48 protein-coding genes, 2 tRNA genes and 1 pseudogene (1 of these 51 running past the window's edge) are annotated in these 57,368 nt (G+C 60.5%); 24 read left to right on the top strand and 27 right to left on the bottom strand.

Translation table 11 applies throughout. The features are described 5' to 3' along the window. Window positions 1-607, bottom strand: the 5' portion of a protein-coding gene (locus tag G5253_RS07445; RefSeq protein WP_216953136.1) for a substrate-binding periplasmic protein. Its footprint begins 125 nt before the window's first position; only the first 607 of its 732 coding nucleotides appear in the window; the start codon lies at window positions 605-607; its stop codon lies off the left edge, out of view. A gap of 549 nt (window positions 608-1,156) precedes the next feature. Continuing rightward, window positions 1,157-2,395, bottom strand: coding sequence for a uracil-xanthine permease family protein (locus G5253_RS07440; protein ID WP_005347636.1), 1,239 nt, complete (start codon window positions 2,393-2,395; stop codon window positions 1,157-1,159). A 305-nt stretch (window positions 2,396-2,700) separates the two neighbouring features. On the opposite strand from G5253_RS07440, the gene G5253_RS07435 reads away from it, so the two are divergent. Beyond that, on the top strand, window positions 2,701-3,867 hold the full coding sequence (locus tag G5253_RS07435; protein WP_421203053.1) for a hypothetical protein: 1,167 nt from the start codon (window positions 2,701-2,703) through the stop codon (window positions 3,865-3,867). Then, window positions 3,864-4,205 carry an RT0821/Lpp0805 family surface protein gene (locus G5253_RS07430; protein ID WP_421203051.1) on the top strand — a complete coding sequence of 114 codons (342 nt, stop codon included), beginning with the start codon at window positions 3,864-3,866 and terminating at the stop codon, window positions 4,203-4,205. The genes G5253_RS07435 and G5253_RS07430 overlap by 4 nt, the downstream gene beginning before the upstream one ends. 87 nt (window positions 4,206-4,292) lie before the next feature. Here the strand turns inward: G5253_RS07430 and G5253_RS07425 are convergent, their stop codons facing one another. Next, complete coding sequence (locus G5253_RS07425) at window positions 4,293-6,008, bottom strand: NAD-dependent malic enzyme (RefSeq protein ID WP_199415397.1); 1,716 nt, start codon at window positions 6,006-6,008, stop codon at window positions 4,293-4,295. A gap of 275 nt (window positions 6,009-6,283) precedes the next feature. Between G5253_RS07425 and G5253_RS07420 the strand changes: the two genes are divergently transcribed. After that, complete coding sequence (locus G5253_RS07420; RefSeq protein ID WP_199415398.1) at window positions 6,284-7,048, top strand: substrate-binding periplasmic protein; 765 nt, start codon at window positions 6,284-6,286, stop codon at window positions 7,046-7,048. Window positions 7,049-7,135: 87 nt separating this feature from the next. Here the strand turns inward: G5253_RS07420 and G5253_RS07415 are convergent, their stop codons facing one another. From G5253_RS07415 to G5253_RS07370, 10 genes are all read right to left on the bottom strand, one after another. Then, the gene (locus tag G5253_RS07415; protein WP_013723543.1) at window positions 7,136-7,546 is read right to left on the bottom strand and encodes a hypothetical protein; all 411 of its coding nucleotides are present in this window, start codon (window positions 7,544-7,546) and stop codon (window positions 7,136-7,138) included. A gap of 159 nt (window positions 7,547-7,705) precedes the next feature. After that, a complete protein-coding gene (locus G5253_RS07410; protein ID WP_005334792.1) occupies window positions 7,706-8,677 on the bottom strand; it encodes a formate dehydrogenase subunit gamma in 972 nt (323 codons plus the stop codon). Beyond that, window positions 8,674-9,300 carry a formate dehydrogenase FDH3 subunit beta gene (gene fdh3B / locus G5253_RS07405; RefSeq protein ID WP_270905927.1) on the bottom strand — a complete coding sequence of 209 codons (627 nt, stop codon included), beginning with the start codon at window positions 9,298-9,300 and terminating at the stop codon, window positions 8,674-8,676. Before fdh3B ends, G5253_RS07410 begins: the two co-directional genes overlap by 4 nt. 4 nt (window positions 9,301-9,304) lie before the next feature. Beyond that, complete coding sequence (locus tag G5253_RS07400) at window positions 9,305-12,181, bottom strand: formate dehydrogenase subunit alpha (protein ID WP_421203048.1); 2,877 nt, start codon at window positions 12,179-12,181, stop codon at window positions 9,305-9,307. A gap of 23 nt (window positions 12,182-12,204) precedes the next feature. Continuing rightward, window positions 12,205-12,408 carry a transcriptional initiation protein Tat gene (locus G5253_RS07395; RefSeq protein ID WP_005303194.1) on the bottom strand — a complete coding sequence of 68 codons (204 nt, stop codon included), beginning with the start codon at window positions 12,406-12,408 and terminating at the stop codon, window positions 12,205-12,207. Between the two features lie 101 nt (window positions 12,409-12,509). Continuing rightward, window positions 12,510-13,127, bottom strand: coding sequence for a TorD/DmsD family molecular chaperone (locus G5253_RS07390; protein ID WP_421203045.1), 618 nt, complete (start codon window positions 13,125-13,127; stop codon window positions 12,510-12,512). A 10-nt stretch (window positions 13,128-13,137) separates the two neighbouring features. After that, window positions 13,138-14,883, bottom strand: a complete 1,746-nt coding sequence (locus G5253_RS07385; RefSeq protein ID WP_421203044.1) for a 4Fe-4S dicluster domain-containing protein — start codon at window positions 14,881-14,883, stop codon at window positions 13,138-13,140. Window positions 14,884-14,986: 103 nt separating this feature from the next. Continuing rightward, entirely contained in the window at window positions 14,987-15,586 is a 600-nt protein-coding gene (locus G5253_RS07380; RefSeq protein WP_421203042.1) for a DUF3306 domain-containing protein, read from the bottom strand. Further along, window positions 15,579-16,157 carry a DUF3305 domain-containing protein gene (locus G5253_RS07375; protein ID WP_421203040.1) on the bottom strand — a complete coding sequence of 193 codons (579 nt, stop codon included), beginning with the start codon at window positions 16,155-16,157 and terminating at the stop codon, window positions 15,579-15,581. The genes G5253_RS07380 and G5253_RS07375 overlap by 8 nt, the downstream gene beginning before the upstream one ends. Before the next feature lie 978 nt (window positions 16,158-17,135). Next, window positions 17,136-17,309, bottom strand: a complete 174-nt coding sequence (locus G5253_RS07370; RefSeq protein WP_181294890.1) for a hypothetical protein — start codon at window positions 17,307-17,309, stop codon at window positions 17,136-17,138. Between the two features lie 577 nt (window positions 17,310-17,886). Here G5253_RS07370 and G5253_RS07365 point away from each other — a divergent pair. Continuing rightward, a complete protein-coding gene (locus G5253_RS07365) occupies window positions 17,887-18,744 on the top strand; it encodes a formate dehydrogenase accessory sulfurtransferase FdhD (RefSeq protein WP_323968682.1) in 858 nt (285 codons plus the stop codon). A 15-nt stretch (window positions 18,745-18,759) separates the two neighbouring features. Continuing rightward, window positions 18,760-19,626 carry a substrate-binding domain-containing protein gene (locus tag G5253_RS07360; protein ID WP_421203115.1) on the top strand — a complete coding sequence of 289 codons (867 nt, stop codon included), beginning with the start codon at window positions 18,760-18,762 and terminating at the stop codon, window positions 19,624-19,626. Window positions 19,627-19,706: 80 nt separating this feature from the next. On the opposite strand, the gene G5253_RS07355 is transcribed toward G5253_RS07360, so the two are convergent. After that, the gene (locus G5253_RS07355) at window positions 19,707-21,785 is read right to left on the bottom strand and encodes a sensor histidine kinase (RefSeq protein ID WP_421203038.1); all 2,079 of its coding nucleotides are present in this window, start codon (window positions 21,783-21,785) and stop codon (window positions 19,707-19,709) included. A gap of 25 nt (window positions 21,786-21,810) precedes the next feature. Next, window positions 21,811-23,166: a sigma-54-dependent transcriptional regulator gene (locus tag G5253_RS07350; protein ID WP_421203037.1), complete on the bottom strand. Its 1,356-nt coding sequence runs from the start codon at window positions 23,164-23,166 to the stop codon at window positions 21,811-21,813. A 251-nt stretch (window positions 23,167-23,417) separates the two neighbouring features. On the opposite strand from G5253_RS07350, the gene G5253_RS07345 reads away from it, so the two are divergent. The 6 genes from G5253_RS07345 to G5253_RS07320 all read left to right on the top strand — a co-directional run bounded on the left by G5253_RS07345 (window position 23,418) and on the right by G5253_RS07320 (window position 29,300). After that, the gene (locus G5253_RS07345; RefSeq protein WP_167566292.1) at window positions 23,418-24,260 is read left to right on the top strand and encodes a substrate-binding domain-containing protein; all 843 of its coding nucleotides are present in this window, start codon (window positions 23,418-23,420) and stop codon (window positions 24,258-24,260) included. Window positions 24,261-24,389: 129 nt separating this feature from the next. Then, entirely contained in the window at window positions 24,390-25,091 is a 702-nt protein-coding gene (locus G5253_RS07340) for an ABC transporter permease (RefSeq protein ID WP_421203035.1), read from the top strand. 34 nt (window positions 25,092-25,125) lie between these two features. After that, window positions 25,126-25,821, top strand: a complete 696-nt coding sequence (locus tag G5253_RS07335) for an energy-coupling factor ABC transporter ATP-binding protein (protein ID WP_019446237.1) — start codon at window positions 25,126-25,128, stop codon at window positions 25,819-25,821. After that, window positions 25,793-26,437: a molybdenum cofactor guanylyltransferase MobA gene (gene mobA / locus G5253_RS07330; protein ID WP_111900511.1), complete on the top strand. Its 645-nt coding sequence runs from the start codon at window positions 25,793-25,795 to the stop codon at window positions 26,435-26,437. The genes G5253_RS07335 and mobA overlap by 29 nt, the downstream gene beginning before the upstream one ends. Then, window positions 26,434-28,179, top strand: coding sequence for a bifunctional molybdopterin-guanine dinucleotide biosynthesis adaptor protein MobB/molybdopterin molybdotransferase MoeA (locus tag G5253_RS07325; RefSeq protein ID WP_421203032.1), 1,746 nt, complete (start codon window positions 26,434-26,436; stop codon window positions 28,177-28,179). Before mobA ends, G5253_RS07325 begins: the two co-directional genes overlap by 4 nt. A gap of 62 nt (window positions 28,180-28,241) precedes the next feature. Then, a complete protein-coding gene (locus tag G5253_RS07320; RefSeq protein ID WP_421203030.1) occupies window positions 28,242-29,300 on the top strand; it encodes an FUSC family protein in 1,059 nt (352 codons plus the stop codon). A gap of 58 nt (window positions 29,301-29,358) precedes the next feature. Here G5253_RS07320 and G5253_RS07315 read toward each other — a convergent pair whose 3' ends face one another. From G5253_RS07315 to G5253_RS07280, 8 genes and pseudogenes are all read right to left on the bottom strand, one after another. Continuing rightward, window positions 29,359-29,913 carry a DUF3332 domain-containing protein gene (locus tag G5253_RS07315; protein WP_216953117.1) on the bottom strand — a complete coding sequence of 185 codons (555 nt, stop codon included), beginning with the start codon at window positions 29,911-29,913 and terminating at the stop codon, window positions 29,359-29,361. Window positions 29,914-30,093: 180 nt separating this feature from the next. Continuing rightward, entirely contained in the window at window positions 30,094-31,395 is a 1,302-nt protein-coding gene (locus G5253_RS07310; RefSeq protein ID WP_421203028.1) for a methyl-accepting chemotaxis protein, read from the bottom strand. Between the two features lie 106 nt (window positions 31,396-31,501). Then, window positions 31,502-31,966, bottom strand: a pseudogene (locus G5253_RS07305) (GNAT family N-acetyltransferase); the annotation flags it as partial. Window positions 31,967-32,063: 97 nt separating this feature from the next. After that, window positions 32,064-32,507, bottom strand: coding sequence for a DoxX family protein (locus G5253_RS07300; RefSeq protein ID WP_421203026.1), 444 nt, complete (start codon window positions 32,505-32,507; stop codon window positions 32,064-32,066). Then, entirely contained in the window at window positions 32,504-33,256 is a 753-nt protein-coding gene (locus G5253_RS07295; RefSeq protein WP_421203025.1) for a putative DNA-binding domain-containing protein, read from the bottom strand. Before G5253_RS07295 ends, G5253_RS07300 begins: the two co-directional genes overlap by 4 nt. Continuing rightward, window positions 33,249-34,097 (bottom strand): DUF692 domain-containing protein, encoded by an 849-nt coding sequence (locus G5253_RS07290; protein WP_421203023.1) that lies wholly within the window; start codon window positions 34,095-34,097, stop codon window positions 33,249-33,251. The genes G5253_RS07295 and G5253_RS07290 overlap by 8 nt, the downstream gene beginning before the upstream one ends. A gap of 72 nt (window positions 34,098-34,169) precedes the next feature. Further along, on the bottom strand, window positions 34,170-34,433 hold the full coding sequence (locus tag G5253_RS07285; protein ID WP_005334862.1) for a DUF2282 domain-containing protein: 264 nt from the start codon (window positions 34,431-34,433) through the stop codon (window positions 34,170-34,172). A gap of 434 nt (window positions 34,434-34,867) precedes the next feature. After that, complete coding sequence (locus tag G5253_RS07280; RefSeq protein WP_005334863.1) at window positions 34,868-35,068, bottom strand: YbfA family protein; 201 nt, start codon at window positions 35,066-35,068, stop codon at window positions 34,868-34,870. A 212-nt stretch (window positions 35,069-35,280) separates the two neighbouring features. Here G5253_RS07280 and G5253_RS07275 point away from each other — a divergent pair, with 212 nt between their 5' ends. Continuing rightward, entirely contained in the window at window positions 35,281-35,574 is a 294-nt protein-coding gene (locus G5253_RS07275; RefSeq protein WP_005347702.1) for a hypothetical protein, read from the top strand. 48 nt (window positions 35,575-35,622) lie between these two features. Here the strand turns inward: G5253_RS07275 and G5253_RS07270 are convergent. Both G5253_RS07270 and G5253_RS07265 read right to left on the bottom strand, forming a co-directional pair. After that, window positions 35,623-35,696 (bottom strand) — tRNA-Cys (locus tag G5253_RS07270). A gap of 57 nt (window positions 35,697-35,753) precedes the next feature. After that, window positions 35,754-35,829, bottom strand: a tRNA-Gly gene (locus G5253_RS07265). A gap of 249 nt (window positions 35,830-36,078) precedes the next feature. Here G5253_RS07265 and G5253_RS07260 point away from each other — a divergent pair. From G5253_RS07260 to G5253_RS07210, 11 genes are all read left to right on the top strand, one after another. After that, window positions 36,079-39,516, top strand: a complete 3,438-nt coding sequence (locus tag G5253_RS07260; RefSeq protein WP_421203021.1) for an ATP-binding protein — start codon at window positions 36,079-36,081, stop codon at window positions 39,514-39,516. Between the two features lie 415 nt (window positions 39,517-39,931). After that, a complete protein-coding gene (locus tag G5253_RS07255) occupies window positions 39,932-41,617 on the top strand; it encodes an ABC transporter substrate-binding protein (protein WP_005353816.1) in 1,686 nt (561 codons plus the stop codon). A gap of 118 nt (window positions 41,618-41,735) precedes the next feature. Further along, entirely contained in the window at window positions 41,736-42,719 is a 984-nt protein-coding gene (locus tag G5253_RS07250) for an ABC transporter permease (protein WP_005334871.1), read from the top strand. Window positions 42,720-42,765: 46 nt separating this feature from the next. Next, entirely contained in the window at window positions 42,766-43,686 is a 921-nt protein-coding gene (locus tag G5253_RS07245; RefSeq protein WP_118853482.1) for an ABC transporter permease, read from the top strand. Beyond that, complete coding sequence (locus G5253_RS07240) at window positions 43,683-44,702, top strand: ABC transporter ATP-binding protein (protein ID WP_005334876.1); 1,020 nt, start codon at window positions 43,683-43,685, stop codon at window positions 44,700-44,702. The genes G5253_RS07245 and G5253_RS07240 overlap by 4 nt, the downstream gene beginning before the upstream one ends. 11 nt (window positions 44,703-44,713) lie before the next feature. After that, window positions 44,714-45,706, top strand: a complete 993-nt coding sequence (locus tag G5253_RS07235; RefSeq protein ID WP_005353824.1) for an ABC transporter ATP-binding protein — start codon at window positions 44,714-44,716, stop codon at window positions 45,704-45,706. A 114-nt stretch (window positions 45,707-45,820) separates the two neighbouring features. Further along, window positions 45,821-47,542: a glycoside hydrolase family 9 protein gene (locus G5253_RS07230; RefSeq protein ID WP_421203019.1), complete on the top strand. Its 1,722-nt coding sequence runs from the start codon at window positions 45,821-45,823 to the stop codon at window positions 47,540-47,542. Continuing rightward, window positions 47,535-48,407 (top strand): BadF/BadG/BcrA/BcrD ATPase family protein, encoded by an 873-nt coding sequence (locus G5253_RS07225; protein ID WP_005347722.1) that lies wholly within the window; start codon window positions 47,535-47,537, stop codon window positions 48,405-48,407. Before G5253_RS07230 ends, G5253_RS07225 begins: the two co-directional genes overlap by 8 nt. After that, the gene (locus G5253_RS07220; RefSeq protein WP_421203017.1) at window positions 48,392-50,257 is read left to right on the top strand and encodes a beta-N-acetylhexosaminidase; all 1,866 of its coding nucleotides are present in this window, start codon (window positions 48,392-48,394) and stop codon (window positions 50,255-50,257) included. The genes G5253_RS07225 and G5253_RS07220 overlap by 16 nt, the downstream gene beginning before the upstream one ends. A 212-nt stretch (window positions 50,258-50,469) precedes the next feature. Then, the gene (locus tag G5253_RS07215) at window positions 50,470-52,023 is read left to right on the top strand and encodes a methyl-accepting chemotaxis protein (protein ID WP_421203016.1); all 1,554 of its coding nucleotides are present in this window, start codon (window positions 50,470-50,472) and stop codon (window positions 52,021-52,023) included. Between the two features lie 66 nt (window positions 52,024-52,089). Beyond that, on the top strand, window positions 52,090-52,446 hold the full coding sequence (locus tag G5253_RS07210) for an MGMT family protein (protein ID WP_139437555.1): 357 nt from the start codon (window positions 52,090-52,092) through the stop codon (window positions 52,444-52,446). 16 nt (window positions 52,447-52,462) lie between these two features. Here the strand turns inward: G5253_RS07210 and G5253_RS07205 are convergent, their stop codons facing one another. After that, window positions 52,463-52,627, bottom strand: a complete 165-nt coding sequence (locus G5253_RS07205; protein WP_005334891.1) for a hypothetical protein — start codon at window positions 52,625-52,627, stop codon at window positions 52,463-52,465. 108 nt (window positions 52,628-52,735) lie between these two features. After that, complete coding sequence (gene topA / locus G5253_RS07200) at window positions 52,736-55,357, bottom strand: type I DNA topoisomerase (protein ID WP_411240002.1); 2,622 nt, start codon at window positions 55,355-55,357, stop codon at window positions 52,736-52,738. 355 nt (window positions 55,358-55,712) lie between these two features. On the opposite strand from topA, the gene astB reads away from it, so the two are divergent. Beyond that, entirely contained in the window at window positions 55,713-57,050 is a 1,338-nt protein-coding gene (gene astB, locus G5253_RS07195) for an N-succinylarginine dihydrolase (RefSeq protein WP_255912154.1), read from the top strand. Window positions 57,051-57,368 lie beyond the last annotated feature (318 nt).

Genomic DNA, 57,368 nt, shown 5'->3' with positions numbered 1-57,368 from the left:
CCTTGAACACGAAGACCGGCTTGGGCGAAGCCACTTTCTCCTTGTTGGCCAAATAGGGGGCCAGATATTGGCCGGTTGCCCAGAGATCGATACGACCGGCCTCCAGTTTTTTCACGTTGGCGGTGTCATTGGCTGCCAGCTGCAACTTGGCAAATCCCTGTGCCTTGAGATACTCGGCTGCCGCATCACCGTTGTAGCCCCCCACCGAATACTGCTTGGCCTCTTCCAGTGAAGAGACTGTGATATTGGCCGTCGAGCTGGAGAAGAACACCCAGTTGTTATTGACCAGCGGCCCCACCCATTTGAACAGCGCCTCACGCTCCGGGGTACGAGTCGTGGAGTAGAGTGCGGTGTTGGGAGTGCTGAGGGTATCTTCATACGCCCGCTTCCAGGGCATCAGGGTCAGCTTGTATTCGACGCCGGCACGCTTGAGCAGCTCTTCGACCACCTCGGTCGATAGCCCGACAATCTTGCCCCCCTCCCCCTGCATGTTGAACGGAGGGTAATCCTCGGTCATCACGTTCAGTGGCGCAGCCTGAACTGCGCTTATCGCCATCATGGAAGAGACTGAAAAAATTGCACTTTTCCACAGCAGTTGATAGTTCATTGCAACCTCGCTTTGCTTGCCATTCATCCCTGAACATCCGCCGTTACCGATGGCGGTGCACATCTGACCCGCTGGGGTCATGCCGGCTTTCACGGCTCGCCGCCCACCCATGTGCAGCAGCAAACAGATCCGGATTTTGCCAGTGCGCAACGAAACACAACCGGCGGGGGAGGCTCACGACAAATCGAGGTGGAAACATGCCAGGGCAGCATGAGGGGAGTGTGGAGGGGGCGGATAAACCTCTGCCATACAACAGCGCTGTGGCGAAGCAGAAGCGCATCGTTTAATGACCAGGGTCTGGGAGAGAAATGATAGAAAACGCCAACATCCATTTTCCCATACTGCTCGAGGAGACCTCAGAGCCAAACCTGTCCTTTAGCTAAGGTCACGAAAAGAGATACGTCAAATGAGAGTGCTAACCCCCTCATCTGGTTCCAAATTAGATTCCAGATGAGCTCCGCCGAGCCGAAAAGTGGCGCTAGATAACCGAAACAGAGAAGGCCACCGCGAGGTGGCCTTCTACAAGTCAACGTGAACGTCTGGTGAAACTCAATCCTTGGCCGCGTCCATCACACCCTCTTCGGAGTGCGCAGGCAGGATCAGGTTGAGCAGGATGGCGGCAACGGAGGCCAGGCCAACACCGGCCAGCGCGAAGTCGCCAATCTTCATCTCCAGCGCACCGACACCGACAGTAAGAGTCACGGCGACGATGGCGATATTGCGTGACAGCCCCAGATCCACCTTGGATTCCACCAGCGTCTTGAGACCGATGGCAGCGATGGATCCGAACAGCAGCAGCATGATACCGCCCATCACCGGCATCGGGATGGAGGTGAGCAGCGCATTGAACTTGCCGAAGAAGGCCAGAATGATGGCAAACACCGCAGCCCAGGTCATGGTGACCGGATTGAAGTTACGAGTGATCATCACGGCACCGGTCACTTCGGCGTAGGTGGTCACGGGTGGGCCACCGATGAAACCGGCGAAGCAGACGCCGATGCCATCACCGGCCAGCGTACGGTGCAAACCCGGATCCTTGGTGTAATCCTTGCCAGTCACGCCACCAATCGCCAACACGCCACCGATATGCTCGATACAGGGGGCGATGGCTACCGGCAACATGAACAACGCAGCAGCCCAGTTGATCTCCGGGGTTTCGAAGTGGGGCAGCGCCAGCCAGGGGGCGTTCACCATGCCATCGAAACTCACCTGGCCCATAAACACCGCCGAGACATAACCGGCAATCACACCGCACAGGATGGGGATCAGCTTGATCCACCCCTTGCAGAACACAGCGGCAATCAGGGTGACCGCCAGCGAGATACCGGCCAGCGTCAGCGCAGTCCCCGCAGGAACCACCTGCTCACCACCGGCGCGGCCCATCGCCATGTTGCAGGCAACCTGCGCCACAGAAAGACCGATCACCATGATCACCGGGCCAATCACCACCGGGGGCAGCAATTTGTGCACAAAACCCATCCCTTTTGCCCGGATCAGCGCAGCCAGAATGAAATACATGAAACCGGCGGCAAACAGGCCAAACATGGTGGATGGCAATCCCCAAGTCTGGGTGGCGTAGATGATGGGAGCGATGAAGGCAAAGCTGGAACCGAGGAAAATCGGGACCTGGCGGCGGGTGCAGAGCTGGAACAACAGGGTGCCCACACCGGCGCCAAGCAGGGCCATGGAGGGGTTCAGTCCGGTGAGCAGGGGCACCAGAACCATGGCACCGAAGGCGACAAACAGGATTTGCAGCCCGGCGACACTTTGCTTGACTAAGGAAAACATGGATGTCCTTAATTTTTTGATAACTGATGGGGATATTTATCACTTTTCAGTCATCACAAGACTTTTTCAAGGCACAAAATGAACACAAATGCGTCACCTGTTACCTTTTACTGCTTGGGAAGGGCATGAAACTGGCTTTTTAGGCGGGATTCGTTGCTACAAGCATCGAGTATGCGATTTTACGCATTATTGTGACGAACGCCAATCGTTTTTCCATCATGTTTATTGTGTTCATGGTCAAAGATGCCACCGCCAGGGGGCGCTCTATAATGGATCCTGTGAATCAAGATGGACAAGGAGTCCCCATGTCACAGCCCCCATTCAAGGCCAGCCAGCGCAGATTGCTTATTGGCTCGGCCATCGCACTCGCCCTGTTTGCAAACCCGTTCAGTTATGATTTCGCCCACAATAAGTGGCAAATGAATCAGGCCTATGCCAAGTCCTGCTTTATCGCCGGCACTCGCATCACGATGGCCGATGGCTCCACCCGCCCCATAGAGACGCTCCGGGTCGGTGAACGAGTGCTGGATCAACACGGCGGCAGTAACCGGATCCTGGCGGTCGAACGGGTCATACTGGGCAAACGCAGACTCTACGGGATCAATGATCTGCCCCCGTTCTTTACCGCAGAACACCCTCTGCTGACCACGCGGGGCTGGGCAGCCATCTCACCGGCCATGACACGAACCGAAAACCCGCAACTGGCAGTGCTGCCGCTATTTACCGGCATGCAGATAATGTGTCGCCCGGCACCTGTCATGGTGACGGGCAATCTGGCCCTGCAATCCCAGCCGGAATTACTGCTGGTTGAGTCACTCTGCTGGATCGAGGCGCCTCCCACTACCGCACTCTTCAATCTGCTGCTCGATGGCAGCCACAGCTACATCGCCAATGAGCTGATCGTTCACAACAAAGATGGCGATGGTGGCAGTGGGGGCAGCAGTGGTGGGGGCAGCAGCAGTGGTGGTGGCAACAGCGGCGGTGGCAGCAACAGCGGCGGAGGCAGCAACAGCGGCGGAGGCAGCAACAACGGCGGAGGCAGCGACAGCGGCGGTGGCAGCGATGGGGGCAGCGATGACAGTGGCGGCCAAGGCGAGCATGCCGGCGGAGAGCAGCATGGTGGAGGTGAACGGCATGCTGGTGGAGAAAAACATGCAGGGGGAGAACGCCATGGGGGTGGCCGCGGATTTGGCAATGGCGTTGATGACAACGGTGTGGATGCCGTCGATGCCAACGGGAACAAGCTCAGGGGTGATGGAACCATCGATGACAACGGCGTAGATGCTGTCGATGCCAACGGCAACAAACTCAGGGGCGATGGCACGGTCGATGACAACGGTGTGGATGCTGTCGATGCCAACGGCAACAAACTAAGAGGTGATGGCACGGTCGATGATCGCCAGCAAGTGCTTACCGATGAGCAGGAGCGGGTGCTGCTCAACAACGGTTTTCGCCAACAGGGGCAACCATGATGCGATATCTGTTACCACTCCTCCTGCTCGGCCTCACTGGCTGCGCCACGGTCGACACCCCGCCGCTTTACCATCAGATGGATAAGGCCGATGTTCAACTGGCCAATCAGGCACTCGCCAAGGCGCTGGAAACCCGCACCAAAGGGCAGAGCCTCACCTGGTTCAATCCGGCTAACCGTCACTCGGGTAGCGTCACCCCGCTACGCACCTTCCGCCATCCCAGTGGGGAGTGGTGCCGCGACTATCGCGAGCAACTCTATATCGGCACGGCGAGCCAGCAGTGGCAGGATACCGCCTGTCGCAATCAGCAAGGGCGCTGGCGGCCATTGCGAACTTAGTGAATGCCACGGGGTAAACGAAAGGGGGTAGCAGCGCTACCCCCTTGTCATCTTTACCGCTCCGCTATCCGGGCGGTGAATACGCGGTTATACCCGACGATAGGGCAGGTAAACCGGCTCCCACATGTGGTTGAGGATATGCTGCTGCAGATCCTGACCGATTAGCGGGTGGGAGGGATCCCGGCGCACGATATCCTTGAGCACGGCGGTCGCTACATGCACCGAGATGCTGCGCAGCTCGCGAATGCGGGGATAAACGGCCCCTTTCGCCAAATCCACCTCACTCACGCACTCGGCCAGCGCAAAGGCGGCGGTCGTGAAGACATCGGGCGTAATCTCGCGGAGCTGGCTGACGATGGCCGCCAGACCTACACCAGGGAAGATAAAGACGTTATTGCCCTGCCCGACCCGAAAATCCTGCCCTTCGTAGCTCACATCCTTGAACGGACTACCGGTTGCAACGATGGCTTTGCCCTTGCTCCAGCGGTAGATATCTTCCGGCAGCGCTTCACAGTTGGCGGTGGGGTTGGAGAGCGGGAATACCATGGGGCGCTCGCAATGTTTCAGCATCAGCTGGATGTGCTCTTCCTGGAAGGCACCGCCCGAGCCGCTGGTACCCAGCAACACCGTAATGGGCACATGACGCAGCACATCGGCCAGATTGGCCTTGCCGGGCACCTCGGTATCCCAGCCCGCCAGCAGCAGCCCCGGCTTGGCGTAGCGACGCTTGTACTCGTCGAGCCCGTCCCGGTTGTCGCACACCAGCCCCTGGGTATCCAGAATGTAGATGCGATCGCGGGCCGCCTGCGGATCCATCCCCTCGCGGATCATTCCCGCGCAGATCTGATCCGCGACGCCAACCCCACCGGCGCCAGCGCCGTAGACCAGATAGTTCTGCTGGCCCAGGGTCTCCCCCTTGACCTTGACAGCGCCGATGATACCGGCCAGCACCACGGCACCGGTGCCCTGAATATCATCGTTGAATGACGGCAGTGACTGCTGGTAGCGGGCCAGATTGTTGAAAGCATTGGATTTGCTGAAGTCTTCCCACTGCAGCACGGCGTTGGGGAAGTGGCGCTTGACCCCCTGTACGAACTTGTCGATGAACTCTTCATACTCCTTGCCGCGAATGCGCTTGTGCGGGCGCCCCAGATACATGGGATCATCGAGCAGTTTCTGGTTGTCGGTGCCCACATCCAGCGCGATGGGCATGCAGCAGGCGGGGTGAATACCGGCCCCCAGGGTATAGAGCGCCAGCTTGCCGATGGGGATCCCCATGCCGCCAACACCCTGGTCGCCGATCCCCAGAATGCCCTGGCTGTCGGTGACAACTATGATGCGGATCGATTTGGCATCGAAGTGGCGGGCCTGACTGCCCATGTCATCCACGTTGTCCGGGGTAATGTAGAGGCCGCGCGGCTTCTGGAAGCGGTGGCTGAACTCCTGGCACGCCTTGCCCACGGTCGGGGTATAGATATAGGGAGTCATCTCCTCCACATGGCGTGACAACAGGGCATAGAAGAGAGTCTCGTTGCGATCCTGCAGGGCACGCAGGTTCTGGTACTTCTCGATATCGCTGCAAGCGCTCTTGAACCCCTCATACACTCGCTCGAGCTGGGCTTCAAAAGTTTGTACCTGAGGCGGCAGCAAACCATCGAGATCAAAATCGGCCCGCTCCTGTTCGGTGAAGGCCGTGCCCTTGTTGAGGTATCGATTGTTAAGCAGATCAGTGCCGGTCAGCGCAACGGGGCGAAAATCCTGTCCCTGTGCATCTTTCCACAGCAGATATTGTCCGGTAGCCATAGTCATTCTCTTTGATTTACGTGAAATTGCCGTTCGGCAGGAGAGCAAGACTCATAATGAAATCAATCATATGACGTTTACTCGATCGGTTTTGTGAGCTTGGGCATACCCTGTGGCCAAAATCCGCTCATCTCGCTCCCCGAGTGATAAATATCCACGGAGAGGAATGAGACTCATGCTAGCATTGCGATCAATTCCGCAACGTTTCACCATGCCGCAGCCGGGAGTGACCTGATGCCCTCGACTTTTTCAGCCAGCTTTTGCCTCCTCTCGCCATGCGTCTGATACTGCTCCTTGCCCTGTCACAACTGCTTGCCTGCCAGTCAGCTCTCGCCGCACAAGGGAGAGAACTGAACATCATCGTGGGTGAATGGCCCCCTTTCGTCTCCGAGCAATCAAAACAGCACGGTCCCGTGGCCCACCTTATCAGCGATCTGTTCAAGGAGGCGGGCTATGAGGTGAAGTTCCACTTCGCCCCCTGGGGCCGGGTCTATTCGCTGGCGGCCAACAGCCAGCTCTACGATGCCACCGCCGTCTGGATGCATAAACCTGAGCGGGAGCAGGATTTTCTGTTCAGCGAAGCGGTGCTGCAGGAGCAGTTTGTCTTCTTCTCCCTCAAATCACGGCAGCTGCAGGCCGAGCGCCTTGAGCAGATCATCGGCATGCGGTTGGGGGGCGATATCGCCTACAGCTACGGGCCCGAGCTGGACAAGATGGTGGCCGATGGCAAGGTAACCCAACAGAAAGTCACCGACGTGAAGCAGAATTTCGGCAAGCTGCTGCGCGGTCGGATCGACCTCTATCCGCAAGAGCTGCGAGTCGGTCTGGCCGAGTTGCAGAGCCAGCTCGACCCCGCCAGCGCGGCACTCATCACCCACAGTCAGACCCCTTTTCTGCGCAACGACAGCTTCGTGATGTTCCCGCGCAAGATGCCGGATTCAGCCAAACTGCGGGATCAGTTCAATCAGCAGTTGCAGCAGGCCATTGCCAGCGGACGTTATCAGCGCTACTTCGAGCGGCTGGCCCGGGGGGAATATTGACCTTGGCGAGGCAAAAACAGAGGGGATAAAACAACGGTGGCGGCCCTTTGTGGCCACCACCTCTGTGATGCTTGTCAGCGGCCGGCATTAGCCGCTGATGCCCACCTCCAGCTTGAACGGCGTCTTGGCCTTGCTGCTCTCGGCCGCCCCCATCTGGTAGACCCGAATGGTATAAGTGCCCTTGGCGGGCAGGGTTGCCTCAAAGTTGTTCCCTTCCGTAGAGCCGATAAACATCGCCTCCCCCTTGCTGCCCGGCGGCAGAATATTGAAGTAGGGCTTGCCGGTCAGGATCACCACCATGCTCTGGCCCTTGTTGGCCGTCAGCTTGTAATCGAGGGTCTGGCTACCCTGAATGGTGCCGTTGATGGTTGCCCCTGACTCCCCCTTCTTGAACTGCACCTGCTGGGTCTTGATCCCGTCAGCCGCCTGCGCCACGCCCGCAATACCACCGAATAGCGCAGATGCACATACCGCTGCCAGCCATGCTTTTCTCATCATTTGTCATCCCTTGTGTGAATGGAACCCCTGTTACTGTTGCTCAAGGTGGCCCAAATAACCATCGCCGTTTGCGGCATCGCTCAATCAATTTGCCATCACGATCGACCCGCCATCAAAAGGGGCGCCGCAGCGCCCCTTCTCTTTACTCTTTGTCGACCATCAGCTTGATTTGCCCGCCTTGGGCTCATCGAGAGTGTGTTTCACCTCTTCATACCAGAGGTCGTGGTGCTCCTTGGCCCAGGTCTCGTCCACCTCGCCGGTCACCATCCCCTCCAGCGCCCCTTCCAGCTGGAACAGACCCATGTAGATATGGAAGATAAAGCCGCAGATAAGGATCAAGGCGCCTACGATATGGATAAAGCTGGCCCACTCCATCTGACGGCGCAGCTGGCCGAAGATGGGGAAGTCGAGGAACAGCCCGGTCGCCACGACGATGCCGCCAAACCAGATCAGTAGCCAGAAGATCGCCTTCTCGCCGCCGTTGGAGAAGCCCGCCGAGGGGTGACTTCCCTTGTGCTTACCGAGCATGCCGCCAAACTTCATGAACCACTGCACATCCACCATATTGACGATGTTGTGGCGGAACCACTTGATGAGCACCCCCATCAGGCAGAGGAAGAAGAGCGGCCCCACATAGTTGTGGAACACCTTGGCAAACCAGATCCAGTTCTCCCACACCCCGAGGCTCACCACCGGCTTGATGAAGTACTTGCCGTAGATGATGGCCAGCCCCGACCCGGAGAGGGTCAGGAACATGGCTGCCGTGGTCCAGTGCAGCGCCCGATCCAGCCTGCTCCAGCGCTTGAGCTTGCGCCCGGTGCGCGGCTTGGAGAGCTTGGTCTGCCCCACCACCAGATACATCAGGCCACACATGGCGAGCGACCCGAAAATAGCGATGGCACCGAGCGGCGACACCCACTTGGTCTTCACCTCAAACCAGAGCTGGCCCGGCACCGAGATTAGCACCCCGTGCTCCGGCGAGCGGGAGGTGGTCACCCCCTCCTGCCCATCCTTCACCGCCCGCCAATAATCGGCGCCGGCAAAGCCGACCGCCTCTTTCTCGGCATCGGCGAAACTTGCGGTACTCACCAGCAGCAGGGCAGCAAACAGGGCCATTAGCCAGGTTTTCATGCCGCCCCTCCCTGCTTGTTCAGCTTGCTGGCATCGTGGAACAGCTCATCGCCATTACCCCAAGCCGCATCCTTGGCACCGCGATAGGCAACCCGCTCGCGGAAGATATCGGAGATCACCTGCGCATCCCCTGCCAGCAGTGCTTTGGTGGAGCAGAGCTCGGCACACATGGGCAGCTTGCCCTCGGCGATGCGGTTGGCACCGTACTTCTGGCGCTCCGCCTCGCTGTGATCCTCTTCCGGGCCGCCGGCGCAGAAGGTGCACTTGTCCATCTTGCCCCGATCGCCAAAGGCGGCGGTTTTCGGGAACTGGGGCGCCCCGAACGGGCAGGCAAACAGGCAGTAGCCGCAACCGATGCAGAGATCCTTGTTGTGCAGCACTATGCCGTCGTCGGTGTGATAGAAGCAGTCGGCCGGGCAGACCGCCATGCAGGGGGCGTCGGTGCAATGCATGCAGGCGACCGAGATGGAGGTTTCACCTGGCAGGCCGTCGTTGAGGGTTACCACCCGGCGGCGCTGGATGCCCCACTCGAGGGCATCGTCGTTCTCGTTCTTGCACGCCGTCACACAGCCGTTGCACTCGATGCAGCGATTGGTGTCACACATGAATTTCATTCTGGCCATGGGATCAGGCTCCTACTTTGCGAAAACGGCACAGGGTGACCTTGGTCTCCTGCATCTGGGTGACCGGGTCATAACCATAGGTGGTGACTATGTTGACCGACTCCCCCAGCACATAGGGGTCAGACCCTTCCGGATATTTGGATCGCAGATCCTTGCCCTCGAAGTGGCCGCCGAAGTGGAACGGCATAAAGGCGAGCCCCGGCTTGACCCGCGGGGTCACCAGCGCCTTCACTTTCACTCTGCCTCCTTCCGGCCCCTCCACCCACACGTCCTGACCATCGCGCACGCCGACATCGTTGGCATCCGCCGGGTTCATCTCGACGAACATCTCCTGCTGCAATTCAGCCAGCCAGGGGTTGGAGCGGGTCTCGTCGCCGCCCCCCTCGTATTCGACCAGACGGCCGGAGGTGAGGATGATCGGGAACTCCTTGCTGACATCCTTCTCCTGCACCGAGGCGTACTGGGTCGGCAGGCGCCACAGGCTCTTCGAATCAGGCCAGGTGGCGTAGTCGGCCAGCAGATCCCGGCGCGGAGTGTAGAGCGGCTCGCGGTGCTTGGGCACCTGATCCGGGAAGGTCCACACCACGCAGCGCGCCTTGGCGTTGCCATACGGCACAAAGCCGTGCTTGATGGCGACCCGCTGGATACCGCCGGAGAGATCGGTCTTCCAGTTCTTGCCCTCGGCCTCTTTCTTCTCGGCCTCGGTCAGCTCATCCCACCAGCCAAGCTGCTTCATCAGATCGGCAGTGATCTCGGGATAGCCGTCTTCTACTTCACTTCCCTTCGGCCAGGAGTCTTCGGCGAGCAGCGAGACGCCCTGATACTCGATGCCGAAGCGGGCGCGGAAACCACCGCCCCCTTCCGAGACCGGAATGCTGGTGTCGTAGAGGATGTGGCTGCCGGGATGTTTCATCTCCGGGGTGCCCCAGCAGGGCCACGGCAGACCGTACACTTCGCCACTGACCGGGCCCCCTTCAGCCTTGAGGTTGGTCTTGTGGAAGGTGTGCCAGTTCTGCTGGTGCGCCTTGAGCCGCTCCGGGCTCTGGCCGGTGTAGCCCACGCTCCACATGCCGCGGTTGTATTCGCGGGTGATGTCTTCCAGCAGTGGCTGGTTGTTCTCTACCTTGATGTGCTTGAACAGCTGGTCGGCAAAGCCGAGCTTCTTGCTCAAGAGATACATGATCTCGTGGTCGACCTTGGATTCGAACAGGGGCTCAATCACCTTGTCGCGCCACTGCATGGAGCGGTTGGTGGCGGTGACGGAACCATAGGTCTCGAACTGGGTGGTGGCCGGCAGCAGGTAGACGCCGTCGGTGCGATCGTTCATCACCGAGGCGACGGTGGGGTACGGGTCGACAATCACCATCATGTCGAGCTTTTGCATCGCCTTCTTCATCTCCGGGCCGCGAGTCTGGGAGTTGACCGCATGGCCCCAGTAGAACATGGCGCGGATGTTGGAACCCTGCTCGATGAGATCGGCGTTCTCCAGCACACCATCCACCCAGCGGGAGACCGGAATGCCGTTGTTGTTCATCGGCAACTTGCCGTTGTAGGCCTTGTTGTCAAAACGTGCCTTGATCCACTCATAATCGACGTCCCACACCCGGGCCCAGTGCTTCCAGGAGCCCTCTTCCAGCCCGTAGTAGCCGGGCAGGGAGTCGGAGGTGACGCCAAAGTCGGTGGCCCCCTGTACGTTGTCGTGGCCGCGGAAGATGTTGGTGCCCGCCCCGCTCTTGCCCACGTTGCCGAGGGCCAGTTCGAGGATGCAGTAAGCGCGGGTGTTGTTGTTGCCGGTGGTGTGCTGGGTGCCGCCCATGCACCAGACCACGCAGCCGGGGCGGTTGTCGGCCAGCAGTTTGGCGGCGCCATAGACCTGCTGCTCGTTGAGGCCGGTCACCCGCTCTACTTCGGCCGGAGTCCAGCGCGCCACCTCTTTTTGCACCTCGTCCATGCCATAGACGCGGGTGCGGATGAACTCCTTGTCTTCCCAGCCGTTCTTGAAGATGTGCCAGAGCATGCCCCAGATAAAGGCGACGTCGGTGCCCGGACGCAGGGAGAGGTACATGTCCGCCTTGGCGGCGGTACGGGTGCGGCGCGGGTCGACCACCAGGATCTTGCAGCCGTTGCGCTCTTTCGCCAGCAGGATGTGCTGCATGGCGACCGGGTGGGCCTCCGCCGGGTTGGAGCCGATAAACATGATCGACTTGCTGTTGTGCATGTCGTTCAGGCTGTTGGTCATGGCGCCGTAGCCCCAGGTGTTGGCGACGCCAGCGACCGTGGTGGAGTGGCAGATCCGCGCCTGGTGATCCACGTTGTTGGTGCCCCACAGGGACGCCATCTTGCGAAACAGGTAGGCCTGCTCGTTGGAGTGCTTGGCGGAGCCGAGCCAGTAGACGCTGTCGGGGCCGGACTCCTTGCGCAGCCGCAGCACTTCGTTGCCCACCTCTTCGATGGCCTGATCCCAGCTGATGCGCTGCCACTTGCCGCCCACCAGCTTCATCGGGTATTTGAGGCGACGCTCACCGTGGCCATGCTCGCGCAGGGCCGCCCCTTTGGCGCAGTGACCGCCAAGGTTGAAGGGGTGATCAAACGCCGGCTCCTGACCGGTCCAGACACCGTTCTGCACCTCGGCATAGACGCCGCAGCCCACCGAGCAGTGGGAACAGATGGTGCGCTTCACCTCGACCGGCACCTCGGCCGCCACGGTTTTGGCCTCGGCCCGCTGCATCATGGCAGGGGCCAGCCAACCGGCCGCCACGGCGCCACCGGCCACCAGACTTGAGTTGACCATAAAGGCGCGGCGGGTCAGCCCCTGACCGCGAATGGCCTCATTGCCCTGCTCGCCCACTTGGGGCAGCTCGGCACGTTTTGTCAGTTTCATGAGTTCTCCTTCACTGATCCGGCTCAGTCGGTGCCGCGCAGGGTGCGATAAAAGTCGTGAACATGGGGGGTCTCCCGATAGCCCTTGTCAGGCTCGGTATCGTGGGTCAGCACCTCTTTGCCCACCACCCGACCGGTGGCACCGGCCAGCACGCCTATGGTGGCAACCACGCCAACTCCCTTGATCAGATTGCGGCGGGACGGGTCTTTCAGCTGTTCATCGCTCATTCTTGTGACCTCTGTTTTTGTAATGTCCGGCGCCTGCGCGCCAGCTTCGCGTCCAATGGGATATCTCGTCTGTTCGTTTTGTTGTGAGTGGATAGAGGCATTCAGCCCGGCACCACGCAGGCGCCAAACGGCAGGCGCAATTCGTTTTCCAGCTTGAAGAAATCTTCGGCAAGGGCCCCGACTGCCCGGTAGAAGCTACCCCCTTTTGCCTGTTGCTGATCGCGGCTGCAGGCGAGTACCCAGGGGGCAAGGTGGCGCTCATAGAAGCGGTTGCGCTCCGGGTGCTGCTCGGCAATCAACACCGCCATCACCTCACAGAGGGCGGCGAGATGATCTTCCGGCTCGCACACTCCGCTCTGGCGCTCGAAACCGAGGGACTGCAGATCTGCGCGCAGCACTGCCAACGGCAGCTCCATCAAAGAGCCGGTGAGATACCAGGAGGCAAACGGCACTATCTCCCCGCGCCCCAGCCCGATAAAGAGATCCTGATACTCCTCGGCAAGCTCGTTTTCGTGGTGGCTGCTGGCCGCCAGCTGCACCAGCCCCAGCCCTCTGGCAAAGGGGCCCGGCATCGGCTGCAACCCTTGCAGCCAGGCGAGCTGTTCACCACGGGGAGCGGCGCGCCAGAGACTCGCCAGCAGGGCGTAGAGATCGGCGCTGCTCTGTGCCAGTTCGGTCATGGTCAGCTCGCCAGCCTTTTCGTTATGTTGTTCACTCATCACTGGCCCCTCATACCTTGAGCTGGGAGACGGGATCCGCCGCCAGCGCTGCAAACACATCCTTGACCCGACAGTCCTCGCACATCAGCAGCCGCTGGGCGGCCTCGTTCTGGAAGTGGGAGTGACCGGCCAGCTTTTGCTGGATGCGGCGGATCATCGAGGCGGGCGCGAACGGCTTGGAGCAGCGAATGCAGCAGGCCGCCTCTTCGGCTTTCAGGCTCTGCACGGCGCGGCGCGCCTCGGGCACGGGTTGCAGGCGGGGCATCAGTACGATGGCCTGCTCGGGGCACGCCTTTTCGCACATGCCGCACTGGATGCAATCCTGCTCGATAAAGTTGAGGCCGGGCGCATGACCCACCGCATGCAGGGCGCGGCTCGGGCAGACCGCCACGCAGCCCATGCAGAGGGTGCAGTCTGCTTCTTTCAGCTCCACGCTGCCGTAAGGGGCGCCGTGGGGCACCGCCAGTGGCTCGCGGCCGCCATTGTTGGCTTGCCAGAGGGCATCGAAGGCGGCAAACAGGTTCTCCCGTTTGTCTCCTTTCAGCGGCTTGTCCAACAGGGCAACGGCTGACTGCGCGTAAAGAGACTCATCCATTTCGGCATCGCCGTTAAACAGAGCAATACGATTGGCAGCAAGACCAGCGCCCGCCAACAGCACGGCGGCGCTCGCCAGCTCTCGCTCAACCAGCGCACGGACACTGGCGGGAGCATCGTCGCCCAGCGCAATGCGCACCGCGCTGGCGCCATAGACGAGGGCGGCAAACCAGCTCTCGATGCCTAAACTCGCGCTCTCCTCCACCCAGACTGGCAGCCAGTTGGCGGGCAGGCGGGTGAGTTCGGCTTCCACCCATTCGCGCTCGTTTTCACCAGCGATGAGCAGCTGCGGCGCGTCGCCGCCCGCCTCCCGATAGTGCTTGAGCAGGCGGAACAGGTAGTCGCCGCTGGTGTTGGCATCGGGCTGGTGATAGGCAATCGCCCCGGTCGGACAGGCAGAGGCACAGCTGCCAAAGCCCTGACAGAGATGGGGATCGATCTGGATGCGACCATTGATGGGCTTGAGGGCATCGGTCGGACAGACATCGAGGCAGCGGCTGCAACCGGGCACGCCGCGGGCGGTAAAGGCGCAGGCCTCGGGGTCGAGGCGAAAATAGCGCGGCTTGTCGAAGATACCGGTGAGGGCACAGAGCTCGGCAAGCCGTTCGGCAAGCCCTTGGTCATCAAAGAGATGCAGATAACCGACCGGCGGGCGCTCCAGCGCAAAAAGCGGAGCGCGGCCCAGATCGGCTACCAGATCAAAGCGCGGTTCGCCATTTTCCGCAGCCTGCTGAGTAAAACAGATCGCCGCCAGAGAAATACGCTCCCCCTGACCATTGAGGCCAGTGAGCTGGAACTGCCCCAGATAGCCTGTCAGGCTCGGTTCGCGCAGGGTCAAGGCCGCGAGGGATGCGGTGGCATCGAAAATGGTTTCGAGATCTGCTGCCTCGGCATCGTGGACCACTTCGGTCACCAGCAGGGTGGGCTTCACCCCGGCGGGCAGCAGGCTGGCAGCGCGGCGAATGCGATCTTCCGGGCCGACCAGCAGCAGGCGCCCCTGACTCTGGTAAGAGACAGTGGCCGGGATCAGGTTGTCGGTCTTGACCGTATGCTGCAGGGCATAGGCGCGAGCGCGCGCGTTATGCTCGGCCGCCCCCGCCCCATGGGCAAGATTGGAGGCCAGATTTGGGGTCAGATTTGGCAATGTTTGTTCAGTGCTCACATACGCTCCTGTGCGCGCCACCTCATGGGATGGGCGCTTGTTGGTAAGCCGAGAGAGCAAGAGGCGAGCCAACTCCCCCGGAAAAAAAGTGACTGACAGGGAGTCAGGATCCTGAGGGTTCCATTCCCCCACCTTTGGTTGGGACATTTTGTCCACCAGAGGAAACCAAAATGTCCCGATCGTCGGTGTGGGTTTGAGAATGGTTATCAGCCAGCTCGGGCGGCTCGGCGGCAGGTTCGCTGACAAGCGCCAGCGGTTCAGAGGATCCGCTGGCCGGATTGGCCGATTCGCTCTCCGGGGCGGTTACCTGATCTACCAGCCAGTTGCGCAGCCCGGCGGTCAGGGCCGCAGGCAGCAATTCGGGCTGGCTGAAATCCTGGGTGTAGTCGTCGAGCCCATCCGGCTTATGGCTGCGAAACATGGCCCGCAGCGCCTCCTTGTCGGGGAGTTTTGCCTTGCCCGGCTGGGCTGTTGTTAGCTGCGGTTCGCCACTCTCGGCCCCCTCAACGGCAAGGGGTTCACAGCTCCCCTTGTCAGTGCTGACTACGGGGCTATCCAGCGATGTATCTGGAGTTTTACCTTCGCCACTGCCTTCGATGGGGGCGGCAACCGCCACGGGAATGGCCTCTTCCCGTGGCTGCAATGCCTGATGCTTGCGCGCCTCACTCTTGCGTGACGACCAGCGTTTGAGGAACTCACTCATGGGCGCGATTTCCGCTGTCACTGCCACGCTCGCGGCCATCGGGGCCGGTGGCTTTAACGGCGCCACAGCTGGCTTGATCTAACGTATCTCTTGATGTCGCTACAGCCGTATCGAGGCCCAGCTGATCCTGCGCCCGCCCCTTGCCCTTCTTGCCCTTGCGACGGGCCTCCAGCAGCTCGCCGTGGCGGCCGATAAAGGCCTCCACCCAGGCTTGCAGCGCTTCGGGCAGCGGGCAGGAGAGCACCTGCCGCTCGCCATCCATATAGGCGGCAGCCACGGTCTGGCTCAGGGTGAGGCCATCGGCCACAAAGCCGCTGTCTACGCGGCTTCCGGTGACAAAGAGGCGGGGCGAACCGGAGCTCAGATTGAAGCGATAATCCCCCCGCTCATCGCGAAACAGGGTAAGGGGCAAGGCACCGGCAGCCTCAGGCTCGGCGGGATGGAGCGCCGCAATCTCGAAACGGCGGCTCTGCCAGCGGCCAACCTGGCTGTCGATGGCCTTTAACTCCAGTTGCAGCCAGCGCTGCGGGGGCAAGGTATTGGTGGTGTCTTGCACTGTCACGGCTCCCATCAGAAGGTCTCTGCCGGGCCGCCCTCCCCCGTAATCCACCTCGGTCGGGGCGGATCACAGCTGGAGATTTATGGCGGCCACGGCCATCAATGGGATAAGACATAGCAAGAGTGGGGCCAAGGCAGGTTTGGTGGCCGATGGGGGCTTTGATGCGGGTTGGGTCGTCGTGCGGGATATGGGTTGGCACAGGCGTAGGTTGGTGCAGAGCGCAGCGAAGCCCAACATACGGAGTAAGACCAATGTACAAGATAAATTAAATTTTTCAGTTTGTTAGGTGTAACTGGCTGGGTTATGGAAACTGAAATTTTGAAATGGTATAGGGCTGGGAGGGAACTGTGGCTAGTTCGCCACGGAGAAGATATTTTGAACTGTTTGTATCCGGTCACACAGGGCGTGAACTGATAACTACGGGATTCACTAAGGCGGCCTCACTTGCCTGCACGAAACTTTAAGCAGCTTCGCCAAACTGAACAGGTAAGGTGGGCACCCCTTCATGCTTGGGACTAGCTCCAGATCCTCGATAGTTCGATCATTGTTAAATGAACATATAGCCTCAAGTGATGGCACAAAAAAGCCCATCGGAACACTATCGTTCCGAATGAACTCTGCAGCCCTAGCAACGGCCTCTGCAATGAGAGAAGCGTCAAAGGGAGCTCTACAGTCATCACGTTTGATAACTACCAGTTTCACTTAAATGTCACCTTCGTTCCTGTCAGCAAAATCTCTACCCTTAGAAACAACATACTGCTGCTTCAATATGAAGCTCGTACCGGAGGAATCGGCGGTTCCCCCTAGTAAAACGTGAGTTAGTTGTAAGCGAACTCAAATGCATGTGAACGGTTCATATGAACCTCCTTATTAAGAAAACTATGCAGCTTTCTTGGAGTCAGTAGTAAATCAAATAATCAGCTTGCTCTAGGCGCTAAAACCTCCTCGACCATGAGTTCTGCCAAGGACTCACAGCAACATCTATGACCTTCAGACACCAACAAAATAATTCCATGCTAGACGTATGAGTTCCCGACCAAATTGATAAACCGCACCTTTTAAAAAGGTTCTGGTGAGTCCATCACTCGTCGGAACTGTTTCATGCTTGCCTTTACGGGTCGTGGGTTGTTTGTTTTTTGTGTTTTCTTTTCTGCGTCGCGACATATCAATTTTCCTTGATATGAGGGACGCCTAACTCTGCGTTTGCCGAGGGTAGGAACGGCATCAAGAGATATTGGGTAGTGTGGGTAGAACTTCAAGACCCATTGGAAACATTTCTTATAAAAATGAGGATTGGCACCAAGCCAGCGGAGGGAGTGTACAGGGCTGTAGGTTCGAATAGCGGAGCGTATTCGGACGATCGAGTATCTGACGATTGGTTGATTCGGTCATTCCGACGGCTAAACGATAAATCCGTTAGCCGGTCACTCCATTTTCTGTCGAGACTGGTCAATCATGCCGCACCAATTCGGCGGGGAGATACCGCTTGCTGCGTAATGATGAACTGTGGAATAAGGCCAAGCGGCCGTCCCCTTTTCTTTTCGTAGCCGAAAAACCAAGCATAGCGTCACGACCCGGCGATATGCGCACGAGTGCAAGGCTACAAATCTCGCGATCGTCCGAATACGCTCCGCTATTCGAACCTACTCAACCGCATAGAGAGAATCTCGCCCAAAGTAATCTGGAACAAAACTTGCTGTATCTCTTCCCTTAGATCCCGGCAACCGGTCGCGAGGGGCCCATGACACCGACCTTTATCAAAAGCAATGCTGCCGCCCAGCTCACCATGGCCGTCGAGGTGATGGATGAACAGGGCACAATGAACACCCGCCAAATCGCCTGTGAGCGGCCACTGACTGTCTACCTCAACTGGAAGGAGATAGTGACCCTGATGACGCTGGGGGCCCGCCCCGAGGCGCTGGTGCTGGGTTACCTTAAAAATCAGGGCTTTATCGAGGATATCTCGGCCATCGAGTCGGTTATCGTCGACTGGGAGAGCGAGGCCGCCGCCGTGGTGAGCAGCCAGCAGGCTGAAGATCTCGACAAATCGCTGGAGAAGAAGACGGTCACTTCCGGCTGTGGTCAGGGCACCATGTATGGCAGCGTGATGAAGAAGCTCGAAGGGGTGGTCTTGGCGGCGCCCGAGCTTAAACAGAGCACCCTCTACGCCCTGCTCAAGGCGCTGTCGGCCCATAACGAAACCTACAAGATGGCGGGTGCGGTGCATGGCTGCGCCATCTGCCGCGGCGCGGAGATCCTCTCCTTTGTCGAGGATGTGGGGCGCCACAATGCGGTGGATACCCTGGCGGGCGAGCTATGGATGCGCGGCGAGAGTGGCCACGACAAGATCTTCTACACCACAGGGCGACTCACCTCGGAGATGGTGATCAAGGTGGCGCAGATGGGCATTCCAGTGCTGTTGTCGCGCTCCGGCGTCACCCAGATGGGGCTGGATCTGGCCCGCCAGCTCGGCATCACCATGATTGCCCGCGCCAAGGGGCGCCATTTCGAGGTATTCAGCGGCCACGACCATATGGTGCTGGACGAGAAGCCGCCGGTGCTGGCGCCCAGTCCGGCTGGTCGCGGGATGCGGGATTAAGTCATGAACGAATTTATGAATGTGAAGCAGGTGGCGGAATACCTCGATCTCAACGAGAAGAAGGTCTACCAGCTCGCCAACGAGGCGCGCATCCCCGCCACCAAGGCGACCGGCAAGTGGCTGTTTCCCCGCTCCCTGCTCGACCGCTGGCTGCTCGGCAGTTGCCACGAGGGGGTGATGAACGACCGGCTGCTGCTGGCAGGCTCGGACGACGTGCTGCTTCACTACGCCAGCAGCCGCTTGGCGCAGCAGCTCGGCACCCAGGCACTGGTGGGCTACACCCCGTGCGGTACCCGTCAGGGGCTGGCGATGCTGGCGCGCGGCCATGTGGATCTCTGCGCCATCCACTGGGGGCAGGCCGAGGAGGCGCACCTGCGCCACCCGGCGCTGGTGCAGCAGTATCAGGGCCACCGGCAATGGGTGATCGTTCATGGATTTCGCCGGGTGCAGGGGCTGGTGCTGCGCCAGGGGTTGCAACCCAAGGAGGCGAAAGAGGCGCTCGACTGGCGCTGGGCCATGCGTCAGGAAGGCGCCGGCAGCCAGCGCGCCCTGCAGGAGTGGCTGCAAACGCAAGGCGAGTCGCTGACCCGGCTGGAGCGCACCCTCGAGGTCAACAGCGAGCGGGAACTGGCCGCCGCCATCAGCCGCGGCGATGCGGATGTCGGGCCCGGCGCCCAGAGCACCGCCACCGAGTTTGGCCTCGGCTTTATGCCCTTGTCGCAGGAGTGCTTCGATCTGGTGATGCCGCAAGGGGTCTTCTTTCGCACCCTGCTGCAACAGCTGATCGGCTGGCTGCAATCCCCAGAGGGGCGCGAGCTGGCGGCCCGCCTCGGCGGCTATGACCTGACCCAAAGCGGCAAGCTGGTGTGGAGTCTGCAGTAAATAACCACTCACCCACCGACAAAACAGCCCGCCAACCATGTTGACGGGCTGTTTTTATAACGGGCCTTTTTATAACAGCCTCAATCGCTTGTCTCACGCCCCTCGGCATTGAGCGCAATGCGCCACCCTTCCAGTTTCGCGGGCTCGCTGCCGCTGGGCAGCAGGGCGTGGCTGCGCAGCCGCACGGTAAAGCAGCTCCCCTGCCCCGGGGTGGAGTCCACCAAGAGCTCCCCACCCCAGCGACTGATGATGCGGTGGCTCAGGGCCAGACCCAGCCCGGTGCCGGTAGCGCGGGTGGTGAAGAAGGGGTCGAAGATCTTGTCGATAATCGCCGCTTCGATGCCGCTGCCGTTATCGATCACCCGCACCTCGGCCCCGCGCAACTGACCCAGTTCATCGACCCAGTCGCGGCTCTCGACCCGGATCTCCCCCTGCTCCCCCAGCGCGTGACTGGCATTGACCAGGAGGTTGATCAGCACCTGCAACAGCTGCTGGCGATCCGCCTCGATGGGCTGCTGGGCCCTGAGATCGGCCACCAGCTCCACCTGCTGCTGGCGCAGGGCGGAACGCACCAGAGTCAGGCTCTCCTCAATGATGGGGTTGAGGTGCTGCCACACCGGCGCGGTCTCGTAATCGCCAGGGCGAGAGTATTGCAGCAGGCTGCGGGTGATGGCACGAATGCGCTCGATCTGGGCCAGCACCAGCGCCAGCTCTTCGCGCACCGGCTCGGCCGCTTCCCCCAGCTCCAGCTTCATCAGCTCCACATTGCCGAGGATCACCGCCAGCGGGTTGTTGATCTCGTGGGCCACACCGGCCGAAAGCTCGCCAAGGGCCGCCAGCTTCTCGCTGATCAGCAGCTGCTGGCGCGCCTCGGTCAGCATATGGATATGATCTTCCAGCTCGGCAGTCTTGAGCTCGAGGCTTTGGGTACGCTCGGCCACCTTCTGCTCCAGTTCGTCGGCGCTGCGAGCCATCTGCTGCTGGTGCGCTTCTTGCCTGTCCAGCATGGCGTCAAACTGGCGACCGAGTTGGGCCAGCTCGTGATCGGGGTCGAGGGCCAGCGGGCCGATGCGGGCCGACTCCCCGGCCTGCACCTGCCGCACCACCTTGTGCATCCGCTCGATGGGGGTGAAGAGATCCCGCGCGCCGCGATAGACCAGCAGGCCGGAGAGCAGCAACAGCAGCACCACGCCGGAGCCCAGCTCCACCAGATTGGTGAGGTAGGTGCGGATGATGGGCCACTCGAGAAAGCCGACATAGAGCATGCCGAGCCGTTCGCCCCTGGCCCCCAGCAGCGGCTCGTAGCCGGAGACATACCAGGCGTCGTGGACGAAAGCGCGGTCTATCCAGATATCCCCCTGCCCCAGCACCTGTTCGCGCACCGGGGGCGAGACCCGGGTGCCCACCGCCCGGCCAACCTGACGGCTGCTGCTGACCGGCACATTGGTGCTCACCCGCAGATCATCGAGAAACAGGGTGACCGTACCTATGCTCCCCTCTGGCAGGGTGTTTTTGGCAAACACCTGACCCTTGATCTCATCCACCAGCCGGGTACTGCCGTTAATCAGCTCCCCCCCCTCCAGCACTGCCCAAAGGGATCCGTCGCGCCCCATCACAGGCGTCAATGACAGACTGATCAGCCCCCGGCTCTCCACCGCTTTGGTGCCATCCCGCTGCCACAGCACGGCTCGCTTGGCCAGTTGCGGGGAGAGGGCGAGCATCTCCTGCTGCGACCAGACCACGAAGTGACTGACGCTGCGTCCGGCACTCAGGGTCGTCAGCTCCTGCGCCGTCAGAGCCTGAAGCTCGGCGCCGCTACGCAGGCGCAGAAAATCGAGACCATAGTTGGCAGCCAGCGGCATCACCCACTCGTCCAGCCGGGTTGGTGACTCACGCAGCCGCAGTTGAAAAGCCCAGGCATCCCGAAGATGTTCGAGGTGCTCGGCCTGACGCTGCTGCTGCACGCTGACCGCATGATGGGCGACGCCAAGGTCGCTGCGCACCGTGGTGAGCAGGTTCTGCCAGCTGTAGGTGAGGGTCCAGTAGAGGGTGAGCGCGATCATGCCCACCAGGGTGAGCATGATGGGTACCGAGGTGAGCAGCAGCAGGCGCCAGCGCACTTTGGTTCGCACGCAGCGGGGGAGCAGAGTCAGTTTCATCGCCACCACATCCGATCACCCTTTATCATTCGATGGCCCACTCCTTGAACTTGCGCTCCAGCGTCTTGCGCGCCACCCCGAGCACCCGGGAAGCGGCCGACTTGTTGCCATCATGGCTCGCCACCACTTGCAGAATATGAGCCTTCTCCACCTCCGCCAATGGCCACTCCAGCGGGTAGCCCGCCTCGCTCCCGCCGGCTTCGGCAGGCTTGACGCTCTGCCAATATTCAGCGGGCGGCTTGCCCAGCAGCAGGCAGCGCTCAATGAGGTTGCGCAGCTCGCGTACGTTGCCGGGCCAGGGATAGGCCTGCATCGCCACCACATCCTCGTGGGTCCAGCTCAAGGAGCCCATCCCCATCTCGGCGGTGAGCTGGCGGGTAAAGTGGTGTACCAGCGCGGGGATGTCGTCAATGCGATCCCGCAAGGGTGCAACCGGCAGCGCCACCACGTTGAGGCGATAGAAGAGGTCCTCGCGAAAGCGGCCCGCCTCCACCTCGGCCTTGAGGTTGCGATTGGTGGCGGCGACGATGCGCACATCCACCGACAATTCGCGCTCGGCCCCCACCGGGCGGATGGCCTTCTGCTCCAGCGCCCGCAGCAGGGAAGCCTGCATGGCAAGGGGCATCTCGCCGATCTCGTCCAAGAAGAGCGTCCCCTGATGAGCGACCCGGAACAGGCCGTCACGCCCCTTGCGGGCGCCGGTAAAGGCCCCCTGCACATGGCCAAACAGCTCGCTTTCCAGAAGCTCCGGGGCGATAGAGGCGCAGTTGAGGGGCACAAAGGCCCCCACCCGGCCAGAGAGCTGATGCAGGGCGCGGGCCACCAGCTCCTTGCCGGTGCCGGATTCCCCCTCCACCAATACGGCGGCGTTGGAGGGGGCCACTCTGGCGATCAGGGTCTTGAGCTCGCGGGTCTTGGCGCTGTCGCCGATCAGAGTGGGCGGGAACAGCTTGCTCACCTCCCGACGCAACAGCAGGTTCTCCCGCTCCATCTGACGGCGCTCGATGACCCTGTCCACCGCTTGCACCATCTGCTCCAGGTTGAAAGGCTTGAGGATAAAGTCGCAGGCTCCCAGACGCAGCGCCTTGAGGGCGGTCTCCATATCACCAAAACCGGTCATGAAGATGATGTCGCTGCGACGGGTGCCGGGCTCGATAGCCTCGTGCCACTCGATACCGGAGCGTCCCGGCATCCGGATATCGGCGATGATGAGATCGAAGTGAAGGCGGCAGCGCAAGGCTTCCGCCTCCTCCACACTGGCGGCTGTCTCTATCTGGGCGAAACGCTTGGCCAGCGCCTTGGCCAGAAAGCTGCGCATGCCGGGCTCATCGTCAACGATAAGCAGGGAGAGGGCAGACCAGAGACCGGGAGAGGCTGTCATGGAAAAAAGTACCTCGAATACAGGTAAGGTCGAAGAATGTCCCGATAACCGGAACCTTTGTGGGACATTTTGTCCTTCCCGCAGCAAAATCACCAACACCAATTATTAAAAGCGATAACCGGCTCACCTAATTGCCACCATTAAATAACTGTTTTTTAAGGGCAAAGAGCTAATCTCTGTTATCAGAAACAGTTTGGCACCCCGCTTGCTTGGTCGTTTCCTCTCTCACCGACCCTGAAAGTTGCATCACGATGACGATTAAAACCTGCCTCAAACGTTTTGCCCTCTCCCTCGCCGCCAGCCTGCTGATCGCCGGTGCGGCCCACGCCGAAGCGGATACTAATGCCACAAAAGCGCCGATCCGACTCGCCACCACCACCAGCACCGAGCAGTCCGGTCTGCTGGGCTGGCTGCTGCCCCAGTTCACCAAGGAGACCGGTTATCCGGTGCAGGTGATGGCGGCCGGTACCGGCCAGAGCCTGAAGATGGGCGAGAATGGCGACGCGGATCTGGTGATGACCCACGCCCCCTCTGCCGAGAAGAAGTTCGTCGATGCGGGCTTTGGCATCGAGCCGGTACACCTGATGTACAACGACTTCGTTATCGTCGGCCCGGCGAAAGACCCGGCGGGTCTGGCTAAATTGCACGACGCGGCCAAGGGGCTGCAAGCCATCAAGGAACAGGGCCAGACCTTTATCTCCCGCGGTGACGAGTCCGGCACCCACATCAAGGAGAAGACCCTGTGGCAAGCCGCAGACGTTAAACCCGAGTTTGCCGGTTACAAATCCATCGGCCAGGGGATGGGCCCGACCCTGACCATGGCCTCGGAGCTCGGTGCCTACACCCTGACCGACCGCGGCACCTGGCTCGCCTACCAGAGCAAGCTGGATCTCGCCGTGCTGCTGGAGGGTGACAAGCGCCTGTTCAACCCCTATCAGGTGATCCTGGTCAACCCCAAGCGCTACCCGGATCTCAACACCGAAGGGGCACGCACCCTCAAGAACTGGCTGATCTCCGAGCATGGCCAGAAGCTGATCGGCGATTTCAAGGTGGCGGGTCAGGCGCTGTTTGTAGCGGATGCCAACGGGAAATAATGGCAACGCTGACCGCTGAGCTGACCTTGATGGCCCTCCCCCGGTTCGCTGAGGGAGGCGCCTGATGCCGACCCTGCTCGACACGACCGTATTGACGGCCCTCGCCCTGCACGATGAGAGAGAGGTCTGATGCCGACATTGATCGACACGACATTGGCGGCTCTCGCCCTGCTGTTCAGTGGTGACACTGAACTGTGGCAGGTGGTGGGGGTCTCCTTCTCCGTCTCCTGCATCGCTCTGCTGCTGGTGCTGCTGCCCGCCTTGCTGCTGGGCTTTGCGCTGGCCTATCTGCCGCTGCCCGGCCGCTGGCTCTGGCTCTCCTGCATCAATACCCTGCAATCGGTGCCGACCGTGGTGATTGGCCTCTTGCTCTACATGCTGCTGTCGCGGGCCGGCCCTTTTGGCGACTGGAAGCTGCTCTTTACCCAGCAGGCGATGGTGGTGGGGCAGATGCTGATCGCCTTTCCGGTGATCGCCACCATGGCCCACGCGGCGTTTGTCCAGAGCGACCGGCGTGCCTGGGAGACCGCCCTGACCCTGGGGGTCTCCTGGCCCAAGGCGCTGGTCGGCCTGATGCACGAGTGCCGCTTTGGCCTGCTGGCCGCCATCATCGGCGCCTTCAGCCGCATCGTCACCGAGGTGGGCTGCTCCATGATGGTGGGGGGCAATATCCTGCACTTTACCCGCAATATCCCCACCGCCATCGCGCTGGAGACCCAGAAAGGGGCCTTCACTCAGGGGGTGGCCCTCGGCATAGTGCTGCTCACCCTCGCCCTCTTGCTCAACCTGCTGCTGACGGCCTGTCGCGGCCACAGCTATCTGAAGAACTGACCATGCCCCCACTGCGTACCAACAGGAGTACCCCATGGCCCTGACCGCCCACCAGCTAACGATGCGCTTTGGCGAGCGCCAGCTGTTCGAGATTGACCGGCTCGCCATCGCACCGGGGGATGCCATCTGGCTGCATGGAGCCAACGGGGTGGGCAAGACCACCTTGCTCAAAATCCTGGCGGGGCTGCTGGCACCCACACGCGGCCACACCAATCTGCCGGGGCGCTGGCAACAGCGGCTCAACCGGTTGCTCAAGCGGGATCTGGGGCCGGGCCGGGTTACCTATCTGCACCAGACTCCCTATCTGTTCGATCGCACGGTGCACGATAACGTGGCCTGGGCGCTGGATAAACAACTCGGCAGCGAGATCCGGGTGTTCGAGGCGCTGCGCCGGGTCGAGCTGGAGGGGTTGGCGCGGGAGCACATCAGCATTTTGTCCGGTGGCGAACGGCAACGGCTGGCGATGGCCCGTGCCTGGGCACTGCAACCGGCCTTTCTGCTGATGGATGAGCCCACCGCCAATCTGGATACACATTCGGTTGCCCTGATGGCCGCATTGGCGCAAGATCTGCGGGAACATGGCAGCGGCCTGGTCGTCATCAGCCACCAGAGCAACGCATTGACCTCCCTGTGCGAGCGGCAATGGACCCTCGCCCGTGGCCAGCTGCAAGAGACGACCCCTTTAAAAATCATCGAGCGACATGACTTCAAAAAGCGACAGCCACTCTGATCCCGTTGCCGTATCAGCAGTGATCCTGGCAGGAGGCCGCGCCACCCGGATGGGGGGCGAAGACAAGGGATGGGTAGCACTGGCGGGACGCCCTCTTATCGACCACGTTCTGGCACGGCTGCGCCCCCAGGTGGATGAGGTACTGATCAACGCCAACCGCAGTCAGGCCCGCTATCAGGCGCTAGCCCCGGTCATCAGCGATGACAACAACGACTATCTCGGCCCGCTGGCGGGCATGCAGGCAGGTCTTGCTGCCGCCCGTCACGACTGGGTGCTGTTTGTCCCCTGCGATGGCCCCGCCCTGCCGCTGGATCTGATGAGCCGCTTTCGCGCCGCCCTGACCCCGGATACCGAGCTGGTAGTGGCCCACGATGGCGACTGGTTGCAACCCGTGGTGGCCCTGCTGCACAAATCCCTGCTCCCCTCCCTCACCGCTGCGTTGGCAGAGGGAGAGCGCAAAATCGATATCTGGTTTGCCCGCCACAATATGGCGGTGGTGAGCTTTGCCGATCAGCCGGATGCCTTTATCAATCTCAATAGCCCTGCCGAGCTGGCCGCCTACGAGGCCCGTCTGCTTGCCCCGGCTATCGACCCCCAACAAGGAGTCACCTCATGACCCCGGCCCCCACTCTTCCCCTGCTTGGCTTCGCCGCCTGGAGCGGCACCGGCAAGACCACCTTGCTGGAGCAGTTGATCCCCCTGTTGGTGGATCGCGGCCTGCGCATCGGGGTGCTCAAACACGCCCACCACGACTTTGATATCGACCAGCCGGGCAAAGACAGCCATCGCCTGCGCAAGGCGGGTGCCAAGCAGATGATGGTTGCCTCCCGCCGTCGTCATGCCCGTATGATTGAAACCGAGCTGGCCGAAGCGGACTTTCGCCAGCTGCTGGCCAGCTTCGATCAGACAGAGCTCGATCTGCTCTTGGTCGAGGGGTTCAAGCACGAACACTTCCCGAAAATCGAGCTGCACCGCGCCGAGATTGGCAAGCCGCTGCTCTTCCCCGAAGACAGCGACATCATCGCGCTGGCCAGCGATCAGCCCGCAGAGACCACCCTGCCGCAGCTCGATATCAACGACCTTGAGGCTATCGCCGACTTCGTCTGCAGTTGGCTTGACGGCTGCCAGAGCAAGGAGCCGGAGGCGGGCAAGGGCTTTCTCTCGGTCGAGGCGGCCCGCAATGCCATTCTGGCGGCCCTCACCCCGAGCACGGCCTGCAGCGACAAACCGCTGGCCCAGTGCCACGGCGCCGTGCTGGCCGCCGATCTGATAAGCCCCATCAATGTGCCCCCCCATGCCAACTCGGCGATGGATGGTGTTGGCCTTCGTAGCGACGATCTCGCCGCCGGTCGCTGGCAACTGGTGGGGGAAGTGCTGGCGGGCCAGCAGCGCCACGAACCTGTGCTGGCCGGTCAGGCGGTGCAGATCATGACCGGCGCCCCGCTGCCCCCCGGGGTAGATACCGTGGTGATGCGTGAAGAGACGCTGATTGAAGGTGAGTGGGTTACGGTCACCGCACCGATCCGCGCAGGGCAGAATGTGCGCCTCGCCGGCGAAGATCTCGCCAAAGGCGCGGTCGCCATTCCGGCCGGTACCTGGCTTGGTGCCCCCCAGCTGGGGCTGGCGGCATCACTCGGTCAAGCCAGTCTCACGGTGCGCACCCCGCTGAAAGTGGCGCTGTTCAGTACCGGCGACGAGGTGCAGGCGCCGGGCGAGCAGCTCGCCCCCGGCCATATCTTCGACAGCAACCGCTTCACCCTGATGGCCCTTATCCGCGCCGCTGGTTGCGAGGTGATGGACCTTGGCATCATTCCCGATGACAAGACCATTCTGCGCCAACAGCTGGAGCAGGCCGCCGCCAGCGCCGATCTGGTGCTGAGCTCGGGCGGTGTCTCGGTGGGCAACGCCGACTTTATCAAGCTGGTGCTGGCGGAGCTCGGCCAGATCGATTTCTGGCGCATCCAGATGCGGCCGGGCCGCCCGCTCGCCTTTGGCAAGCTGGGGCAGACCCCCTTCTTCGGCCTACCCGGCAATCCGGTAGCCGCCATGGTCTGCTTCCTGCAATTTGTCGAGCCTGCCATCGCCCGCTTGCAAGGCAAGCGGTGGCAGCCGCTGCGCCTCTCGGCGCTGGCGGACGAGAAGATGAAGAGCCGCCCGGGGCGCACCGAGTTTCTGCGCGGCATCTTCCATCAGGACCGTAACGGCCAGCTGCGGGTGCGCACCACAGGGCCACAGGGCTCCGGCATTCTCAGCTCCATGGCCGATGCCAACTGCCTGATCGAAATCGTACCGGATCAACCCGGGATAGCCGTTGGCGAGCGGGTCTGGATCCACCCCCTGCAGGGACGACTGGCCTAAATCCCGACGGGGCGTTGGCCGGATGCACGGCGCCCCGTCACCCACCTGACAGGAGGCAGACCGTGCGTCTTGATGCCCCCCTCTCCCGACTCGATCTGCTGGTCTATGGCCGCTACCGGATCGTACATGGCCTGCGCATTGCGCTCGCCTTTATGCTCACCTTTCTGCTGACCCGCGAGCTGAAACTGCCGGAGAGCACCTGGCCGCTGATAACCTTGGTGGTGGTGATGGGCCCCATCTCGTTTTGGGGCAATGTGCTCTCCCGCGCCCTGCAGCGGGTGGTGGGCACCATCTTCGGCGCCAGTTGCGGGGTGGTGGCGCTCTATCTCGAGATCTACTCCCTGCCACTCACCCTGATCTGGTGCGGCTGCATCATGTTCCTCTGCGGCTATCTGGCCCTCGGCAAGCGCCCCTATGTGGGGCTGCTGATCGGCATCACGCTGGGGGTCACCATGGGGGCCATGCCGGGGGATATAGAGACGGCGCTGTGGCGCAGTGCCGACGTGATACTGGGCTCCCTGCTGGCACTGCTCTTTTGCAGCATCTACCCCCAGCGGGCCTACAGCCACTGGCGGCTGCAACTGCACCAGATCCTGCAGCAGTCGGGGCGGCTCTATCACACCCACCTCTCCCCCAATGTGCTGGAGCGCCCGCGCCTCAAGCACAATCTCTCCCAACTGCTGGCCCAGACCGGCAAACTGCGGGCCCTGCTGGCCCCTGCGGCCAAGGAGACACGCCACAGCGTCGCCCTGTTTGATGCGGTGCAGGTCACCATGCGCAATACCCTCTGCACTCTTGAGATGCTGGCCAACACCTACTGGAATGATCGGGATAGCCACTTCCTGATGCAGAGCACGGTTGCTCTGCAAGCCTGCCATCTGGCCACCGAGGAGGCGATCAACCAGCTTGCCCTGATGATGCAAACCGGTGACGGGCGTGGCGCGGATGCCGCCATCGCCCGCCTACACGAGGTGGCGACCCAGGTATCGCTGCCGCCCAACGCTGAGGCAGCCATCAATGGTTACCTCTGGCTCAACGTGCAGCTGACCGAGCAGCTCACCCACCTGCGCCGCCTGCTGGGACTGATCCTCACCCCACCCCATCGCAAGCAGCCGGACTAGACCCAATGCAAAACGCCCCGCAGTTGCGGGGCGTTCTTGTCGGCATAGGCACTGATGATCAAGCCGCCGTGCGGGCGTTCTCGCTCATCTGCTCCAGCTCTGACCGGGTCAGGGTAGAAACAAACTTGCCATCAAAATAGATATCCATCAGCTCACCACGCTTTTCTCCGCGCATCATGCTGCTGCGACCATCCAGATAGTGCACCTCCATCTGGGCGGTACGCTCGTCCGGGTAGCTGATCTCCACCTCGCGTACCCCTTGCGGCAGCATGGCCAGCGGCACCGTCTTGAGGGCCGGATCCAGGTGCTGGTTCACCTTGATCACCGGATTGGCCTTCATGTCCACCACTGCCGGGGATTTGCCGGTGATGGGGTTCTTGCCAGACCAGAACTCGATGGTATTGAAAATGAACAGGTCAGCGGTCGCGGCCAGACCGTAGACAGGGGAAAGCAGCATAAAGACACCGGCCCGGCCGTAGCGGTTATCCACCACGCTCAGGTTGCCCTTGGTGACCATGCCGGAAAGCCCCATCTGCCCCATACAGCCGCCCAGACCCATGCTCGCGACCATAACCAGCAGGGCCATTGCCCGCCCCTTCTGTTGTAATGCCATCTTGTTCTGTTCCTGCTCTGAAATAAATGAGGCGGCAAGCCTAATCAAGGGGCCAGAAGAGGACAATTCACAATGGCGGGACGATACAGGAGGGGTTCAGATTGGCATATCAAGTGCGCAATAAATAAGCACCGATGGGATTGCCATCCGATCGGTGCCTCATTCAACAATCAATAAACGTCAGGAGCCGATGGCCAGATTGGAGACTGTCTCGGTCACATTGATGGCGCCTTGCTCGATCTGTGACATCACGCCACTCACCTCGCCGATCTGCTCCTTGCCACGCTGGGCACTGGTGGCCACCTCATTGATGTTGCCGGTGATCTGGGCCGTCAGTTCGCGGTTTTTCTGAACCACGCTGGCGATCTCGCCGGTCGAGAGGGAGGTGCGCGCAGCCAGCTGACGTACCTCGTCGGCCACCACCGCAAAGCCGCGTCCCTGATCGCCGGCCCGGGCGGCCTCGATGGCTGCGTTAAGGGCCAGCAGATTGGTCTGCTCGGCAATACTGCTGATGGTCGAGACGATAGCTTCAATGCTTTTCGACTGCTCATTGAGCTGGCCAATCAGGCCGGAAGTGCGACTCACCTGTTCGGAAATGGCGCTGGAGATGGCAACCGATGCCGCCAGCAGTTCAGACCCGGTTTCGGCAAAGCGGGTGGTCTCCTGCGAAATGGTCTGGGCTATGTTGGCCGCCTCGCTCACTGCCTGGGCGCGCTTGATCCGCTCTGTCACCTCACTGGCAAACTTGATCACCTTGACCACCTTGCCGCTCTCATCCTTGATGGGGTTGTAGGTAGCCTCCAGCCAGATCTCGTTACCGTGGCTGTCACGGCGACTGAACAGCCCCGACTTGAGCTGGCCGTGGGCCAGATCGTCCCAGAAGTGGGGTTGCTCGCGATAGAAGCTCTCATCGCAAAACAGCCTGTGATGCTGCCCCTTGAGCTGCGAAAGGGAGTAACCGACGCAGGAGAGGAAATTCTGATTGGCCGTCACAATCTCCCCCTTGGGGGTGAACTCGATAATGGCGAGCGCCCGATCGAGTGCCGAGATGATCGCTTTCTGACGACTCAACTGCTGATAACTCTCGGTAATATCGGAGGCAATCTTGACGACCCTGAGCACCTTGCCGTCAAGCTTGACCGGGAAGTAGGTAGCCTCCAGCCACAACTCCCTGCCATGTTTGTCAATGCGCTGGTAGATGCCACTGTGGGAATGCCCCTGACGCAACTGTTCCCAAAACTGGGCGTAGGAGGATGACTGGGCGTAGTGGGCATCACAAAAGATCCGGTGGTGTTTACCAATCACCTCCTGCTCGCTATAGCCCACCACATTCAGAAACAGCGGGTTCGCCTCGAGGATCTCGCCGCTTGGAGTGAAACTGATGGTAGCGACACCGACTTTTACTGCATCAATAAATGCCTGGGCCTGGGCCAACTGCATTTGACACGCTTGTAATTCCGCTTTGAGTTTGAAGTTGAACATCTTGCCCTGCCCCTCTGTTACCTGGTTACAACTACGTCACATCTGCATGAACTTTAGACGAGAAACCATAGAGATAACGGGGCCCATCGATTAATGGTGCTAGGTCCCACTCCAGATAGGCTGGATTGGCGACAAAGCCGATCCGCTCATAGAGAGGGCGCCCCTGCTCGCTGGCATGGAGCCACACCTTGCCCAGCTGGCGCGCGCAGGCGAAAGCTGTAATGGCATCGAGCAGCGCCGTGGCGATCCCCTGCTGGCGCCATTGTGGCCGCGTATACATATTGAGCAGATACCCCTCCACCCCCGCCAGATTGCCGGGATAGGGTGGCCGTTCAAACAATGCCAGCGTCCCTGCCGCCACGATCTGTTTGCCGCCCTCCTGCGTATCGGCCTCAGCCAGCCAGGATAAAGCACTCTCTTCACTCATCGCCCGGGTGAAATAGTCAAGGGTGGCCTGCCACAAGGCCGGGTCTGCCTGCGGCGTCACCAGCTCACCGACCTCACAAAACAGCTCCATGCGCAGCGCCACCAGTGCGGGTATATCTGCGGCCCTTGCCTGACGAATGATCATTGGCTGCTCCTTTTCTCTCATGGGAAATTTCGCCGGCCGTCATTATGACAAAGAGCGCCTTGTGGCGCTCTTTGTGATTGGGAAAATCACTGATAAATCAATGGTTGCGACGTGTCAGCCAATAATCCAGGCTCAGCACACCGCCGCCCCAGATGATCAGGGTCAGCAGCATCCAGCCCCACAGCTGGTGATCGTAAAAGCCACCCGCCCAGAGGGTCGGGTAGGAGATCACCGCCATGATATTGAAGCCAAACAGCAGCAAGGCGGCCGGGCGAGTAAAAAGCCCCACCAGCAGGAAGAGCGGCAACAGCAGCTCGGTCGCCGTACCCAGATAAGCAGCCCACAACCAGGGCAGCAGGGGCACCTGATACTCGGATTCAAACAGATAGAGGGTGGAATCCCACGCCGTCAGCTTGAGCCAGCCTGAAGTGAAAAAAACCGAGGCGACCCAAAGCCGCGCCAGCAACAGCACACCAGCGCTGCTCCAGCGCGGCAAATCACCACTCGAGCTGGCCAGCGCCAGCCATATGTTTGCCATCATGGCATTACCTCCATATCCACCAGCAGACCAAGAGTTATCAGGCGAGTGAGATGTTCACTGGCCGCAGGGTCGGCCGCCAGCAGATCGACCAGCGCCGCACCAGCGAGACAACCCTGCAACAGCGCCCACTCACCCGCCGTCAGGGGCAAGGGGGCAACCCGGCAATCCGGCTGTTTCTTCAATGCCAGCCAGACGGGGGCATCAAGCACCTCCACCGCTTCACCACCGTGCAGCGCCATCTGCCAAAGGGCCAGCACCGGATAATCGCTGGCAACCAGCAGCAGATCCGTGACTGGCAAGAGTCGCAGCCGCTCCCATTGTTGCGGCGATAATGCGGCCAGACGCTCGGCTGGCCAGCAGCGTGATTCCAGCGGCAGCAGACTGGCACGCTCAAGCTGCCATTCGAACTGCGCCAGCGCCTCCAGCCAGGGCAGCCCGGTTGTAGTTGGCAAGCGGGCCAACCATTGGCCAAATCCGGCGCCATAGTGCATGACGCTCCCTTCCCTGAGCGGCTCGGCTAATACGAAGCCACGGGCCGCCGCTGCAAAAAAGTCATCCCCGACCATAGCCTTGACGGCGGGATAACTGCTCGCCAGCACCTCGCCAAGGCTCAGGATGAAGTGGTTGCGATAGACCTGCAGCACCGATTCGGCAGAAAAGAGCCGGGAGCTGATGTGAGGGGAAATGGCGTCAGGCGCTCCCAGCAGACCATCGGCAAAGTGCTGTTGCAGCTGTGCCAGTTCAGCCATGGGCCACCTCCCGTGGTGCACTCATGGCACGCGCCTCATCCAGAATGGCACTGGCCTTCGCCGCCTCTGCCAGCAAGACCGGCAGCGGCGGGATCTCGAGGTCCCACTCAATCAGGGTGGGAATGGCCTGCTTGCGGCAGATCTGGCGATAGAGTTCCCAGACCGGCTCCACCACAGGGGCGCTGTGGGTATCGATATAGAGGGAGCCTTCCGGCAACTGCTTCTCGGTATAACCGGCCAGATGGATCTCCCCGACGGTGGCGAGATCGATCGCCGCCAGATACTCATCGCAAGAGAAACCGTGATTGAAGGCACTGACATAGAGATTGTTGAGGTCGAGCAGGATGCCGCACTCGCTGCGCTGCTGCAGCTCGGCCAGAAATTCCCACTCGCTCATCTCCCCGGCCAGTTGCAGATAGGAGGAGGGATTTTCAATCAACATGCGGCAACCCAGGGTCTGTTGTACCTGCTGGATCTTGTCGCTCATGTTGCGCAGGGAGGCTCGGGTATAGGGCACCGGCAGCAGATCGTTGAAGTAACGCCCGCCAATGCTGCCCCAGCTGAGATGTTCGGAGATCCGTACCGGTTTGATCGCCGCGGCCAGTGTCGACAACTGCTGCAGATGGTGCGGATCGAGCGGGTCGGCAGAACCGAGGGACATGCCAACGCCGTGAAGACTGACGGGGTAGTGTTGCGCCAGTTCGGCGAGCACCTGAAAACCCTGGCTGTGCCGTTCGAAGTAATTTTCACTGTGCACCTCCAGCCAACCGACTGCCGGCAGGGTTTGCCGGATCTCATCGTAATGGGGAGTGCGTAATCCGATACCAATCAAAGGGTTCATCGCAAGACTCGCTTTCGCCAATCAGAGAAGATGCAGGGGGCGACCCATTGGCCATCCCCTGCCCGATGTCTCTTACTTGGGTTGCAGCGAACCGCCGACCAGCTTCTCGCACAGCCCTTTGGGCATCACCACAAAGGCATCACCCTGAGCATCTTCCTTGGCAGTACCGGCGCAGGAGCTGCTCTTGGTCGCACAGTCATTCTTACTGGCCTTGACCACGCCGTAGCACTTCTCCTTTTCATCGGCAGCCATGGCTGGCGCCGCGATAAATTGGGCGCCCAGCGCCAGCAGACCGGTCATGGCGGAGGCGATAGCAGTGCTTTTTTTAACATTCATGTTCATGTTCCTTTTGATGTCGTTGGATGTTGCTGATATCCCCGATTTGTCGCAACCGGGTACCTGCAATAGAACCGGCAAACGGGATATTCCCTTTCAAAAAAACACAAAAAGAGTTAAAAAATCCAAAGTAAGACTCTCAATTAATTGATTTTAAAAAGCTATTTCATCATTGAAAATTTCTCGACGCCCACCCATTAATGAACGGGGAAAGTGCCATATGGTGCTTTCATCCCGTTAATCTTCTTCACTGCTTCCATCAAAAGAGAGGCGTCAGACATAAAAAAGCCCCGCCAACAGGCAGGGCTGGATGCAACTTTAAAGAAACAAGAAATAAACAATCGGAGTGGTGTTGGGAGCCAGGAGTTACGGCAAGCAGATAAAAAAAGAGACAGCTTTGGCTGTCTCTTTTTTGCACATGGTGCGAATGGGGTTTAGTAGAAGATCCGCTCGCCACGCTCGCTCATTTTGAGCCACACAGGTTTGGTGCTGGTTTTGTTCCAGATCCGGTGCAGATAGCTGTAGAAGCGGGCACGATCGCTGCGAAACAGCATCACGGGGAAAGCCAGAATGCCCACCAGCAATACATAAATGCGACGAAGAATAATCTGAGTCAGGGAAAAGGGATGAAACATGATGTAACTCCTTACTGGTAAGACCACTGAGCAAAGATTACCCCACTCCATGTAGGATTACTACATCACCAACGCATTTTTTTATAAAAAAATGATGAAAAATGGGAAATGCTGAAAACGGGTTACGTCATTAACCAACAATTAACAAACTTGCGAAAATCGTGCGCTTTGCCACAGTTATCAGGGGAAAAACATGCAGTAGGGAGACACGCATGAAACTGCCGGAAGTGGCACTGCTGGTGCTGATGGTTGCCCTGACACGGGCACAACTGGAGGAGTGGCAACTGAATCGGGAAGATGCCATCGTGCTGGCCGAACGGGGCGTGCCCACCGTCAGCCTGTGGCAATGCGGCACGCTGAAGCAACGGATTGCGGATCTCAACCAGCACAGTGCCGAGGTGCAGTTTCAATATCGGGGGCAAAACATGGCGGATGTGAGCCACTATCTCGAGCGGGAGTGGAAACAGGCTGGCTGCGAACAGTTACTGGTACAGCAAGGATACTGACCACGGCTCAGAGTCGAAGAGTGATGATTGAGATGAACATAGAGAATATGGAGGCACGTTCCGGAGTCGAACCGGACTAAACGGATTTGCAATCCGCTGCATAACCGCTTTGCTAACGCGCCATGCTGACAAGACTGTTTGCCTTGAAAGTGAGTTCCATCGTTGGTGTGATGGAAAATTGGAGCGGGAAACGAGACTCGAACTCGCGACCCCGACCTTGGCAAGGTCGTGCTCTACCAACTGAGCTATTCCCGCGTTACTGCTTTCGTGCCAGTTGCCTGACAACGAGGCGCATTATACGTATCACGAGCGCCAGCACAACCCCTTTTTCGCAATTTAAGCCCTGATGCAGACTGTTTGCTCAGGGTTTAAACGCCTTGCTGCATTTTTCTCCAGCCAGCTGTGACCCACCAAGCGAATTTGGGATAAAGTCGTTGAAATGATTACGCTTTCGTTCGAGACTTGAGCGGCTTAATAACCGGATTCTCAATTGAAAATCACAAGATGAAATGGATCTTCACGCTTCGTGGGCTCAGGCCGCAGTTAATGCTGGCTTTTTTCATGTTGGGCATGGTGCCCTTTTTGGTCATCACCCTCTTCTTCCTATACAGCCACGGCAAGGATCTCACCACCCAGACCTCCAACCATCTGGTCTCCGTTCGTAATATCAAGAAGAGTCAGCTCGAGGATTACTTCAACAACCTCAAAGAGCAGATCATCAACTTCTCCCAGCAGGATTTTGCCGGCAACAGTATCGGCCGTTTCTATGGCTTTACCGGCGCCTTCGAGAAGTTGGGCACCACACCGCAGGAGGCCCGCAGCCGTGCTCAGGCCCGCTATCTGCCAGGCTCCTGGGATCAACTGCGCAAACCGGAAAGTCAGGTGGAGATCGAACCCTCCATCACGGCGCTTATCCTCGCCGACGAGATGTATGGCCGGGTGCACCAGCGCTTTCATCGCGGCTATGCCGACATGGTGCGCAAGTCCAACTACAGCGACATCTTTCTGGTGGACCTCAACGGTGATGTGGTCTATTCGGTCACCAAGCACCCTAACTTTGCCACCAATCTGCTCTCCGGCCCCTATCAGGGCAGTGGCTTGGGCCAGACCTTTGCCAAGATCAAACGCCGCCTTGATGGCGGCCAGAAGCCGCAGCAGATCTTCGAATTCACCGATTTTGGCCGCAACGAGCTGACCGGCCAGGTGGTCGCCTACATGGCCGCCCCCGTGATGCAGTACGACTATGTGCGCGGTGTGGTGATTTTCGAGCTGCTGCCGGACAAGCTCAACCAGATCATGGCGGAGCGGGAGGGGCTGGGCGAGACCGGCGAGACAATCCTCATCGGCCCTGACAAGCGGATGCGCGCCGATGCCTGGCTGGCACCGGAGTTCAGCGTAGAGAACAGCTTCAGCCCCAACTTCCGTCCACTGCAAACGCCCCTCATCACCAAGACGCTCTCCGGCGAGCAGGGGGTCGGGCTGTTCCACTCCTATCAGGATGACGAGGTGCTGGCCGCCTACACCCAGGTGAAGGTGTTCGATACCGAGTGGGCCTTTATCGCCGAGATCTCCACCCGGGAAGCCTATGCCCCGATCCGCCAGCTGGAAACTCTGGTAATTGTGCTGGGGGCGGGCTCGGTACTACTGCTGATCCTCTTCTCCCGCTGGCTCTCCCACTCCATCACGGCGCCGCTGCGCTCCCTGACCGAAGCGGCCGAGCAGGTGGCCGACGGCGCGCTGGATCACCCCATCGCCATCGAGCGCACCGGCGATGATATCGACCGGCTGGCCGAGGCGTTTCGCCATATGCAGCGCTCGGTGAAAGACAAGATCGAACTGATCGAACAGCAGACCCAGGAGCTGCAACAGCAGGTCAAGTTGACCCACAAGCAGAACCTCAGCCTGCAGCAAGCGGACAAGCTCAAGGATGAACTGCTGGCCAACACCTCCCACGAGCTGCGTACCCCCATTCACGGCATCAAGGGGATGGCCGAGTCGATGCTCGCCAGCCAGCAGGATTTGACCGAAGGGCAGCAAAAGCAGCTCGGCCTCATCATCAAGAGTGCAGACGGCTTGGCCCGTCTGGTTGACGATCTGCTGGACTACCACCAGATGCGCTACGGCCAGCTGGAGATCCACTCCCAGCCCGTCTCATCCAAGGGGGTTATCCGGCTGGTGCTGGACCTCTGCCAGCATCTGGTGCAGGCCAAACCCCTCACCCTGGTGGATATCAGCCCGGCCGAACTGCCGCCGGTACTGGCCGATGAGCAGCGGCTCGAACAGGTGCTCTACAACCTGGTGGGCAACGCCATCAAGTACACGCCGCAGGGCAAGGTGGTGCTCAGTGCCATCGTCGAGAACAACTTCCTGCGCATCAAGGTCACGGATACCGGCATCGGCATCGCCCCCGACCATCTGGAACATATCTTCGAGCCGCTGGTGCAGATGAGCCCGGAGGTAAGCAAGCAGGGGGCCGGCCTTGGCCTCTCCATCACCCGCCAGCTGGTGCACCTGATGGGGGGCGAGCTGTTTGTCGAGAGCGAGCCGAGCGTTGGCTCTACCTTCGCCTTTACCCTGCCCCTTGCCACCGGCAAAGCGGCCAATCTGACTCTCGACAGCCGCCAGATCGAGCATCAGCTGGTGCGCCAGCAACCGCTGATCCTGCCTGACTGGGAGAGCGACGATCTGCCCCCTCCCCCCGAGGATGCGCCGCTCATTCTGGTGGTGGATGACGAGCCCATCAACCTGCACATCCTGCGCCATCTGTTGCAACCCTGCGGCTACCGCATCCTGCCCAGCAGTGACGGCCACGATGCGCTGGCCAAGCTGGCCGAGGAGCAGGTGGACCTCATCCTGCTCGATGTGATGATGCCGACCCTTTCCGGTTTTGACGTCTGCCGTCGCCTGCGCCAGCAACACCCGAAAGATATGCTGCCGGTGCTGCTGCTCACCGCCCTCAACCAGCCCAAGGATATCGAGGAGGGCTTCGGGGCCGGTGCCAACGACTATCTGGTCAAACCCTTCTGCAAGGAAGAGCTGTTTGCCCGGGTCAAGGCACTGCTGGAAGCCAAGGCCGGACGCGCCTCGCTGGTAGAGAACCGGCTATTGAAGCAGGAGATCGAACATCGCCTCACCCTGCTGGATCGACTGCATCAGGATCAGCAGCGGCTGCTGGCCCTGCTCGGCGAAGGGGCCGACCCCATGATCTTTATCGACGAGCAGGGCACTGTGCTGTTTGCCTCCCGGGTACTGGCGCGCCTGCTGGGACAGGAGCCGGAAGCCATGGAGGGGCAGCCCCTCAATGAGTGGCTCGCCACCCCGCTGCAACAGCAGTGGCCCGACCTTGCCAGCGAACGGGAACACAATCTGGAATTTTTGGTGGCCGGGCAAAAAGATGTGCTCAACGCCCGTGCCCTGCCCATCGCGCTCGGAGGACAGGCCGCTTTCGCCCTCGCTCTGAGTACCGAGCAGCGTCAGGATGAGAACCGGGTAATGGCGCTGGAGAACGCCCTCAAGAACCTCTCGCGGCAAGCCATCATCGAAGATGAACAGCTGCTGGGCGAGCTGAGCCGCCTGGGTGGCGAGTTCCGTTCGCTGGCCGACGACCTCATTCGCCAGCAGGATGACGAGCCGCTGCGCCGGGCGCTGGTAGAGACCATGCAGCTCACCCTGGATGCCTGGCAGCAGGGGACCGGCAAGGGCAAAATCGTGCTGGCGGAGAAGAGCAAGCTGTGGCGGGTCTATATGGACAGATCCAGCCCGCAGACCCGCACCCTCGACAAATACCTGAGTCTGGACACCCTGCCCAAGTCGCCACGCTGGAAGACGGTCGTGGCCACCACCGAGTATGTGCTGGGCCACTGCCCGCTCAATGACCACCAGCGCCAGCAGTTGCAGCACAGCGCCCAGACCCTGCGTCAACTCGCCAACCGCAAGCCGTGACACGGCGCCCTAAACGGGCGCCGGATCACAATTGGCAATCTGGTTTCTTTTTGCGCAAAACAAAGCCCCGCACAACTCCGAAAACGAGAGCAGATCCAATTCACAAATTTGTCATATACGCCATTTTCACAGCCACTTTTTACGCGAAAGCAAATAACGCAAACCAATGATTTTAAACAGATAAAAATCCATTTTGACGAGATTGACGTAACACCGTCAATTTTTACGAAAACAACGAAATCAATAGTTGTTGTTTTCCTGTTAATTCTGGTTTGCTTAGGGCGTTGGAAAACAGAACGACAAAGGTTAGACACCTGACCAACACAGAGGGCCGATTTCATCAGCATGCGAAACCGGTGCTCACACAAAACAAGGCGAACCCTCGGGAATGCCAAAAAATAAGAAAGGAAAACATATGCTTGCCAAAGTATCCAAAATCTCTACCGCTGTAATGCTGGGAACCATGATGCTTGCCGGTGCCGCCGGTAACGCCATGGCCGCAGAAAACAAAACCGTGCTGACCATGGTCGCACAGCAGGAAACCGCCTGGGTCAAGAACTTCAACCCCTTCCTGCAAGCGGGCTTGCTGCACACCACCCGTCACTTCATCTATGAACCGCTGGTGATCTTCAACGATATGCAAGGGGGCAAACCCGTCTATCGTCTGGCCACCAACTATGCGTTCAGCGATGACCTGAAATCCGTCACCTTCGATCTGCGTGACGGCGTGAAGTGGTCTGACGGCGAAGCCTTTGATGCCGATGACATCATCTTCTCCTTCAATCTGGTCAAGGCCAACAAGGCGCTGGATGAGCGCTCAATCTGGACCCAGATCAAGAGCGTCGAGAAGCTGGCCCCCAACAAGGTCAAATTCGACCTGACCGAGGTCAACACCAACGTGGTGAACGATCTGGTGCTGGTACCTATCGTGCCGGAGCATCAGTGGAAATCGGTGAAAGATCCGGTTGCCTTCACCAACGACAAGCCGGTTGGTACTGGCCCCTTCACCGAAGTGGACAACTTCTCCGCCCAGCTCTATACCCAGTGCCGCAACCCGCACTACTGGGATAACGCCAACCTCGCCATCGACTGTATCCGCATGCCGCAGATGGCCACCAACGACCAGGTGCTGGCCGCTGTCATGAAAGGTGACATCGACTGGTTCGGCTCCTTCGTACCGGATATCGAGCGCCTCTACGTCGGCAACGATCCGAAGAACAACAAATACTGGTTCCCGGCCTCCGGTACCGTGGCGTTCAACGTCAACTTCCAGACCAAAAACCCGGGCAATAACGAAGCCTTCAACGATATCAACTTCCGCCGCGCCTTCTCCATGGCGATGGACCGCCAGTCCATGGTGGATATCGCGGGCTACGGCTACCCCACCGTCAACGAGTACCCGTCAGGTCTGGGCAAAGCCTTTGACTCCTGGAACAACCCGGAAGTGGACAAGAAGTACGGCAAGTACAACAAGTTCGACCTGGAAGGGGCCAAGGCCCTGCTGAAAGAGGCAGGCTACAAGGATTGTGACGGCGACAAGTTCCTCGACACTCCGAGCTGCAAAAAGATCGAGTTCAAGGTACTGGTACCGAACGGCTGGACCGACTGGGTCAACACAGTTCAGATTGGTGTAGAAGGGCTGCAGGCGCTGGGCCTGAACGCCAAGACCGCCACCCCGGAAGCGACCGTCTGGACCGAGAACCTGATCACCGGTGACTTCGATGTCGCCCTGCAGGGTTACTTTGCCGGTGCCAACCCGCACAAGTACTTCGAGACCGCGTTCCACTCCCGCAACATGGGCGACCGTGGCAACCGCTTCGCCGCGCCCCGTTACAAGGATCCCGAGCTCGACAAGCTGATCGATGACTTCACCCAGACCGCCGATGCGGCCAAGCAGAAGGAGATCATGTTCGCCATCCAGGATCGTGTTGGTGCCAACCAGACCATCATTCCGGTCTTCAACAACCCGACCTGGTACGAGTACAGCACCAAGCGCTTCAACGGCTGGTTCAGTGCTGATAACCCGGTAGCCAAACCTCAGCTCCACCCGGACACCCCTGAGCGTCTGCTGCACGTGTTGTCCCTCAAGCCAAACAGCTAAACAATCCCGGCCCCCTGCGGGGGGCCATCTTCCCCGTTAATCCCCTTCTTGCCCGGCACCGCCGGGGTTGGGGTCGCTATACCCGACGCGGGGCAGACTTGCAGTAAAAGGTACTATCATGGGATTCATACTGAGACGCTTTTCCTTCTACCTGGTTGCCTTTCTGGTAGCCGCCACCATCAACTTCCTGTTACCCCGTGCCATGCCAGGGGATCCTGTCTCCGTGATGTTTGCCCGCGCTGGCGCCATGATGGAACCCGCCGCCCTGGAAGCCCTCAAAGCCACCTTCGGCTTCGTCGACGGCCCCATCGGCACCCAGTTTCTCACCTATGTGAAGAGTGTCTTCACCTGGGATCTCGGCACCTCGGTGCGCTTCTACCCGCAGCAGGTCTCTGACGTGCTGGGCCGTGCCATCGGCTGGACCCTGTTTCTGGTCGGCACCTCCACCATCCTGAGCTTCTCCCTCGGTTCCATCGTTGGCATCTTCGCCGCCTGGTATCGCGGCGGCCGGATGGACAGCATTCTCTCCCCGCTCACCCTGGTGATGCAGGCCATTCCGCCGGTGGTGGTCTCCCTGCTCGCCCTGTTCCTGTTCGGGGTCAGCCTCGAATGGCTGCCCATCGGCTACGCCTACAGCCCGGAGATCAAGGCTGACTGGGGCTGGGAGCACATCAAGAGCATCATGACCCACGCCATCATGCCGGTGCTGACCCTGGCCGTGGTGCAGGTGGGGGGCTTTCTCATCACCATGCGCAACAACATGATCAACCTGCTGGGCGAGGATTACATCACCATGGCCAAGGCCAAGGGGCTTTCCAGCAACCGGGTGATCTTCAACTACGGCGCCCGCAACGCCATTCTGCCCAGCGTCACCGCCCTCTCCATGGCGCTCGGTTTCGTCATCGGTGGCTCTCTCATCACCGAGGTGATCTTCAACTATCCCGGTCTGGGCCTGACTCTCTATCAGGGCATTCTGGCCCGCGACTACCCGCTCATTCAGGGGCAGCTGCTCATCATGACCATCACCATGCTCAGCTTCAATTTCCTGGCCGACGTGCTCTACGTCTTCCTGGATCCCCGTCTGCGTACAGGAGGCAAATAAGATGCGTATGCCGACCATGCTCAAAATTCTGTTACCGGACAACAAGATGCGTATGCCCACAATCCTCAAAATCCTGCTGGGCAACAAGAAGGCTGCCTGTGGCCTCGCCATCGTGGTTGCCTTCGTACTGATGGCCCTCTTTGCCCCCATTCTGGCCAGCAACGAGCCGACCAAACGGGTGGCTCGCCCGCACCAGCCGCCCAGTGCCGAGTTCGTGATGGGTTCCACCCGCATGGGCCACGACATCTGGGCCCAGTTCACCAACGGCGCCCGTATCTCACTGATGGTGGGCTTCAGTGCTGGCCTGCTGGTCTGCACCCTGGCCGTTGCCATCGGCATCACTGCCGGTTACTTCGGCGGTCTGGTAGATGAATGCCTCACCTTCCTGATGAACGTGGTGCTGGTGATCCCCAACCTCCCCTTGCTACTGGTGCTGGCGAGCTTTATCGGGGAGGCGTCACCGGCGGTGATTGCCGTGATAATAGGGTTGACCTCGTGGGCCTATGGCGCGCGGGTCATCCGTGCCCAGACCCTGGCGCTGCGCGAGAAGGAGTTCGTCATCGCCGCCGAAGTGCTGGGGGAGCCGGCCTGGCGCATCATTCTGGTGGAGATCCTGCCCAACCTCATCTCCATCATCGGGGTGAGCTTTATCGGTTCCATCATCTACGCCATCGTCACCGAAGCGACCCTGGAGTTCCTGGGGCTTGGCGACCCGACCGTGGTGAGCTGGGGCATCATGCTCTACAACGCCCAGACCTCCAGCGCCATTCTGGTCGGCGCCTGGTGGGAGATCCTGGCTCCCTGCTTTGCCATCGCCACCCTGGGTGCCGGTCTGGCTCTGCTCAACTTCGCCATCGACGAGATTGCCAACCCGCAGCTGCGCTCCCACAAAGGGTTGAGCCGCTGGAAGAAACTTGCCACCCCGGTCGCAACACCACTCTCTGCCGCACAGGAGAAGACAGCATGAACAAGCATCCCCTGCTGTCAGTACGCAATCTTTGCGTCGACTACATCACCGAAAATGGCGACGTGCGCGCCGTCAACTCGGTGAGCTTCGATATCAGACAGGGCGAGATCTTCGGCCTCGCCGGTGAGTCGGGTTGCGGCAAATCCACCGTCGCCTTCTCGGTGGCCCGGCTGCACAAGCCGCCCGCCTACATCAGCGGTGGCGAGATCCTGTTCAAGGGGGAGAACATCCTCCATTACAACGACGAGCGGCTGCGCTCCTACCGCTGGCAACAGGTGTCGGTGGTGTTCCAGTCCGCCATGAACGCCCTGAACCCTGTACTGCGGATGGAGGAGCAGTTCTGCGACGTGCTGCTGGCCCACAACCCCGGCATGACCCGTTACGAGGCGATCAAGCGCGCCCAGGAGCTGCTCACCATCGTCGATATCCACCCGAGCCGGCTCAAGGACTACCCGCACCAGTTTTCCGGCGGCATGCGCCAGCGGCTGGTGATTGCCATCGCCATGGCGCTGAACCCCGAGCTGCTCATCATGGATGAGCCAACCACGGCGCTCGATGTGGTGGTACAGCGGGAGATCCTGCAGAAGGTCTATGCCCTGAAAGAGAAGTTCAACTTCTCCATTCTGTTCATCACCCACGACCTCTCCCTGATGGTGGAGTTCTGCGATCGCATCGGCATCATGTATGCCGGTGAACTGGTGGAAGTCGCCCCCTCCAAGGCGATCCTGACCGCGCCGCTGCACCCCTATACCAGAGGGCTCGGCAACTCCTTCCCGCCCCTGCACGGGCCGAAGAAGGTACTGGAGGGGATCCCGGGCACACCGCTCAACCTGCTGGAGGTGCCGGTCGGCTGCCGCTTTCAGGCCCGCTGCGGCAAGGTGCACGATCGCTGCCGTCAGGAGTACACCAGATTGGCCGAGATCCGCCCCGGACAACAGACCGCCTGCCACCTCTATGAGGAGCAGGGACTGCAACAAGATTCCGTGATCTATCTGGACAAGGCCGCTGGCTGTTAAGGATGTCTGTCATGCAAATCGCCAAAACCGATGCACCCATCATCGAAGTCCAGCACCTCTACAAGGACTTCCCCATCAACTCCAATGCCATCAAGAGTGGCAAGATGCGGGCGCTCTCCGACATCACCTTCAACCTGCACCGGGGCCGCGCCCTGGCGGTGGTCGGGGAGTCGGGCTCCGGCAAGAGCACCATCGCCAAGATCATCGCCAAGATGTACAAGCTCAGTGCCGGGCGCATTCTCTATCGCGGCCACGATCTGGAGGAGTTCAACAAGGGCACCGCCCTGCTGGACTATCGCCAGAGCGTGCAGATGGTGTGGCAAGATCCGTTCGGTTCGCTCAACCCGACCCACACCATCTATCACCACATCGCCCGCCCCCTGCTGCTGCACAGCAAGGTGATCGACAAAAAAGAGCTGCCCGACATGGTCTACGCCCTGCTGGAAAAGGTCGGCCTGACCCCTGCCAAAGCAACGGCGGCCAAGTATCCGCACCAGCTCTCCGGCGGCCAGCGCCAGCGGGTCAACATCGCCCGCAATCTGGCGGTGGAGGCGGAAGTGGTGCTGGCGGACGAGCCGACTTCCATGCTCGACGTCTCCATTCGCATCGGCATCCTCAACCTGATGGAGCAGATGAAGAATGAGCTCGGCGTCTCCATGCTCTACATCACCCACGACATCGCCACCGCCCGCTATGTGGCGGAAGATCTGGCGGTGATGTATGTGGGGCACATGGTGGAGTGGGGCGAGGTGGACGAGATCCTGCACCACCCGCAGCACCCCTACACCCAGCTGCTCATCTCGGCTGTGCCCGATCCGGAGAAGAGCATCCACGCCGAGCTGGAAGGAGGCCGCAAGGGGGAGATCCCGCTCTGGACGCCGGAGTCCTGCGGTTGCCCCTTTGCCGGGCGCTGCAATCAGGCGATGCCCCGCTGCAAGGAGGCGCTGCCCCCTATCACCAAGCTTGCCGACAACCACTTCGTGCGTTGCTACCTCTACGAGTGAAGGTGAACCCGATACCGGCCGGACAACCCTGTCCGGCCATGCCTCGATACGGGGCGGCCACAGCCCCGTGATGTGCCTCACCGCCCGGCGGTGAACCACAGGAGTAATACCTTGATGGAACTCTTGATCAATCAGGTGGGCTACGAGTGCGACGGACACAAGGTCGCCCTGTTGCAAACCTCCCCCGCCCCTGATCTCGGCGGCTATGTCAGGCTGCAACGCCTCGACGATGGCCAGGTCCTGTTTGAAACCCCGCTGCAACCGGCTGGCAGCGTCCCTGGCTGGCAGGGCCGCGCTTACTGGCGCGCCGACTTCTCCGCCTTCAAGGAGCCGGGTCACTATCGGCTGGAGGCGATCACTGCCCAAGGCATAGTCCGCTCCACCCGCTTTGCCATCGGCCAGGATCTGCTGGCCAGCCGCTGCCTCTCCGATGTCATCCACTACTTCAAGGGCCTGCGCGCCAGCGGCACCTTTGATCGGGCCGACCGCAGCGCCCGCCTGTTTGGCACCGACCAGCACAAAGATGTGCACGGCGGCTGGTTCGATGCCAGCGGCGACATGAGCAAGTACCTGAGCCACCTCTCCTACGCCAACTACCTCAACCCCCAGCAGACCCCCATGGTGGTGTGGGCCCTGCTCAAGTGCCGGGAACTGCAGGCCCCGCGCCGCGATATCGACGGGGTGAACCTCTGCAAGCGGCTCAATGACGAGGCGCTGTACGGCGCCGATTTCCTCTGCCGGATGCAGGATGAGTCGGGCTTCTTCTTCATGACCCTGTTCGACAAGTGGAGCAAGGATCCCGCCCAGCGCGAGCTGTGCGCCTATGCCACCCAACAGGGGATCAAATCCGCCAACTGGCAGGCGGGTTTTCGTCAAGGGGGCGGCATGGCCATCGCCGCGCTGGCCCGCGCTGCCCGCGAGAGCGTCAGTGGCGACTTCGATGCCAGCCGCTACGCCGAGGCCGCCAAACGCGGCTACCTGCATCTGCGTGAGCACAACCTTGCCTACCTTGATGACGGGGTCGAGAACATCATCGACGACTACTGCGCCCTGCTGGCAGCGGTAGAGCTGACCCGCACTTTCGGCGCCGAGTGGCTGAATGAGGCGAGAGCTCGCGCCAGCAAGCTCTGTGCCCGCCAGCGCTCCCATCCTGAGCTGGGTCACTACTGGTCGGCCAACGAGGATGGCTCACGCCCCTACTACCACGCCGCTGAGGCGGGTCTGCCGGTACTGGCGCTGCTGGAATATCTGGGCGTAGAGCCGGATCAGGAATACAAGGCCAGGGTACAAACCGTGGTGGAGCAGGCGCTGGCCGCCGAGCTGGCGCTCTGCGCACGGGCGGGCAACCCCTTCTCCCTCGCCCGCCAATATGTCAAAGGGGTGGATGAAGCGCCGCGCGTCAGCTTTTTTATGCCCCACAACAACGAGTCCGGTTACTGGTGGCAGGGGGAGAACGCCCGCCTCGCGTCTCTGGCGACCATGGCCTTTGCTGGCGCCCGCCACTTCCCCCGCCAGAGCCAGCCGCTGCTCACTTACGGCCAGCGCCAGCTCGACTGGATCCTCGGGCAGAACCCCTTCAACGCCTGCATGCTGGCCGGTCACGGCATCAACAACCCCGCCTATACCGCCGGGTATCCCAATGCGCAGGGGGGCATCTGCAACGGCATCACCGCCGGATTCGATGACGAAAATGAGGTGGCCTTTATTCCGGAGGAGTACAAGGATCGGCTGGATCAGAACTGGCGCTGGGGCGAGCAGTGGATCCCCCACGCCGCCTGGTTTGCCCTGGCCATCACCTGGCTGAATGCGCAGGGAAATGGAGGTCGCCATGATTGAGTTCTGGGTCGGTGTCGATGGCGGGGGCACCCACACCCGCGCCCGCATTCGGGATCGGGCGGGCAAGCTGCTCGGAGAGGGGCGCGCGGCAGGATCCAATCTGGAGCTGGGCATCCCCCATGCCCACGCCAATGTGCTGGCCGCCATCGCCAGCGCCCGCCTTGCCGCTGGGATCGCTATCGAGAGTGAACAGCAGATGGGGGTCGGGCTGGCGCTCGCCTCCGCCGAGCTGGCCGACTGCTATCACGCCCTGCTCGAGATGCCCTTCCCCTTCGCCAGCGTCAGGCTCACCTCTGATGCCTTCGGTGCCTGCCTCGGCGCCTTTGGCGGCCGTGAGGGGGCCATTCTGATCGCCGGTACCGGCTCGGTGGGGCTGGTCTATCAGGAGGGGCAGATCCGCACCTGCTCCGGCCGCGGCTTCCCCATTTCAGACATAGGCAGCGGCGCCTGGCTGGGGCTGCGCGCCATCCAGCAATCCCTGCTCTGCCACGACGGCATTCTGCCCCCCAGCACCCTCGCCATCCGCCTGATGGACCGCTTCAAGCGGGATCAGGCCGAGGTGGTACGCTGGGCCGCCCGCGCCATTCCGGCGGACTATGGCCACTTTGCCCCCTGGGTATTCGATGCCGCCAGCGATGGCGACGAGCTCGCCAATCAGCTGCTGGACGAAACCTGCGAACAGCTGCGGATCCTGCTGGAGGGAATGACCCAGCTCGGTGCCAGACAGATCGCCCTGCTGGGGGGGATTGGCACCCGCCTCGCTCCCCGTCTCGGCCAGCTCAACCTGATCCCCCCCCAGGCAGATGCGCTCGATGGCGCCATCCTGTTTGCCCAATCAGAGGATTTTCCATGTCTACACCCCTGATCCACACCCAGGTAGCCCGACGTGACGGCGAGGATGTCTGGTTCACTTTCACCCTCTCCCGCATGCCTGATACCAAGTGGAAGCTGCACTTCTGTCTGGCTCGCCATATCGACCCCGACTCCTTGCAAGGGGGCGAGCTGGAGCGCCAGAGCGGCAGCTACAAGGTGATTATCCCGAACGCTGGCAGCTGCGAGCTGCGCTTTTGCTGCCGCCAGACGCCCATCAAGAAGCTCTCCGACATGCCGCAGGGCTTTTTCCTCAGCTTGCCGGAGGCGACCACGGGTGCCCAGCTGCTACCGGTGACGCTGGCGGCGCAGGATCTCGGACTGGAGAACCCGCCGGTAACCCGCCCCGACCTGCCGGATGTCGAGCCCCAGCCCGGCATAGTGCCGCAACCGGCCCATCTGGTACTGCTGGAGGGGAACTTCCGGCTGGCCGAGCGGGCTCATGTCAGCGCCCCCCGCGATGTGCCGAAATTGCTGGCCCACTTCAACGAGCTGACGTCGCTGGCGCTGGAGCAGGATCACGACGCTGAAATCCGGCTGACCGAGGCCAAACTGGCCCCTGAAGCCTACCAACTGACCATCACGCCGCAGGAGGTGGTGATTGCCGCTGCCGACGAAGCGGGCTGGCGTCATGGGCTGGTCACGCTGGCCCAGTGGTATCTGCAACATGGCGAGAGCCTGCCCTGCGTCACGCTGGAGGATGCCCCGCGCTTTGGCTTTCGCGGCATTTTTCTCGACTGCGCCCGCCACTTCCACACTCCGGCCACCATCAAGCGTCTGCTCAAACTGATGAGCCTCTACAAGTTCAACCGCTTCCACTGGCATCTGACCGATGACGAGGGGTGGCGACTCGAGATAAAAGCCTTCCCGGAGCTGACCGACGTGGGAGCCTGGCGCGGCCATAATCTGGCGATCGGCCCCCAGCTCAGCGGCGGTGCCGAACCCTATGGCGGCTACTACACCCAGAGCGAGGTGAAGGAGCTGGTGAGCTATGCCAGTGAGCTCGGCATCACCGTCATTCCCGAGATCGACATTCCGGGCCACTGCCACGCAGCCATCAAGGCGCTGCCCGAGCTGCTGATCGAAACGGCGGATCACTCCCGCTACCGCTCGGTTCAGCATTTCGATGACAACGTGCTCAACCCCGCCCTGCCCGGCACCTACTGCTTCCTGGAAGCGGTGCTGGACGAGGTGTGCGAACTCTTCCCCGGCCCGCAGATCCACATGGGGGGTGACGAGGTGCCGACCGGGGTCTGGACCGACAGCCCCGCCTGCCAGCAGCTGATGGTCGAGCAGGGCTACGCCGACTGCCGCGAGCTGCAGGGCCATCTGCTGCGCCATTGCCAGCGCTATCTGGCCGCCAGAGGCAAACAGATGATCGGCTGGGAGGAGATCCTGCACGGCGACAAGGTGAGCCGCAAAGCGGCCATCTGTGCCTGGACCAGCTTTCAGGCGGGACTGGATGCGGCCGCAGCCGGTTATCCGGTGGTGATGGCGCCCGCCCAGTTCCTCTATCTCGATCTCGCCTGGAGCGCCGATATTCATGAACCCGGCCTCTACTGGGCGGGTACCCTCAATCTGGAGCAGATCTACTCGTGTGACCCTGCCCCAGCCGATTTCCATGCCAACGATAACATCCTCGGGGTGCTGAGCCCCTTGTGGTCAGAATTGATCACCAGCCGTGATCGTCTCGACTACATGTTGTTCCCGCGTATGCTGGCCACGGCCGAGGTGGCCTGGAGCGATCCCGCCCACAAGGGCTGGGAGCACTTCGCCGCCCGCCTGCCGGGTCAGCTGCAGATCCTCGATCAGTTGCAGGTGCGCTACCGGATGCCACAGAGGTAATGTTGTCTCTACTTTGGCGGCCAATCGGCCGCCTTTTTTACGATTAGCCAACAAAACATCAACTTCCCCCTACCATTTATCCGCCATTATTGGCAAAATCCAGCCCCCAATGAAGCTGGTCTGCCTCCTGCTGGCGCGAGCCTGCGGCCACCTCCAGATCTGCCACAATAACAACGACAACATTATCAACAAGAACATCGGAGCGTATTCCTATGGCCCGCAGAGATGTCCATACCTTGGATAGCGAAGTGGAGTTTCCTGCCGACGTACAACTGGTATCCACTACTGACCTGCGCGGGGTGATCACTTATGCCAATCCGGCTTTTTGCACCATCGCCGGCTATAGCGCCGACGAGCTGGTCGGTCACAACCACAATCTGGTACGCCACCCCGACATGCCCAAGGCCGCCTTCGCCGATCTCTGGGCCCGCCTCAAGGAGGGCAAACCCTGGCGCGGCATCGTCAAGAATCGCTGCAAGGATGGTCGTTACTACTGGGTAGATGCCTATGTGACCCCCATCTATGAAGGCAACAGGATCAGCGGCTACCAGTCGGTACGCTGCAAGCCCGAGCCCCAATTCAAGCGCATCGCCGCTCAGACCTACCAAGCCCTGCTCAAGGCCGAGCGCGGCAACAGCAGCAACCTTCCCTCTCTTGCCAGAGTGCGCACCCCGGCCATTACCCTGCTGCTGCTCGGCCTGATGGGCTGGACCTTCGCCAGCCAAGGGGCCATGACCGTCCTGCTGATGCTGCTGCCCCTGTTGCTTCTTGGCGGAGCCTACTGGCGCGAGCTCTTTGCCCTGCCCCACTATCTACAGCAGCTGGGCCGCGAATATGACAGTCTGACCCGGCTGGTCTACTCCGGTGACAACCCCGGCGCCATTGCCGATTTTCATATCAAGATGCTGCAGGCCCGCATCCGAACCGTGTTGGGGCGGATCAACGATGCCACGGCACCTCTGCAAACCTTGGCCATCAATCTGAAGCAGGCCTCTCATCAGGCCTGTCTCGATATCAACGAGCAAGATGCCCAGACCCAGCAGATGGCTACGGCTATGACTCAAATGGCCAACACAGCTCACGAGATCGCCCGCAACATCCAGGACTCCAACGGTCAGGTCAACGAAGCTCGCAATCGTTGTGAACAAACCAACCAGCAGTTGAACCAGACCGAGCAACAGATCGAACAGCTCGCCAAGCAGGCAGAGCTGGCCTTCAACTCGGCGGTAGAGCTCGCCAGCGAATCCGAACGGATTGGCAGTGTCATGGGCGAGATCCAGGGCATCGCCGAGCAGACCAACCTGCTGGCACTGAACGCTGCCATCGAGGCGGCACGGGCCGGCGAACAGGGGCGCGGCTTTGCTGTGGTGGCCGACGAGGTGCGTACCCTGTCGACCCGTACCCACAAGGCGACCGAGCAGATCCAGGGCAGCATCAAGCAGATCCAGCACACTCTGGGACGCTGGAAGGGGATGATGCAGGAGAACCTGCAGCAGACCCGCACATGTGCCGAGATGACCCGCCAGGGCGCCAGCAGCCTCCATACCGTGCTGGCAGAGATAGAGCTGGTCACCGAACACTCCACCCAGATCGCCACCGCAGCAGAGCAGCAACAAGCGGTCGTGGAGGAGATCAGCCGCAGCATCCACCAGATCTCCGAGTATTCCCACGCCAACAGTCAGAAGATGCTGGATGTCGATCACTCCAGTCAGGCTCTGCTGGAACGGGCCAAGCAACTGAAGGGGCTTAGCCAGACCTTCGGCTGAATCATTGCCAGCCCCATGACAGAAGCGCCACAATGGCGCTTCTGTTGTTTTTGACGAATCGGGTTTATGAGCATTGAATCAAGTCCATCCTCATTGAACAAAGCTGCCCGTATCGAAGCGATCATCGCCCTGATCCCGGCAGGCAGGGTGGTCAGTTATGGTCAGGTGGCCGATCTGGCGGGGCTGCCCGGACGGGCAAGACTGGTAGGCAAGGTGCTGCGGGAAACCGACAAGGTACTGCCGTGGCATCGGGTGCTGGGCGCAGCGGGCACCATCTCGTTACCGAAAGGATCGCCAGGCTTTGCCGAACAGACGGGACGCCTGCAGCAGGAGGGGGTCGTGGTGATCGGGGGGAGGGTCAGAATGAAGGAGTGGCAATGGCAGCCCGATCTGGCCGAGCTGCTTTTTCTACTGCCGTTTTGAGGGGGTCACAGCCGGATCACTCCAGCGGCGCCAGGATCTCGTCGCTGCGCACCTGCACCGGTATGGTCTCATCCGCGCGCTGCAGCAGCACCAGCAGGCTCTGCCGGTCAACCTCCAGCACATAGGCCGCCCCTTCACGGGTCATGCAGCTCATGCCCGGCCGGATCTCGTTAATCTCCATCTCAACCTCCTTGTCTACTTCGCGATTGATGACAGCTGCACTCCTTGCAGCTGTCTCAGTATACCGCTATCCATAAGTAAAGAGGCCCCTTGTCGGGGCCTCTTTTCATCAGGCTTTTTTAGCCTTTGGCAAACTCTCTTGCCAGGTACCGTTGTCGTAGTGAGCGGTCCAACCGGTCGCCTTGCCGTTGACCTCGCTCATCACGTACTGCTCCTTGGTCTTGCGACTGAAGCGCACGATGGCGGGGTTGCCGTCCGGATCAGTGAGCGGGGCACCGGCCAGATACTTGTGCTTGGCGGAGATGCGATCCTTGAAGCGCTTGAGCTCTTCCACCAGCGGCGCGCGGGTCTCGCGGGATTTGGGGAAGTTGCTGGCCGCCAGGAACAGACCGGCAGCCCCGTCACGCAGCACAAAGTGAGCATCGGACTGGGTGCACTTGAGCTCCGGCAGCGGCACCGGATCCTCCTTCGGCGGCGCGATGTCGCCGTTTTTCAGGATCTTGCGGGTGTTCTTGCAGGTCTCGTTGGTGCAGCCCATGTACTTGCCGAAACGGCCGTTCTTGAGCTGCATCTCGCTGCCGCAGCGGTCGCACTCGATACTCGGCCCTTCGTAGCCCTTGAGCTTGAACTGGCCCTTCTCGATTTCGTAGCCATCGCAGTCCGGGTTGCGACCACAGACGTGCAGCTTGCGGCTGTCATCGATGATGTAGGCATCCATCGCTGTGCCACAGACACCGCAACGGTGCTTGGCACGCAGCGCCTCGGTTTCCGCCTCTTCGCCGTCAGTGGCGGAGACAAACTCATCGGCAGAGACCAGGTTGATGGTCTTCTTGCAGCGCTCTTTCGGCGGCAGTGCATAGCCGGAGCAGCCGAGGAAGACGCCGGTGGTGGCGGTACGAATACCCATCTTGCGGCCACAATCCGGGCAGTCGATGTCGGTCATCACCATCTGGTTGGCACGCATGCCGCCCTCTTCGGGCGCCTTGTCGGCCTTCTCCAGCTCCTGGGTAAACTCGGCGTAGAAGCTGTCCAGCACCTTCTTCCACTCCAGGCTCCCTTCAGCGATGCCATCGAGCTTGTCTTCCATCTTGGCGGTGAACTCGTAGTTCATCAGCTCGACGAAGTTCTCCACCAGACGATCGGTGACGATCTCACCCATCTTCTCGGCGAAGAAACGGCGGCTCTCGACCCGCACATAACCACGATCAACGATGGTGGAGATGATGGAGGCGTAGGTAGAGGGACGGCCGATGCCGCGTTTTTCCAGCTCGCGCACCAGCGCAGCTTCGGTAAAACGGGCAGGCGGCTTGGTAAAGTGCTGGCGCGGATCCAGCTTGACCAGTTTCAGCACCTCGCCCACGGTGACCGCAGGCAGCTGGCTATCTTCACCCTTGCGACCCATCGGCGGCAGCGCCTTGGTCCAACCGGCGAAGCGCAGGGTACGACCACGGGCCTTGAGCTCGAACTCACCCGCCTTGACGGTCAGGGTGGAAGAGTCGTACTGAGCGGGGGTCATCTGGCAGGCAACGAACTGACGCCAGATGAGATCGTACAGACGCATGGCATCCGGCTCCATCCCTTCCAGCATCTCGGCAGTCACCTGTACGTTGGAGGGACGGATCGCTTCGTGCGCTTCCTGGGCATTGGCCTTGGCGCCATACAGATTCGGCTCGGCTGGCAGATAGGCCGCGCCATACTGCTCGCCGATATATTCACGCACCGCTTCAACCGCCTCTTTGCTGAGGTTGGTGGAGTCGGTACGCATATAGGTGATGTAACCCGCTTCATAGAGACGCTGGGCCATCATCATGGTCTTCTTGACCCCGAAGCTCAGACGGGTAGAGGCCGCCTGCTGCAGGGTGGAGGTGATAAACGGCGCGGACGGCTTGGAGCCGGTCGGCTTGTCTTCCCGGTTAACGACCTTGTAGTCGACCCCTTCCAGGGCTGCGACAGCGGCAAAGGTCTCGGCCTGGGTCACCGGCTTGAAGTCGGCACCGTTGCGGCTGACCACTTCCATCCGCAGATCGCTCTTGTCTGCGGTCAGCAGGTCGGCATTGAGATCCCAGAACTCAACCGGAACAAACGCCTTGATTTCGCGCTCTTTATCGACGATGAGACGCACCGCAACGGACTGTACCCGACCGGCAGAGAGGCCACGAGCCAGCTTTTTCCACAGCAGCGGGGAGACCATGTAACCCACCACGCGGTCGAGGAAACGACGAGCCTGCTGGGCATTAACGCGGTCAATATTGAGTTCGGACGGCTGGGCAAACGCCTCCTTGATGGCGCTCTTGGTGATCTCGTTGAACACCACGCGCTTGTAGCGGCTGTCGTCGCCACCGATGATCTCGCGCAGGTGCCAGGCGATCGCTTCTCCTTCTCTATCCAAGTCGGTTGCGAGATAGATGGTGTCGGCTTTCTCGGCCAGACTTTGCAACTCGCTGACCACCTTCTCCTTGCCGGGCAAAATCTGGTAGTTAGCCTGCCAGCCAGCGGTCGGATTGATACCCATCCGGGCAAACAGGGCCTTGCGATCCTTGGCAGCCTTCTCGGATTCGCTCAACTTGATGCCGCGAATGACAGGTTTCTTGGGCTCGGTGCTGGCGCTGCCGCTGGTGGGCAGATCGCGAACATGACCCACGCTGGATTTCACCACGTAGTCCTTGCCCAGATATTTGTTGATCGTCTTGGCCTTGGCCGGAGACTCCACTATGACCAGTGATTTGCCCATGCTGTAACTATTATCCTCATTGCACCCGACGGGGTTGGTGTGCGGTTTTGTGGGGCTGTATAAGAGATTTGGCGCGAAAAAGCAATCTTGTGAGCAAATTTGCCTGACCAGCCCGAACCACACGGCTTCTTTTATTGCTTCTTTATTTATTAATGCGAAGGCAACAGGCCGGACGCAACCGCTTTTTCAATTTTCTGCCATACCGCCCCTCTTTTTATATCTGAAACGACATAAAAACGTCTGCTGGTTACCGGCTTGTTACAAAAACATAAAATCTCTTTATAATGGCCCAACCCCGACGCATTGCGCGCGGAAGGAACCGCTACCCATCATAAAAATCGAAAGGATGTACTCAATGAAGCACTTCGAGGTCAATTTCGACGGTCTGGTCGGCCCGACTCATAACTATGCTGGCCTCTCCTACGGCAACGTTGCCTCCCAGAGCAATGCCCAGGAGGCTTCCAATCCGAAAGAGGCCGCCAAACAGGGGCTGCGCAAGATGAAGGCGCTGACCGAGCTTGGCATGACCCAGGGGGTACTGGCGCCACAAGAGCGTCCCGATCTCGCCACCCTGCGCCGCCTAGGCTTCACCGGCAACGATGCCCGGGTGCTGGAGCAGGCCGCCAAACAGGCTCCCGCCGTACTGGCTGCCTGCTATTCGGCTTCCAGCATGTGGACTGCCAACGCCGCCACCGTCTCCCCCAGTGCCGATACCCAGGATGGCCGCATTCACTTCACCCCCGCCAACCTGACCAACAAGTTTCACCGCTCCCTGGAGCCCGACGTCACAGGTCGCATCCTGCGAGCCGTGTTCAACAATGATCGCCACTTCAGCCACCACCTCCATCTGCCGGAGAATGACCACTTCGGCGACGAGGGGGCGGCCAACCACACCCGCCTCTGCCGTGCCTATGGCGAGGCGGGGGTCGAGCTGTTTGTCTATGGCCGCAGCGCTTTTGACTACTCCCGCCCGGCGCCGAAGCGCTATCCGGCCCGCCAGACTCTGGAGGCAAGCCAGGCCATCGCCCGCCTGCATGGCCTTGGCGAGGAGAGCGTGGTGTTTATTCAGCAAAACCCAGAGGTGATCGATCAGGGGGTATTCCACAACGACGTGATCGCGGTGGGTAACCAGAACGTGCTCTTCTTCCACCAGCAAGCGTTCCTCAACACCGAAGCGGTGCTGACTGAAATCCGCGGCAAGTTTGGCGAGGGGGATTTGCACTTTATCGAAGTGCCAACTGCCGAGGTATCCGTGCTGGATGCGGTGAAATCCTACCTGTTCAACACCCAGATCCTCACCCTGCCGAGCGGTGAGATGGCCATCATCGCCCCCACCGAGTGCCGCGACAATCCGGCGGTGTCGGCCTATCTTGGCAAGCTGCTGACGCAGGAGACCCCGATCAAGGCGGTCCACTATATGGATGTGAAACAGAGCATGCGCAATGGCGGCGGCCCGGCCTGCCTGCGACTGCGGGTTGCCATGAACGATCAGGAACTCGCTGCGGTCAATCCGGCCTGCCTTATCAACGACAGCCAGTTTGCCCGCCTCGATGGCTGGGTCGATCGCCACTACCGCGACCGCCTGACCCTCGACGATCTGAGGGATCCGGCACTGGTGCAGGAGTCCCGCAGCGCACTGGACGAGCTGACCCAGATCCTGAAACTGGGTTCGGTCTACCCGTTCCAGCGCTAGATGTGATGCCCGGGAAGACCGCCGACGCTGGCGGTCTTCTGCTATTTCCCTTCTCTTCAGCGCGATCGCCAACTTGCACGGATGCTGTTTTGTGCAGAAAAGCAGCGCACAACTTGCTGATAAGCTTGAATTTTGAGCTGGATGTATCAAAAAATCGACGAACAGTCATTTTTTACTGCCAGATGCCTCATCAAGGGGTTCACAAAGCCTCTGGATCTGATAGTATGCGCCTCGCACTTGGGGAGGGGTTCCCGAGCGGCCAAAGGGATCAGACTGTAAATCTGACGGCTCTGCCTTCGAAGGTTCGAATCCTTCTCC

Source organism: Aeromonas sp. 602658 (assembly GCF_049173005.1).
Lineage (GTDB): Bacteria > Pseudomonadota > Gammaproteobacteria > Enterobacterales > Aeromonadaceae > Aeromonas > Aeromonas veronii_A.
Note: the sequence above shows the minus strand (reverse complement) of the source record. Positions and strands in the feature narration are given on the sequence as shown.

What these genes read in the sequence shown, in the direction of transcription:
- G5253_RS07235 (WP_005353824.1), top strand. Translation starts at nt 44,714, where the DNA reads ATGCAAATCGCCAAAACCGATGCACCCATCATCGAAGTCCAGCACCTC.
- G5253_RS07370 (WP_181294890.1), bottom strand. Translation starts at nt 17,309, where the DNA reads ATGTCGCGACGCAGAAAAGAAAACACAAAAAACAAACAACCCACGACC.
- G5253_RS07260 (WP_421203021.1), top strand. Translation starts at nt 36,079, where the DNA reads ATGAAATGGATCTTCACGCTTCGTGGGCTCAGGCCGCAGTTAATGCTG.
- G5253_RS07355 (WP_421203038.1), bottom strand. Translation starts at nt 21,785, where the DNA reads ATGAAACTGACTCTGCTCCCCCGCTGCGTGCGAACCAAAGTGCGCTGG.
- G5253_RS07395 (WP_005303194.1), bottom strand. Translation starts at nt 12,408, where the DNA reads ATGAGCGATGAACAGCTGAAAGACCCGTCCCGCCGCAATCTGATCAAG.
- G5253_RS07325 (WP_421203032.1), top strand. Translation starts at nt 26,434, where the DNA reads ATGACCCCGGCCCCCACTCTTCCCCTGCTTGGCTTCGCCGCCTGGAGC.
- G5253_RS07435 (WP_421203053.1), top strand. Translation starts at nt 2,701, where the DNA reads ATGTCACAGCCCCCATTCAAGGCCAGCCAGCGCAGATTGCTTATTGGC.
- G5253_RS07205 (WP_005334891.1), bottom strand. Translation starts at nt 52,627, where the DNA reads ATGGAGATTAACGAGATCCGGCCGGGCATGAGCTGCATGACCCGTGAA.
- G5253_RS07285 (WP_005334862.1), bottom strand. Translation starts at nt 34,433, where the DNA reads ATGAATGTTAAAAAAAGCACTGCTATCGCCTCCGCCATGACCGGTCTG.
- G5253_RS07350 (WP_421203037.1), bottom strand. Translation starts at nt 23,166, where the DNA reads ATGACAGCCTCTCCCGGTCTCTGGTCTGCCCTCTCCCTGCTTATCGTT.
- G5253_RS07280 (WP_005334863.1), bottom strand. Translation starts at nt 35,068, where the DNA reads ATGTTTCATCCCTTTTCCCTGACTCAGATTATTCTTCGTCGCATTTAT.
- G5253_RS07290 (WP_421203023.1), bottom strand. Translation starts at nt 34,097, where the DNA reads ATGAACCCTTTGATTGGTATCGGATTACGCACTCCCCATTACGATGAG.
- G5253_RS07365 (WP_323968682.1), top strand. Translation starts at nt 17,887, where the DNA reads ATGACACCGACCTTTATCAAAAGCAATGCTGCCGCCCAGCTCACCATG.
- G5253_RS07440 (WP_005347636.1), bottom strand. Translation starts at nt 2,395, where the DNA reads ATGTTTTCCTTAGTCAAGCAAAGTGTCGCCGGGCTGCAAATCCTGTTT.
- G5253_RS07210 (WP_139437555.1), top strand. Translation starts at nt 52,090, where the DNA reads ATGAGCATTGAATCAAGTCCATCCTCATTGAACAAAGCTGCCCGTATC.
- mobA (WP_111900511.1), top strand. Translation starts at nt 25,793, where the DNA reads ATGACTTCAAAAAGCGACAGCCACTCTGATCCCGTTGCCGTATCAGCA.
- G5253_RS07420 (WP_199415398.1), top strand. Translation starts at nt 6,284, where the DNA reads ATGCGTCTGATACTGCTCCTTGCCCTGTCACAACTGCTTGCCTGCCAG.
- G5253_RS07410 (WP_005334792.1), bottom strand. Translation starts at nt 8,677, where the DNA reads ATGAAAACCTGGCTAATGGCCCTGTTTGCTGCCCTGCTGCTGGTGAGT.
- G5253_RS07345 (WP_167566292.1), top strand. Translation starts at nt 23,418, where the DNA reads ATGACGATTAAAACCTGCCTCAAACGTTTTGCCCTCTCCCTCGCCGCC.
- G5253_RS07315 (WP_216953117.1), bottom strand. Translation starts at nt 29,913, where the DNA reads ATGGCATTACAACAGAAGGGGCGGGCAATGGCCCTGCTGGTTATGGTC.
- G5253_RS07335 (WP_019446237.1), top strand. Translation starts at nt 25,126, where the DNA reads ATGGCCCTGACCGCCCACCAGCTAACGATGCGCTTTGGCGAGCGCCAG.
- G5253_RS07390 (WP_421203045.1), bottom strand. Translation starts at nt 13,127, where the DNA reads ATGAGTGAACAACATAACGAAAAGGCTGGCGAGCTGACCATGACCGAA.
- G5253_RS07375 (WP_421203040.1), bottom strand. Translation starts at nt 16,157, where the DNA reads ATGGGAGCCGTGACAGTGCAAGACACCACCAATACCTTGCCCCCGCAG.
- G5253_RS07275 (WP_005347702.1), top strand. Translation starts at nt 35,281, where the DNA reads ATGAAACTGCCGGAAGTGGCACTGCTGGTGCTGATGGTTGCCCTGACA.
- G5253_RS07240 (WP_005334876.1), top strand. Translation starts at nt 43,683, where the DNA reads ATGAACAAGCATCCCCTGCTGTCAGTACGCAATCTTTGCGTCGACTAC.
- G5253_RS07255 (WP_005353816.1), top strand. Translation starts at nt 39,932, where the DNA reads ATGCTTGCCAAAGTATCCAAAATCTCTACCGCTGTAATGCTGGGAACC.
- G5253_RS07400 (WP_421203048.1), bottom strand. Translation starts at nt 12,181, where the DNA reads ATGAAACTGACAAAACGTGCCGAGCTGCCCCAAGTGGGCGAGCAGGGC.
- G5253_RS07250 (WP_005334871.1), top strand. Translation starts at nt 41,736, where the DNA reads ATGGGATTCATACTGAGACGCTTTTCCTTCTACCTGGTTGCCTTTCTG.
- G5253_RS07295 (WP_421203025.1), bottom strand. Translation starts at nt 33,256, where the DNA reads ATGGCTGAACTGGCACAGCTGCAACAGCACTTTGCCGATGGTCTGCTG.
- G5253_RS07230 (WP_421203019.1), top strand. Translation starts at nt 45,821, where the DNA reads ATGGAACTCTTGATCAATCAGGTGGGCTACGAGTGCGACGGACACAAG.
- G5253_RS07340 (WP_421203035.1), top strand. Translation starts at nt 24,390, where the DNA reads ATGCCGACATTGATCGACACGACATTGGCGGCTCTCGCCCTGCTGTTC.
- G5253_RS07430 (WP_421203051.1), top strand. Translation starts at nt 3,864, where the DNA reads ATGATGCGATATCTGTTACCACTCCTCCTGCTCGGCCTCACTGGCTGC.
- topA (WP_411240002.1), bottom strand. Translation starts at nt 55,357, where the DNA reads ATGGGCAAATCACTGGTCATAGTGGAGTCTCCGGCCAAGGCCAAGACG.
- G5253_RS07425 (WP_199415397.1), bottom strand. Translation starts at nt 6,008, where the DNA reads ATGGCTACCGGACAATATCTGCTGTGGAAAGATGCACAGGGACAGGAT.
- G5253_RS07310 (WP_421203028.1), bottom strand. Translation starts at nt 31,395, where the DNA reads ATGTTCAACTTCAAACTCAAAGCGGAATTACAAGCGTGTCAAATGCAG.
- G5253_RS07220 (WP_421203017.1), top strand. Translation starts at nt 48,392, where the DNA reads ATGTCTACACCCCTGATCCACACCCAGGTAGCCCGACGTGACGGCGAG.
- G5253_RS07415 (WP_013723543.1), bottom strand. Translation starts at nt 7,546, where the DNA reads ATGATGAGAAAAGCATGGCTGGCAGCGGTATGTGCATCTGCGCTATTC.
- G5253_RS07300 (WP_421203026.1), bottom strand. Translation starts at nt 32,507, where the DNA reads ATGATGGCAAACATATGGCTGGCGCTGGCCAGCTCGAGTGGTGATTTG.
- G5253_RS07225 (WP_005347722.1), top strand. Translation starts at nt 47,535, where the DNA reads ATGATTGAGTTCTGGGTCGGTGTCGATGGCGGGGGCACCCACACCCGC.
- fdh3B (WP_270905927.1), bottom strand. Translation starts at nt 9,300, where the DNA reads ATGGCCAGAATGAAATTCATGTGTGACACCAATCGCTGCATCGAGTGC.
- G5253_RS07245 (WP_118853482.1), top strand. Translation starts at nt 42,766, where the DNA reads ATGCGTATGCCCACAATCCTCAAAATCCTGCTGGGCAACAAGAAGGCT.
- G5253_RS07215 (WP_421203016.1), top strand. Translation starts at nt 50,470, where the DNA reads ATGGCCCGCAGAGATGTCCATACCTTGGATAGCGAAGTGGAGTTTCCT.
- G5253_RS07380 (WP_421203042.1), bottom strand. Translation starts at nt 15,586, where the DNA reads ATGAGTGAGTTCCTCAAACGCTGGTCGTCACGCAAGAGTGAGGCGCGC.
- astB (WP_255912154.1), top strand. Translation starts at nt 55,713, where the DNA reads ATGAAGCACTTCGAGGTCAATTTCGACGGTCTGGTCGGCCCGACTCAT.
- G5253_RS07360 (WP_421203115.1), top strand. Translation starts at nt 18,760, where the DNA reads ATGAATGTGAAGCAGGTGGCGGAATACCTCGATCTCAACGAGAAGAAG.